This is a genomic window from Microbacterium sp. 2FI (assembly GCF_005502885.1).
GTDB lineage: Bacteria > Actinomycetota > Actinomycetes > Actinomycetales > Microbacteriaceae > Microbacterium.
The window spans coordinates 57,672-106,794 of the sequence record NZ_SCMR01000015.1; the positions used below are offsets into that span (position 1 = coordinate 57,672).

Below are 49,123 nucleotides of genomic sequence, written 5' to 3' on the forward strand. Positions count from 1 at the left end.
GTGGCAGTACACCGAGAGGCCGTCACCCGCGAAGTGCATGGTCGCGACATGCGGCGATCCGTCGGCGAGAGTGACGGCGAGCGCGCCCACCTCTTCGATGCGCAGCAGCTCTGCGATTTCCGCTTCGATCTCGTCCGTCGTCGGCGCCGTTGCAGCCATGGGTCTTGCTCCACTTCCTTGGGGTTGCGCCGTTCACATGCCGGCGATCTTCAGTTACTGTACGAGTGCGTACGCTTTTTGGCAAGCGCGAGATGCGCGATCCCTTACGGCGTGCGCAGTCCGTGGCCGAACGAGAAGAGCGGGTCGCGCGTGTCGAAGGGGACGTCTTCCCGGCTCTCCTGCACGGCCGCCATACTGCGGGGCAGGTCGAAGGGCAGGCGTCCCACCGCCGCGGATTCGCCGAAGACCACGTCCATCAGCGCCCGAGCGCTCGCACCGTAGCTGCCCAGAAGAGCGCTCACCCCGTCCGCGAACGGCGTGAGGATCGCGGGCCGGTCCAGGAACACGTCCACCACCGTCGGGACCCGTGCGGCGACATCCTTCACGTGCGCCACCGTCCCGGCGGAGAACTCGAGCGAGCCCGCGTGGAAGAAGCGCTCGAAGATTCCTGGACGGTCCTCGAACGGCGCCTGCAGGCGCAGGACGGCGAGGTCGGCCAGGGACGGATCGTCGACCACCCGGCCGTATTCGGCGACGACGTCCGGATCGATCCCCTCGCTGTAGATCCGGATGCCGCGGCGGGCGGGGAGCGTCGGCTGGGCGTCGCCTCCGCTTCGACCGATCGAGCGATTCGTCAGGACAGTCACCGACTTCCGTTGCGCGAGTTCTCCGCCCGCACGCGCCTCGGGCGAGCCGACGATCTCGTCCGCGGCAGCGGGATCCACGGTCGCCGCGTCGAACAGACCGAGGACGAACTTCTCACGCAGGAGTCGACGGACCGACTCGTCGATCCGGTCCTCGGTCACGGCACCGCTCTGCACGAGACTGACGAGCACGTCGGGAATGTGCTCGCCACCGAACTGGTCCACCCCGGCCTCGATCGCGATCCACATCCGGTCGGGCACGGAGCGGTCCTCGAGACCCCAGGCCCGCGCGGGGTGCACTTCGCCGGCGAGATGCCCGTCCGAGAGCAGTCCCCAGTCGGTGCACACGATCCCGTCGAACGAGTAGCGCTCCCGGAGCAGTGTCGTCACGACACTCTTGTTGAAGCCGAATCCGACTTCCTCCCAGTCGGTGCCGACGGGCATTCCGTAGTAGGGCATGACCTGACTGGCGCCGGCTTCGAACGCCGCCTCGAACGGCCGCAGGTGCAGTGCGGCCTGGTCGCCGGGATAGACCTGCTCGCGACCGTAGGCGAAGTGCGCGTCCTCGCCGTCCTTCTGCGGTCCCGCTCCCGGGAAATGCTTCACCATCGTCGCAACGGACCGGCTGCCGAGCTCGGAGCCCTGGAACCCCCGGATATAGGCGGCCGCGAGACGTGCGGTGAGCTCGGCGTCCTCGCCGAACGTGCCGATCTGTCGCGCCCACCGCGGCTCGGTGGCGAGATCGATCTGCGGGTGCAGCGCGACCCTGAGTCCAACGGCGAGGTACTCCTCGCGGGCGTAGCCGGCGAACTCCTCGACGAGGTCCTCGCTTCCGATCGCAGCGAGTCCGAGCGGCTCAGGCCACTGCGAGAACGATCCCGCCATGGCGGCGGTTCCGGGATTGTCGGTGAAGGAGTGGCGAGGATCCGTGGACAGCGTGACCGGGATGCCGAGCCGCGTCGCGGCAGCAAGCTCCTGGAGCGCGTTGTGCCAGCGCGCGAGGGCCGACGGGGACCCTGCTGAGCCGAGCACATTAAAGTGGCTCATCGCCTTGTCGGCAATCATCTCGGTGACGGGTGGAAGCCCGAACGCTCCCCCGCCCACGTCCACGGCACCGCCTTCACCGGGCATCACCATGGTGTGGAACATCAAGCCGGCCTTCTCCTCCAACGTCATCTGAGACAGGAGGAGCTCGACGCGTTCATCGACGGGGCGAGTGGCATCGAAGTAACCGCGGTCGACCGCGACGTCGATTCCGTCCGCCGACGTGTCTACTGAGGTCGTCATCGCGTCACCGTCTCGCTTCCATACGCCGCGAACTTGGCGAACATGTCTGCCAGCATCAATCGAGTGTCGAGCTGCACGAACAGTCGAACTTCGGGCAGATCGGGTCGAGCACCGTCGTATCGCCCATCCGCCGTGAGGACCGGACGCGTGCGCCACTCCGAAGCGGAGGTCGCAGGGTCGGCCTCGAACGACGACTGGAGCGCGGTGAGCAGAACGAGCGGATTGTCGCCGAGGATGAACGTTTCACCGAGATTCAGGTGGAACTGACCCTCGAGCATCTCCACGAACCCCTTGAGGCTGTCAACGAGGTGGCGGCCGAGTGCCCCGCCTGACCGCGCGCACGCGTCGAGTTCCGCCCACGACACCAGGCACTGGCCGTACGTCTGCTGGGGCACCTGCCACAGCGGGATCGGTGCGGCGAACACCACCTGCGCCGCGGCGAAGTCGATCATCACATTGAACTCGGGTCGGCCGTCTCCGGCATCCGGATCGGCATCGTAGGACTTGCCGCCGATCCACACGAGCGTGAGCCGTTCGGCAATTGCGGGTTCGTGAAGATAGGCGGTGGCGAGCTCGGTCAGGCCGCCGCCCGCTGCGTAATACAGCGGCAGCGTCGTGTCTTCGCGCATCGCCTCTTCGATGATGGCCGCAGCGGCGGGGGACAGAGCTGGCGTGATCCCCTGCTCGAGACCCTCATCAGATCCGCGCACAACGGGAATGCGGGATCCGAGCAGCTCCAGAACGACACGGGCGGCCTCCACCCCGCGCGGGACGGCATCGACCGCGCCGGGCCCCATCATCGCCGGGAGACGCGAAGCGATGACGAAGGGGATCTCGACCGAGGGCGAAAGCACATGATGCGCGAGCTGGAACAGCCCGTCGGGATCTCCGACGTAGTCGTTGTCGACGATGACGCGTGCTCGCACTGCCATGGGGGCCTCCTCGATTGCATGACTCATGGATTCATCGCGCAGCGAGAGACCGTGCGCCCGAGCTGACTCGGCCGCAGACTCGCGTCTATGCGACTCAATAAGTGTACGATATCGTACGCTCATGGAATCGTGTGATGTTCTGATCATCGGAGCCGGCCATGGCGGCGTGTCCGTCGCCGCCGAGCTGCGTCGGATCGGCTACCCCGGATCGATCACGCTGGTGAACGGAGAGGGTGCCGCGCCGTACCACCGCCCGCCGCTGTCGAAGGCGTGGCTGAAGGGCGATGCCGACGCCGACTCGGGCTGGCTCCAGCCTCCTGGCTACTTCGACCTGAACGACATCCGCCTGCTCTCGCGCACCCGCGTGGCGGAGCTGGACGCGGAGCGTCGCGTCGCGCACTTCGACGACGGCCGGACGTTCGGCTTCGAATTCGCCGTGCTCGCCACCGGGGCCCTGGCTCGCCCGCTCCCCGGGCAGACCGATGGACAGCTTCCGCTCCTCAGCCTGCGAGATGCCGCCGACGCGGCGACGCTCAAGGAGCTGCTCGCGCCGGGATCCCGACTCGCCATCGTCGGCGCAGGCTTCGTCGGGCTGGAAGTCGCGGCCACCGCACGTCACCTCGGCGTCGAAGTCTGCGTGATCGAGCGGGAGTCGCGCGTTCTCGCCAGACTCGCGAGCGTCGAGCTCTCGGCGCAGCTCGCCCGACACCACGAGGTGCACGGAGTCGAGATTCTGGTGGATGCCGATGTGAAGGCCCTCAGGTCGAATCCGCAAGGCGGCATCGACGTCACCATCGGCTCGAGTGCGCCCCGCGAGTTCGATTCCGTGCTGGTCGCCATCGGGGCGGTGCCCGATGAGACGCTCGCGCGCACCGCCGGACTCGACTGCAGCAACGGAGTCATCGTGGACGACTGCGGACGCACATCGACGCCACATGTCTTCGCCGTCGGCGATGTCGCGCGGCGTCCCCTTCAGCCCTTTGCGGACTCCGCCCGACTGGAGAGCGTCCACAACGCCAACGAGCATGCGCGGATCGTCGCAGCGACGATCGCCGGCGCGGCGTCACCGGTCCCGGCGCCGCCCTGGTTCTGGTCGGATCAGTTCGATTGGAAGCTGCAGATCGCCGGCCTCCTCCCGAACGACGCCGACACCGAAGTCCGTGGCGATCCCGCTTCGGGATCGTTCGCGCTGTTGCATCGTGTCGATGGTCGCCTGCGCTGCGTGGAGGCGGTCAACGCCTCGCGCGAGTTCGCGCTCGGCCGACGCCAGATCGCTTCCGACGCAAAGCCTGCGGATCAGCTGATCAGCGCGTCCTGATGAGGGCCGGCCAGCGGGAAGGTGAGCGAGTGCTCTCCGGCCTCGAGCTCGCGGTCGTGACCGCCCACCTGCACGACCGCCTGGGTTCCCGGCGGAACCGTCACCTGCAGCTCGACGCGACCGTCGTTGATCGACCAGGAGTTTGAAGCGAGGCCGTACGGCGTCTCGATCGAGGTTCCGGCGCATGACAGGCCCGAACGAACCGCCGGGGCGACCAGGAATCTGCGGTAGCCGGGCTCGAGGGGAGCCACTCCTCCGATGTGCTCCTGCAGGAACCGGGCGACGCTGCCGAACGAGTAGTGGTTGTGCGAGCCCTTGGCCTGACCGTCCTCCTTATAGCCCTCCCAGTTTTCCCAGATCGTCGTGGCGCCGTTCTTGACCTGGTCGAGCCATGCCGGTGCGGTGTCCTGGAAGAGCACCCGGTACGCGACGTCCTCATGACCGGCCTCGACCAGGGCGGGCAGGAGCATCGGCGTACTGAGGAAGCCGGTGCCGAGATGATCGCCCGCGGTGGTGATCAGCTCGACGAGCCGCTCTGCCGCCACGGAGCGATGCTCAGGAAGAAGCAGGTCGAACGCCAGAGCGCGGACGTAGTCATCCTGCTTGTCGTCGCCGATCCTCGACCCGCCATCGCGGACGAAAGCGGAACGCCAGGCGGCGGCCGCGCGCGAACCGAGTTCTGTATATCGGTGTGCGTCGTCCTCGCGCCCGAGCACGTGCGCGATCCTGGCGAGGACCGTGCTGGAGTAGGCGAAATAGGCCGACGCGACAACCGGTCGGTGTGTGACGAGATTGCCAAGCACCTCGCTGAATCCTTCGCCCGGTCGGAGCCACTCGCCCCAGTGGTACCCCGTATCGACGATGTACGCCTCCAGATCGCCGGCCTTTCCGCTCAGGCGTCGTCTCAGGCTCGTCTTGGTCGCGGCCCTTCGGGCGAGCTGGTCCACCCAGGCCCTGGCGCTGTCGTATTGGCGGCGCAGGACCTCCACGTCGCCGTAGTACTGATACAGGGTCCAGGGCAGGAGGACCGTGACATCGCCCCAGCCCACGGATGTGCTGGAGAAGCGGATCGGGTTGCGCTTCCTCCCCGCGGAGTCCTCCGTCGGGATGATGGGGGGCACCCGTCCGTCGTCGTACTGCTCGGCAGCGACGTTGCGGAGGTATCGCCGGAGGAAGCCGTCGGCGTCGACGAGCTGCGCGGCGGTCGAACCGAAGACCTGGATGTCGCCCGTCCACCCGCTTCGCTCTCGCGTCGGGCAGTCCGTTGGAGTGTCGACGAAGTTCGAGCGCAGACCCCACAGCACGTTCTGCCACAGCCGCTCAAGTCGGGGGTCGGAAGCACTGAAGGTCGACACACCGGGGAGGTCGCTCGAGAGGACGACGCCTGTCGCAGCATCCGGTGCCAGCGGTGCAGTGAGGCCCTCCACAGCGACGTACCGGAATCCATGGATCGTGAAAGCCGGCGTGTACGAGACCGGATCGTGCGCGAGCACCACCTCGTCGCGCTGGAACCATTTGTCACTGCCGCCATGGCCGAGGCCGAGGTATCCGGTATCCAGCTCACCCGCTGGCGTGAGGACCTCGCTGTACAGGATCCGGACGGTTCTGCCGGCGCCCGCCGGCAGCTCGATCCTGGCCACGCCAGCGAAATTCTGCCCGAAGTCGATCAGCACTGTGCCGGTCGGCGCGGCGCTGACCACACCCGACAGCTCTTCGATGGCCGTGACGCGGGCGACGTCCTCCGCGATCAGCTGACGGTCGTGCGGCGCCAGACGCACCGCCGGCCGGGGTTCCAAGACGTTCCCGCCTTGGCGTTTCCACGCGGTGTCGTCGATCCGCAGATCAGCCCGCTCGCCGTGCTTCGGGTCGGAGGTCCGTATGCGGCCACGCCCCACCGTCCAGTCTTCTCCCGAGCGGATCTCGACGGTCGTACCGTCGGCGAGATCGAGGTGGATCTGAACGATCACCGAGAGGTCGTCGCCATATACACGACCCTTCTTCGACATCCCGAGGCTGCCTCGGAATCGCCCTTCTGCCACCACCACCCCGACCGCATTGAGGCCCGCGGCGAGGGCATCGGTCACGTCGTAGGTCTGGTACTCGACGTACTGGTCGTAGGGCGTCCAGCGCGGGACCAGCGAATGCCCGGTGAGGTCCACGCCATTGATGTAGAGCCGGTACCACCCGAGTGCACTGACGTACGCCCGACCCCGGACGACAGGCGCCGACAGCACGGTCTCCGATCGAAAGTAGAGAGCCGACTTCTCCATGTGCTCCATGGGCGGATGCGTGATCCAGTCGGCACCCCACTCAGCGGGGTCGAGGATGCCGGTCTCGAACGACGCGGTGGCACTCCACGGCGAGACCTCTTCCCCGGCCCGGACTCGAACCCTCCAGTGATAGGTCGTCCGGGACGAGAGCGGCGGGCCCGCATACGTGAACCCGAACGGCGCAGCGCGGTCCACCCAGCCCGACTCCCACGTGTCGGCGGAAGCGAAACCCCCGTCGATGGACACGGCAACCTGTGCGGCCGTGACTTCGGCGCCGGGCGCGAGCAGCCAGGCGAACTCCGGCGCTTCGGGGCCGATGCCCCGCGGAAGCGACCGGCGATTCGTCGTGAGTGCGGAGGGCGCGATCGTCATCGGGGCACGCTTTCTGGGGAGGTTTGGGGCAGTCGAGCCCGGTCGCGCATAAGCCTGACTGGCTCCTGCACTCTTACGGTTCTCGCGAGAGAACTAAGAGTACGCCATCGTACTGTTTCATGTATGCTCCATTCGACCGCGGCAGTGTTGCCCGGAAGCAAAGGAGCACAGCATGTCGGAGCAGCCGAGTCTCGCGAACCCGGGCGGGAGCCCAGAGGCCGTTCTCGTCCAGGCCACCATCGACCCGACCGAACACCAAGGCCGAGAGCCCCGTGGCTACGTCGCGACCCTCACCATCGCGAATGTCGGAATCCTCATCGCTCTGCTGGCACCGATCATCGTGGGTCTCGCGTTCAAGCTGCAGCACATCAGCGCCACGCCGGAGGAAGGCTCCACCGCGCTGGGTCTGACCCTAGGGCTCGGCGCGCTGTTCGGAATGGTGGTGAACCCCCTCGCCGGCCGCTTGTCGGACCGGACGATGTCACGCTTCGGTCGGCGCCGCCCCTGGGTCGTCGGCGGAATGGCGCTGGCTTTCGTCGCCTTGGTCGGGATCGGCTTCACCCCCACGATCTGGGTCGTCATGGCGCTGTGGTGCGTCGTCCAGACCGGCATCAACATGGCGACCGCCGCGATGAACGCGACGGTGCCCGAGCAGGTGCCCGCCAGCCGACGCGGCCTGGTGTCCGGTCTCCTTGGAATCGGCACCTCGATCGCCATCCTCGGCGGCATCGCCCTCGCTCAAGCTCTCACCGAAGACTGGCTCCGCTTCGCCATCCCGGGCGCCATCGGCCTCGTGCTGGTCATCATCTTCGCGCTGATCCTGAAGGACCAACCGCGCACCTCGCGGCCATCGGCGAAGTTCGGCCTGCGCGAGTTCGCGGGATCCTTCGTGTTCAACCCGCGCAAATGGCCGGACTTCGGATGGGTGTGGCTCTCGAAGTTCTGCATCATCTTCGGGTACATCGGTGTCGCCTCGTTCCTGCCGCTGTACCTCACCGAGCGGTTCAACCTCGGCGAGCAGGAGGCGATCACCGTGATCCTCTTCTCGAACCTCGCCGGTACGGTGACCGGTCTCGTCTCCGGCATCGGTGGCGGAGTGCTTTCCGACCGACTGGGGCGTCGCCGCGCGTTCGTGGTCGCCTCGGGGCTGATCACCGCCGCCGGACTCCTCCTGCTGGGATTCGCCCCCGATACGACGATGGTCATCGTGGCCCAGGCCGTGATCAGTTTCGGCGCCGGCGCGTTCTTCTCGGTGGACACCGCCCTGGCAACACAGACGCTCCCGAAGACGGGAGACACCGCGAAGGACCTCGGGGTGCTGAACATAGCGAACACGCTGCCCCAGTCGATCGGACCAATCCTCGCAACGCCCATCATCGCGATCGGAGCGACGACCGCGATCGGCGGGTACTCGCTCTTCTATGTGATCGGCGCCGCGGCAACCGTGATCGGCGCGCTGCTGGTGCTGAAGGTCAAGGGCGTGAGATGACACAGCCCAAACGAACTCTTCACCCTGACCTAGCCAAGGCGCGCTTTCTGCCGCCCATCTCGATGGGGCCGCGCCTGTCGGGCCTCGCTCGCCGGATGGCCAGCAAACCCAAGCCCGCACCCGACGACATGATCATCGAGGACGTCACCGTGCCCGGGCTGCGCGAGAACCCGCCAGTGAAACTGCGGGTGTACCGCACGCGAGACCTGAAGGGCCCCGCGCCCGCCCTCTTCTGGCTCCACGGCGGCGGCTTCATCATGGGAACCCCGCTGCTTGACGAACAGAGCAGCATCAACTTCGCGCGCGAACTCGGAATCGTCGTCGTCGCAGCGACGTATCGGCTCGCCCCCGACCATCCCGCGCCCGCAGCGGTAGAGGACGCGTACGCCGGGTTGCTCGCGGTCGCCCGGACGCCCGGTAGGTTCCATGTCGACCCGACCCGCATCGCCATCGGCGGGGCGAGCGCCGGAGGAGGCTTGACCGCAGCGCTCGCGCTCTACGCACACGACAGAGGCGAGGTGACTCCCGTAATTCAGCTTCTCGTCTATCCTATGCTCGACGATCGCACAGTGGTGCGGACGGATGTCGATACCCGCTTGCTCCGTGGTTGGACGCCGGGGAGCAACCGATACGCCTGGACCGTCTACGCCGGTGCTACGCCCGGTTCGGACGACATCTCGCCGTACGCGGCTCCCGCGCGCAGAGCGGATCTGACCGGCTTGCCGCCCGCTTGGATCGGGGTCGGAACGATAGACCTCTTCTACGACGAAGATCTCGAGTATGCTCGCCGACTGCGCGCGGCGGGCGTGAGCTGCGAGTCCGTGGAAGTGCCAGGTGCGTTCCACGGATTCGACAGCGTGATGTCCAATGCGAAGGTCAGTCAGGAGTTCTGGCGGCAGCAGGCGGAGGCGCTGCGACGCGCGCTTCGCTGACCAGTGCCGCGCCGTTGTCGAGGCCAGGTCGGAGATTGGACGGGACTTCAGAGGCGCTCGGAGGCAACTCGGACTCGCGCCGGTGCTATCAGATGGGCTGTGGGGGGAAGCTTGACGTCCGCACGCAAAGCACGGGCGCGAACACCTCATGCACGGCCTCTGAGCGACCCGCAAGCCGTTCGAGAACGAGCTCCACCGCGCGAGCACCCATCTCGAACCCGGGCTGGTGCACGGTTGTGAGGCCGAAAGCAGGGTTCCGCGCTATCGGCACGTCGTCGTAGCCAACGACCGAGATGTCGGGGCGGTGCTCCCGGACCGCCGCCAGTGCTCCGATCGCGAGGTCGTCATGTGCAGCGAAGATGGCGGTGAAGTCTGCGCCGGCTCGAAGAACCTCAGCAACGGACGCGTACGCCGGGTCCTGGCCTTCCTCTGTTAGGAGGATCACCGGCTCTGCGAGACCCAAGCTCTCCATGAAGGAGGTATACGAGCGACGGCGGATGTTGTGCGGGGTTTCCGCGAGCGTTTCTGATTCCGCCACCGTTAGGTGCGCGATTCGGCGGTGCCCAAGGCCGGCCAGATGCTCCATTGCGAGGACAGTCCCCTCGGCGTCATCCCCGATCACCGCATCGTAGGCCGACGAAACATCGTGCCTCCCGAACATCACGACTGGCGTGTCCGCTGCGATCCGCTCAATTTCCTCCTGCGCTACGCGCGGCGAAACGGCTACGATGCCCTCCACCTGTCGGTCGATGAGCGCCTCCAGCGCCTCGAGGCCTTGCCGCGCACCTTCCTGCGTTGGCGTGATGACAGCCTGATAGGGCGTCGTTGCCAAAGCCCCCAGCATCCCGCTGAGCATGCGGATGAAGAACGGGTTGCCAAGATCGGAGTAGCCGATGCCGATCGAGAAACTGCGCCCCCCGAGTGCTCGAGCAGCCATCTTCGGCCGGTAGCCGAGCTCGGTCACCGCGTTGCCCACTTTTTCCCTCATGGCCGGACTCACGCCGTAGGCGTTGCGCAGCACCTTGGAAACGGCGGCGCGCGACACCCCCGCGGCCCTGGCAACGTCTTCGATCGTGGCCGCTCGGCGTCGATCCAATGACATCTACTACTCCGTCTCGCGCTCGACTGAGATTGGCGCTCCGTCGCGGGCATCCCGACCACACATGCTAGCGGCAAACGTAGATTGGTCTATCAAGGTCGGCCGGGTCCTCGGCTGTCACGTTTGGACATCTCAGGTTGAGGCGCGCACGTCTACCGTCTCCGCACGCCATCGCGCATCGCGCCATCCCGGGATCGCTCAACCGTCGCGAGTGGGTTACTATGTAACTGCAAAGTAGATCGCTCTACACATGTCGAACTCTCACTCAACGTCACCACAAGAGGCGGGCGGCCAGCAGCCGGCGCCCGGCACTTCGTCGCGGAGAGCGACCGCACGCGATGTCGCCAGACTGGCAGGAGTCGCAACGGGGACGGTTTCGAACTTCTACAACCATCGAGAGCGACTTTCACCGGAAACCGCGGCGAGCATCGCCGAGGCGGTCAGGCTACTGGGATTCCTTCCGAGTGGTCCCGCCCGAGCGCTCGCGCGTGGTCGGGCGGAGATCATCGCAATGCTGGTCGACCGGCACGCGGCAGATAGCTACGCCGCGTATGCGGAGGGCGCTATGCACCGCGCCGCTGCGGGCGGATTCACCCTCTTGCTTCATCCGCCTACCGCGCTCGACACGCAGAGTCAGGCTCGCATGTCTCAACTGCTCGACGCGAACAGGTTCGCCGGGGCGCTCGCCGCGCTGGGCGACGGCGCACCTCCGTTGTCGGCAGCGCCCTCACCCGCCCCGATTATTGCGGTGGGCATCGAGCGAGACACATCAAGCGGCTGCTCGGTCGTCGTCGATGAGGAACTCGGCGGACTGATCGCAGGCCGCCACCTCCTCAATCTTGGATGCCGCCGACTCCTCGTCGCGGGCGGCGGGGTTTCACCCCGAGCTTCCGCGCGAGCCGCCGGAATTCGACGCGCGGTGCAGGAGTTCACCAACGCGGAGTGGGTCAATGACTGGGCTGCCAAGCTCAACTCGACCGGCGAACAGTCGCAGAGTGCTCAGATCCGGGAGCCGGACGGGCTCATCGTGATGCGACTGGACTCCGGCGGCACGACGAAGGACGCACTGCCGATGTCGACGGGGAAATCCCGGAATCTGCCGACCGTGGCCTTTGACGATCGCGCACTCTCGAACGACGCACTCCCGCAGGTCGTCCACATCCTGCCGGCCGCGGAGCAGATGGGGTCAACAGCCGTCGACCTCCTGCTTCAGGAGCTCGACGACCCCCTGCACGATCATGTCGTCGTTGCGGTCTGCCCAGAGCTGCTCGAAGGCTAGCGATACTCGCCGGGAACGGCACCGGTCAGCCAGGACAGTTCGTTCTGCTCCACGAACAGCGAAAGAGTCTGGGTGCTGCTAATCGACCATGGCCGATGCGCTTCCATGGTTTTCAGCAATGCGCCCGCTGTCTGGGCGCTCGGCTCCGTAAGCAGGCGCGAACAGAGCTGCGCAAAGCCGATCGGCGCGTCCGGTAGGCCGGCGACAAGCGATTGGAGGTATTTGTTCCCCCGAAACAGGATCCGGCTGTCCGCGAGCAGAGCCCGACCGGCCGCCTGCACAGCATGGACAGCAGCCCACCGCAACAGGTACTCGTCGGCGAGCGCATCACCCTGCGGAGCGAAGTAGCCCGCGTAGAGACGGAGTTGCGCAATGAAGGTTTCGGTCTTCTCGATCCAAGCAGCCTCGGGCACCTCGACGATACGTGAAAGCTGCGTGACGAAGTCCGTCCCGCGAGTCCATGCAACGCGCGCGTCGACGAACGACGCTCGTGTGGGGTCATCCGCGCGCGACTCGGCCATTTCGAGGTAGCTCGGCGAGACGAGCTTCACGTCGACGTAGCCGCCCGTGTACGTCGCCACTCCGTAGTCGACGTAACTCAGTTGATTGCGAAATCGGGCTTGCTCGAATTCGCTCTCGTCGACAACCAGGTAGACGTCGACATCGGAGTCGATACGTTCCACCCCTCGGGCTATCGAGCCGACGAGAATGACTCCTTGTGCTGCTGCTTCCTTCTCCCGCGCCGCGACGAACGCGCGGAGGGTGTCTTCATGATGCTGCAAGCTGTGCCCTTAGAGCCGAGCTGCAACTGGCGCTGTGAGGAGGATCTCGTGGACGCCCGGTTCCAGTTCCACCTCACCGAGCCGGTCGTCGATGTACACTCCCACGGTGCCAGCGGGAACGACAACGGTGGCACGGACGTCGCCGTTGTCGCGCGACCATCTCACGGAGGCGTCGCCGAACGGCGTTCGCAGGGTGGCGGCCGCCCACTCCAGCGCGTTTCCGGGCTGGGGCGAAAAGAGGATGCGACGATACCCGGGCTCGAGCGGCGCAAGACCTGCAAGCGACCGGTGCATCCAATCGGCGACCGCGCCGAGCGCGTAGTGGTTGAAGCTCGTCATGTCACCGGGATTGATGGTGCCATCGGGAAGCATGGAGTCCCAGCGCTCCCATACGGTGGTCGCACCCATCGTCACCGGGTAGAGCCAGGACGGGCAGTTCTCCTGGAGCAGAAGCCGGTGGGCGGTGTCGATGCTGCCGGTGGAAGTCAGCGCGTCCATGATGAACGGCGTGCCCGCGAACCCCGTCGAGATGTGGAAGTCGCTCTCGACAACGAGCTCCTCGAGCCGCGAGCCCGCCCACGCCAGGTCGTCGGATTCCAGAAGCCCGAACACAATCGCCAAGGCGTATACGGTCGTGCAGTCGCTGTGGATCCGCTGACCGCGGACGTAGGCCTGTCGGAACGAGGAACGCAGGTCATCTGCCATCCGATGGAATTCTTCCGCCTCCGCTTCCCGTCCGGTCAAAGCGGCCGACTCGGCAACGATCTGCGCGGTCCGGAATGCGCAGGCGGTGGCGACGACGTACGGGTCTGCCTTCGCGTTCGCGGCCTCATGAGGCGGAGCGTCAGGGTCGAGCCAGTCGCCGAACTGGAACCCGGACTCCCAGATCCCCCGATCGGAGAGCAGCGACCGTACACGTCGTGCGTGCGCGGACATCGAGGGGAACGAGTCTTGAAGCACGTCGAGGTCTCCGTATGCCTGCCACAACGCCCATGGCACCCAGGCTGCGGCGTCGCTCCACACTGCGGTGGAGTCGAGCGGCGAGAAAGCCGCGGGTATGCCCATGTACTTGAGAATGTCTGGGACGACGAACGGGACTATGCCGTCCTGGTGCTGCTGCTCGAGCGCCAGGTCACGGAGCCAGTCCTGTAGGAAGCCCTTCACGTCGTACAGGTACGCGGCTGTCGGGGCGAAAGCAGCAATGTCCCCGGTCCAACCCAGCCGTTCGTCCCGCTGCGGACAGTCGGTAGGCACATCGAGGAAGTTGCCGCGCATGCCCCACACCACGTTCTGATGCAGTCGGTTCAGCTGCTCGTTCGAGCACTCGAATGTGCCGATGCGCTGCAACTCGGAATGCACGACGACGGCCGTCAAGTTCTCCGGGCGAACCGCTGCGAGGCCACCCGGCCACCCTTCGACCTCGGCATAGCGAAATCCGTGGAACGTGAACGTGGGCTCGAACTCGTCTACTCCGCCGCTCAGCGTGAATTGATCTGTTGCCTGCGCTGACCGCAGCGGCCGTGTGCCGAGTTCAGCGTGCTCGAGCACCTCCGCATGGCGAATCGTAACGACATCCCCGACGTCACCCTGTACCTGCACCCGGATCCACCCGACGAGGTTCTGCCCGTAGTCGACGAGAACCTTTCCCGCAGGACTTTCCCAGATCCGCACCGGTGTGATCGTCTGCTGCCGGCGCACCGGCGGGCCGATGTATGGCTCCAGTTTGGCGAGGTCGACGTCAACCAGATGAGTCCCCACCCAGGCCGAGTCGTCGAATCCAACCCGGTTCCAGGCGATCTGCTGGCGCCGCGCGTCGATGTGTTGACCGTCGTACAGGCTGTTCGCAGTAGTAGCGCTTGGCCCGCAACGCCATGAGTCGTCGGTGACGATCCGCTGGACGTGTCCGTCGTCGAAGACAATCTCGATGTCGACAAGGGCGGCAAGTTCGGGACCATACGGCGGTGCACCACCGTGCCAGCCCAGCCGGCCCCGGTACCACCCGTTTCCCAGCGCAACGCCGATCGCAACCCGATTGTGGTCTGACTCGGAGAGAGACGCGGTGAGAATTGCCGTCACGTCGTACACCGCGAATCGCAGCCGCCACTCGTAGCTGCTCCATCCGGGAGTGAGGACGTCTTCCGAGACCGCCATACCGTTCACGTACGCCTCAACGACACCGAGTGCGGAGAGCCGCATCGTGGCGTTCACGACAGGTCCGTGGCCCGCATCGAGGGCTACTTCGGTACGCAGGAGAGGTGACCCGTCGAACTCCTCATCAGGGGCGGTGAAGGCGCCTTGGAATGCGTTCACGAGGATTCTGCTTTCATCGTCGAGGACGTTGGGTATACCCGTGATCCGAGGGTCGCGCTTGCGGAAGCGCCGATGTCGGTGCTGGAAAGTCCCGCCTCGAAGAGGTATTGGCCTTCGATGACGCGGTAAGCGGCGTGCTCGGCGTCCCAGATGGCCAGGTCTCTCAGTGGGATGGTCACGGATACTTTGGCACCTGCACCCGCGCCCAACTCGATCGGCGCGAATCCTACGAGGGTGCGGGCCGGACTCTCCGCCGCGGCTGGCGGTGTTTGGTACAGCTGCACGACGGTTCTTCCCACGCGAGCGCCATCGTTGCGGATTCGGACACGAACGTCGATTTGGCTCTCCGCCACCGTCAACGACTCGATACCCTCGATGGAGAACGCGGTGTATCCGAGTCCGTGACCGAAGGCGAAGGCCGGTCGGTGTTGATGGGCGTGGAACCAGCGGTATCCGACGAGCAGATCCTCTGAATAGTCGGCGACACCGTCGATGCCGGGATACTGGGCGAGCGTGCTGACAGGAGTCGTCTGTTCCGAGATGGGGAACGTAAGTGGAAGCCGGCCGCCCGGCTCCGCATCGCCGAACATCAGTCGAGCGAGAGCCGGGGCGAATCGCTCGCCAGGATTCCAGACGTGCAGCACTGCGGCAACGTCGTCGGCCCAGGGCATCACAATGGGTCCGGCGCCACAGGTGACGACCACGGTGTTTGGGTTGGCGCGCGCGATCTCTCGAACGAGGCGTTCCTGATCGCCTGGCAAGGACAGCGACTCCACATCCATCGCCTCCCCACTGACCCGTCCGACCACGACGACGGCGACGTCGGCGGCGGTTGCCGCCTTTGCTGCGGCGGCGATCCTGTCATCGGGTTCGGCAAGGCCGACTTTGACACCCGGGGTCACGATCGGAGGGATCCGGAATGCCGGACCGCTCTGGTACTCGACACGCAGCGTCGCTGGGGTTCCGGCCTGAAGCATCACGGTCGCCTGCACCGGGTATTCGGGGCCGTGGATCATCGGTGACGCTTCTCGATACCCCGACGCGAGGAGCTCGTCGTTGAGGTAGAGGCTCGCCTCGCCGCCGAAGGTGAGACTGATCAGGTGTTCGCCCGTCAGTTCGGGGACGAACACTGCCGAGAGGACGGCCGACCAGTCTTCGGTGGCCGGGACCAGCGGCTCGTGGAGAGCGAACTGGTCCAGCGTTCGATGGGTGATCGCGCCCGTCGTTTCGTCAGTAATGGTCACGTCGACCTGGCCGCTCCAAGTCGGCAGAGGGACGTCCCCACGCGATCCCGCAATAGTCGTGACCTCAACTGGCCCGCACTCGGCGAGCGCGTCGGCGAGCAACGCGATCCGGGTGGGGCTCAGCGTTACCGCGGCCGAACCGCCCATCACAATGAGATGGTCGACGTTGTCAATTCCGACGAGCGCGATCGAGCCGATTGTGTCGCGGTCAAGCGGCAAGATGCCGCGGTTGGCAAGGAGGACGCTTCCACGTTCGAGGATCTCCTGCGCAAGATCTTGTGAGCGGTGATCGTCCACAGGCTCCGTCGTGGGTGGAGCCACTTTGACGTCAGCCTGCGCAACCGCCCATCGAGTGTGGCGCACGATGTCGTCGAGGCCCTGCTCGGAGAGTCCCCGGACCATCGCGTCGGTGCGGCCCGCAGTTCCGCCGAGGGCGGGAAAGTCCAGCCCTGCGGCGAGAGCACGGGCGTCGTCCCGAACGGCGTGTAGGAAGTCTGGAGTTATGAAGCCGTCCCAGCCCCATTCACGCAGGATGTTGAGGATATCGGTGCTCTCGGAGACATAGTCACCGCCGATCCTGTTGTAGGAGCTGAGGACCGCGCCCGCTCCGCCTGCCATCAGTGCACGCCGGAATGGCTCCGCATATACTTCACGCAGAGCGCGAGGCGTGACCTTCACATCGATCGCCGCGGTTCGGCGACCGAGTGGCCCGAGACCGGTGCGCAGGTACTCGAAGTTGTTTGCGACGAAGTGTTTGGGGACAGCGAGAACCCCCTGCGATTGGATGCCTCGGACGATGGCAGCGCCCACGTCCCCGACGAGGACGGGGTCTTCACCGAGCGCTTCGGCAATACGGCCGGCCCACGCTACACGAGCGATGTCGAGTCCCGGCGCGAGGATCCCGTTGCGGCCCGCCGCGAGACTTTCGCGGCCAAGTGCGATCCCAAACCGCTCTGCGAGGTCGACATCGAAGGATGCCGCGACCGCTAGGCCCGAGGGGAAGGCCGTCGCGCCGTCGGCGCCGCGGATTCCATTGGGTCCGTCGGTGTAGATCAGCTCGGGCAGATCCGCTGCGGGAAGGTCGTTGAGTGCAACCGCGATCTTCTGTTCGTGGGTCAGCGGTATGGCCGCGTTCAAATCTTCCATTTCGACGGTTCAGCCCTTCACCGCACCGGACGTCATGCCCGAAACGATCTGCCGGTTGAAGAAGATGTACATCAGCAGGGGCGGGATCGTGATGAGCAGGATGTTGGTGAAGAGCAGATTCCATTGACTGAGGTTCTGCGCAGAGAAGGTGTAGAGCAGCAGCTGGACGGTGGCGTTCTCATCGCCGGGCAGGAAGTACAGCGCGTACGTGAAGTCGTTGAAGATCGCCAGCGACTGCACCACGATCACGGTCACCATCACCGGTCGGAGGAGGGGCAGTATGACCTTGAAGAACAGCCGCAGCGGTCCGGCACCATCGATGATCGCCGCCTCGTCCAACTCGCGCGGCACCGTTGACATAAAGGCAGTGAAGAGGAGGATGCAGAACGGCAACCCAAACGCGATGTGCACCGCGATCAGCCCGCCCAGCGTCTTGAAGATCCCGAGCGTCTGCATCGCCCAGATTGTGGGAACGACCGCGGGCGGGATGATCAGCCCGGCGAGGACCAGAGCATTAATGAAGGGGTTCCACCGGCTCCGGCGGCGTTGGAGGACGAATCCGACCATCGCGGCCAGCACGACCAGGGCCGCGACGGAGACCACCGTGAGGATTGTGCTGTTGATGAAGGCGGTGACGAGCAGGAAGTCGCGGGTCTGGAATACGGTGACGATGTTTTCCCAGAGCTGCCACTCGGTCGGCCACGTGAACTGCAGCAGCGACGCTTCCTGCTGCGACTTGGCAGCGATGAACAGGATGAATGCGAACGGAACAATGAAGACGACGATCGAGAGGGCGATGGCGGTGATGCCGCCTCCCCAGCGCCAAGCAGTGTTTCTCATGATTCCTTGCTCCCCCGATTGAGCCACGCCGAGAGCGGGAAGATGATTGCGGCGACGACGATGAACAGGATCACGTTTCCGGCGGTGGAGAGGCCGAAGAACCCCGCTTGGTACTGCTTGTAGATGACGGATGCGATGACATCGCTGCTGAAGCCTGGCCCACCCTTGGTCATGGTCCAGATCAGGTCGAACGAGCGCAGGCCGCCGATCAACGAGAGCAGAATGACGGTTGCCGTTGCCGGTCGCAGCAGCGGCAATGTCACGTGCCAGAAGTTCTGCCACGACGATGCGCCGTCCACCTTTGCTGCCTCGTTGTACTCCTGCGGAATGGCGGCGATGCCTGCGAGGTAGATCAGGGTGGCGAGGCCGACACCCTTCCAGACATCCACCATGGCCACAGAGAAGAGCGCCCACTGCGGGTCGGTCAGCCACCCAGGTCCTGTGATCCCGATGGCGGCCAGCGCCTGGTTCACGACGCCGTCAAACGGGTCGAGGAGGGCCTTGAAGGTGACACCGATCCCGATTGTGCTCACCAGAACGGGAAAGAAGATCACGCTGCGAAGGAAGCCGCGTCCGATCAACTGCGATGCGAGGAGGACTCCGAGCGCCATTCCGAGGACGACCTTAGCGCCCGAGGTCAGGAACGCGTAGATGAAGGTGTTCGTGAAGCCGGCGACCAACGCCTGCTCGTTGAAGAAGGCGACGAAGTTGTCCAACCCGATGAATTCGACGTCGAACAGCGTCCATCTCGTCAGCGCGAAGTAGAAGGACGCGCCGGTGGGGATTAGGAAGAGCAGCAGGTAGAAGATCCCGGCCGGCAGATAGAACCACATCGGGTAGGAACTGTTATTGCCGCCTGCGACTCGACCGCGCCACCTACGCCGCTTCTTCGGTCCGTCTGGCAGGTCGACCAGCAGCTCTGCTGCTGACGCGGCGCTCACCGCTGATGCCGTGCTCATATCATCTCCATTGAAGTCTGCAAGGGGTGGGTTGGACGCCCTGGGGCGCCCAACCCACCGCTCTATTGGTGCTGGCCTACCAGCCCTCGAGGCCCAGTTGCTGGGCCTGCTTCTTGACATCCTCGTCGTACTGCGCTGCGCCCTCCTCAGCGGGAGTGATTCCCGAGCCGACTGCGACGGTGATCTGCTCGAGCGCAGGTCCCTTGATCGGGGACAGGAACTCGAGCGCGAGTCCGGTCTTGCCCTCGTCGAAGAACGGCTGCATGTCGGACACGAGCGCGGGAACGTCATCGGGCAGCGTGCAGCCCTCAACGACGAACGGACCGGTCGGGGCGATTTCTTCGCTCAGGATGTCGCATGCCTCGGGAGTCGTCAGGAAGTCCAGGAACTTCTTGGCTGCCTCGAGCTTGGCACCCTCGGTGGTCTTCGGGATGTAGGTCGCGCTCGGCATCCACACAGTGAGCCCGTTGGCGTCGCTCTCACGGGACGGGATCGGGAAGGTGCCGACGACGTCGACCGCATCCGGGTAGTTCGCGGCGATCGCTGACGCGGCGAAAGTGAGCATCGGGTAGTGGGCGCCTTCGCCGGTCGAAATCATGCGAATTCCGTCGTCATAGGTCGCGGAGGCGTAGTCCACGTTGAGGTAGCCGGCGTCGAAGACGGCCTGCAGGTTCTGGAATCCTGCGAGCGCGGGCTCGTCGACGTACTTGGCTTCATTCGCGGTGTACTTCTCCGCCCAGTCGGGATCCACCGAAGACACGTTGAAGAAGTCGCCGAGCACGAACAGTTGCGAGGACCAGGTGTCGGCGTAGGTCTGGATGACCGGTGCAGCAAGCCCCGACTCTAGGATCGCGGCGTTGTTCGCCATGAAGTCGTCCCACGTGGTCGGAACCTCGAGACTGAGTTCCTCGTAGATGTCCTTGTTGTACAGCATCACGCCGCCCATGGACTGGCCGCCGGGCGCACCGTAGAGGCCGTTGTCCGTGGTGACCGTCTGAGTGAAGTTCTCATCGAGCTTGCCGACCCATGACTCGTCTGCGAGGTTCACAAGCGTCTCGTCAGGGTTCAGAGCCTGCAGCAGCGATCCGGTGTTGTAGAAGAACAGGTCGTTCATCTCGCCAGTCGAGAGTTTGGTCTTGATCAGGTTGTCACCGTCGGCGCCGGGCGGCCGGGTGTCGATCTCGATCGTGATGTCGGGGTTGCTCTCTTCGAACGCGGCGATCAGGGCCTCGTTCGTGGCAACGGTCTGCTCTCCGTTGTCTACGAGGTACGACAGCGTGACGCTGCCGTCCGAGTTCTCTTCGCCGCCGCCGGCGGAACAGCCGGCGAGGGAGAGCGCGAGCACGGATGCACCGGTGATCGACATCATCACCGCGCGCCGGGATCGATTGGCAAGCATTCTTACCTCCATGTAAGTGCGCAACTTCTTTGTTGTCGTTGCAGCGTGATTGCGGGTGCTCGACTCAGGGCGACCGAAGTTGTCCGGAGTCGTTTGTAGCGGGCTACATCCCAAAGTGTAGACCGATCTACTAGACTTTGTAAACCGTTCCACTCGGAACGAGCGATTTCGCACCCCCAGGTGCATCACTCAGCGAGGAGTTGGCGTCGTGCGCGCTGAAGGCGATCCCCATACCCCCGTACCCGCTCGTGGGCTCGATCCCAGCTGGACTGCTCAGGAGGACCGGCCCGACGCCCGAGCTATGTCGCAGGACGGTCTTGAGAACGCGACTCCAGAGTCGCGGAGTTGGGCCTGGATCTATCGCCGCTCCGACTTCGAGAAGGCGCTGTTGGCGCGGCTCGTCGCACAGGGGTTCGCGGCGAATCGCTACGTGCACTACGCCGACAACTTCGGGCGACCGGCGGCCACGGTTCAGTTCCGGAGCATCGAACGCAGACCTGCCACGGTATTGCGAATGCGGGTGGGCGGCCCCACGCGCGTTTTCGTCGATGGCTTTCTGATCCCGATGGGTGACGCTTCCGCGGACGGAACGTGCACCGTCGCGCTTCCGGCATCCATGGAGATCCTGATCGAATCAAGCACCGCGGGCGACGACGCACCGCCCGCCTTTGCGCTCGCGAAAGCCGAGGCTCTCGCGCACGCGCCCTGGGAAGCGCGCCGACTACCCGACGGCGCATGGGAGGCCACGCAAGTCCGCGACGGGCACCACCCACCCCACGACAGTCCGCCCCCACGCTCGGTGCTGCGCCCTCGGCTGACGGACGGTCTGTATGCGTTGGATGCGCCGGTTCTCGGGCGCGTTGAAGTCACATCGCCCCGTCGTCCGTCGATTTCGACGGGCGAGTCCGCTGCGGAGGCGCAGTCCGATCCGGAGCACGCGGAGACCAGGCACACTATGGAGCGGATCGGCCCGAATCGATGGCGATCCACGCACGACCTCGGCTTCCGATTTCTTCGGGTCGAGGGCGAGGATGCCTCCGATGTGTCGGTCTCTGCCATGGCCCCATCTATCCCAAACCACGGTGCCTTTCTTTGCTCGGACGACATCCTGAACGAAATCTGGTCTGTCAGTGCCGACACGCTCAAGCTCTGTATGCAGGGACTCATGGTCGACGGAATCAAGCGCGATCGGATGCCATGGGCGGGTGATCAGTCTCTGAGCACCCTGGCGAATGCCTTCGCGTTCGGTCACGCGGCGATCGCGCGTGACAGCATCGTTGCGCTCGGCGAACCCACACACGGATATGTCAACGGGATCTCCGACTACTCCCTATGGTGGTTGATCAACAGCGAGCTGTACGTCCGCTACTTCGGTGACGAGGCGCACCTGCAACGCGAGAACGACAGCATCCATGCATTCATGGAGTCGTTGCTCACGCACGTCGACGAAGACGGTCTGTTCCATCCCGCCGACCAGGAGGACGGTTTCGTCGACGCCTCCTCAGGTTCGGTATTTGTCGACTGGGGCATCAGTGTTCAGCCCAGTCGCGTCTTCGTACCGCTTCAGCAGCTATGGCTCTGGGCACTCGAAAGCGCGATAAGCCTCTTGGGTAGATCCGGCCATCCTGGGACCGCGAACTTGTGTAACCTCGCGGGCACTGTTCGATCAACCCTGTGGCGTCGCGGCTGGCATGAGGCCAGTAGCGGATGGCGCGAATATCTTGATGGCCCTGTGAGCACGCTCCCACACGCCCACGCGCTGGGAGTGTTGTCTGGCGCCACACCGCCAGAGCACCACGACGCGGCAGCGGCCCACCTCGCCCCTCATCGCAGGGCCGGCACACCCTTCATGACATCGTTCATGCTCCGCGCCTTGGCGGTGACGGGGAAAGAAGCCGCAGCCGTCGAGCGGCTTCGACTGCTTTGGGGAGACATGTTGATGGCGGGCGCACGAACATTCTGGGAGGAGTTTCGGGAGCAGGGGGACCCACTCGGCATGTACGGCCGCCCATTCGGCAAGAGCTTGTGCCATGCGTGGAGTTCCGGTCCCGCCGCGATGCTTCCCGAGTTCATCCTCGGTCTCCGCCCGACTGAGGACGGCTGGCGGGAGTTTACGCTGAGCCCGACTCTCGGTGATCTGTCCTGGGCTGCCGCCGTTATCCCAACCCCTCAGGGTGCGATCTTCGCGTGCGCGACGCCATCAGCAATCGTCCTTGAGGTTCCTGCCGGCTCCCGAGCAAAGGTCGGCGGCTCGATGTTCGCAGGACCTCAACGCATACGAATACCGACTGCAGAGGTGACCCATCCACGCGAGGCCGACCCGGTCTTAGGTCAGCATGACTAGAGCGAAGCGGGCGGGCGCGTCGAGTCCCGCATGACAAGCGTCGGCACGAAGACCTCGTGCGCAGCGACGTCACGGCCAGCGAGCCGTTCAAGCAGCATCGTCACTGCGCGCGCCCCCATCAGCTCGCCGGGCTGACTGACAGTCGTCAGAGATATCAGCGGGTGACTGGCGATCGGCACATCGTCGTACCCGGCGATCGAAACATCGACCCCACGTTCGGATATGGCACGCATTGCACCGAGAGCGAGCGCGTCGTGGCCCGCGAATATCGCTGTCGGCGGCCCGAGCTCGCCAAGCAGCTTCTGCGTGGTCAGATATGCCTCGTGCTCCCCCTCGCCCGAGCGCCGGACCTGGATGTTGTCGGCCAGCCCGGCGCGGTTCATCGCATCCAGATAGGTCTGTAGACGGATCCCATGTGGCGTGTTGTCCTCCGGCACTGTGGCGAGCTCATCACGGGACAAATGCCAGATGCGTCGGTGGCCCAAGCCCAGGAGATGGTCCATAACCGCTGATGCGCCGGCAACATCGTCATCCGCAACGGTGTCATAGCGATCGGACGTATCGTGCCGACCGAACATCACGATTGGGGTGCTTCGAGCGATTCGCTCGAGGCTGCTTCGGCTCACGAGTGGGGAGATGGCGATGATGCCGTCAACTTGGCGATCCAAGAGCGAGTCGATTGCGCGCGAGCCGGCGGAAGGTCCGCTCTCGGCCGGCGCGATCATGAGTTGGTAGCGCGAGTCTTCGAGCGCGGCGCTCGCACCGGTGAGCACCTTCGTGAAGAACTGATTGCCGTAGTCCGATAGCTCGATCCCGAGCGTGTAGGTTCGCCCGCGCATCGCGCGGGCGGCCGTCCGCGGCCGATAGTCGAGTTCAGCGATCGCCGCATTCACACGGTCGCGCATTGATTCACTGACACCGTAAGCCTCACGGAGGACCTTCGAGACCGCGGCGCGCGACACTCCCGCCACCCGGGCGACGTCGTCGATTGTCGCGTTCCCTGCCGCCGACTCGGCTCCCATTGCGCCCTCACACCACTTCTCCCGCGCCTCTCTGGCGAGGCTACGCGGTACTACTCGGACTGAGCGTCCGCAGGTCGAAATGTACGACCATTGGCCCGTTCCCATCGTAGATCGGTCCACAGGCATCGTAGTCGCCGCCGGCCGCTTTTCACGATCGCACCGTGGAGCTTCACCGCCGTGAGCAACCGCTGCGTGAGGCTCTTGGGGTGCTGTGGCCTCGCCTTTGCGCGAGGCCACAGCACCGACACCCGACTGCAGGTCGCTACTTGAGCTTGCTGAAGTCGACCTCGATCTCCTCGGTGAGCGGGAGATCACGCGACGATGAGCCGACCGAAACGGTGTACTCGCCGCCGATCACTTTCCACGCGTCCGCGTCCACATCCCAGATCCCGAAGGGCTGGTTGCTGGCCATCGAATCGAGGACGATCTCGACCTTGGCCTTGGCGCCCGGTGCGAGCTCGATGCGGTCAAACCCCACCAACCTCTTGCCCGGCTCGGCTGCCGTATCCGGCAAGGCCAGATACACCTGCGGAACCTCGGTGCCAGCACGCGAGCCGGCGTTCTCGACGAAGAACGACACCTTCGAGACCACCTGGCCGGTCTTCTTGTCCAGCTTGGTCCTAACCTTGAGCTTGGAGTAGTCGAATGTCGTGTACGAGAGTCCGTGGCCGAACTCGAACAGCGGCTCGATGCCTTGCTCGTCGTACCACTTGTAGCCCACCTGCAGACCCTCGGTGTAGTTCACCTGACGGATCTCGCTTGAACCGGAAGGCCGCGTCGTCGACCCATTAGAGAAGATGCCGGGATACCTTGACGGATCGGACCCGGTCGGAGTGTCAGCCAGAGCCTTGGGCAAGGTCATCGGCAGCTTTCCCGACGGGTTCACGTCACCGAACAGAATCCCAGCCAACGCGGGACCCATCTGCTCACCCGGATACCACGAATGCAGCACTGCCTCGACATCGTCGATCCACGGCATCTCCACCGCACTTCCGGCCTGCAGAATGACGACCGTGTTCGGGTTCACCGCCGCGACCGCCGCGATCAGCGCATCGCCATTGCCATCCAGACTCAGACTCGTCGGATCCGCAAACTCACCCATCCTCTTGTATCCGAATACGATGGCCGTATCGGCAGCAGCAGCAGCAGCAGCAGCAGTCGCCACGTCGGCACCTGCATCGAACGTCACTGTCGAACCCAAGCCCGCTCGATCCGCAATCGCTACGTCGGGCGCAATCAACGCCTCACAGAGCAGCGTGTTGCCCGGGAATCTGTTGAACATGCTGCACACCGAGGTAGCGCTGATACCGCCGGTCGGCGTTGCCGACGCGGTCGGTCCGATGAGTGCGATGTCGTCAGCGCTGGCTGATGCCAGCGGGAGGGCTCCGTCATTCTTCAACAGCACCGTTCCTTGCTCAGCGAGCTGGCGGGCGATCGCCTTGTGCTCCGGTGTCGACGACTGCGGGTTGGGTGTCGTGGGCATTGGCGTGTCGAACAAGCCCTCGCGAATATATGACCGAACGATTCGGAACGCAGCAGTCTCCACGTCGGCGAGGGTGATCTCTCCTGCCTCGATCGCATCGTCTATCAGTTGAGGCGTGAAGTACGTCGGATCATTCAGCTCCTGATCAAGCCCAGATGCGATCGCCGGGCCCGTCGAGTGCACAGCTCGGAAGTCACTCATCGTGTAGCCCTCCCAACCCATGGAGTCACGAAGAGTCTCATCCAGGATCATCTCGTTCTCGCACCCGTATACGCCGTTGATCTGGTTATACGAACACATGATGCTTTCGGCACCGCCGTCCGCAAGGGCGATCTCGTAGGGGAGAGCGTAGACCTGACGGAACGTGCGCTCATCGATGTTGGATGAGCTTGTGTTGCGGTCGAGTTCCTGCTCGTTGGCGACGTAGTGCTTGACATTAGCGACAACCGCAATGTCGTCACGATCAACTTCATATCCTTGGCTTGCCGCGGCACCAAGAACCCCCGACAGGAGCGGATCTTCGCCGAAGTACTCAGAGTTCCGGCCTGAGAGCGGGGTCCGACCACTGGCAATGCCCGGACCAAGAATGACGTTGTGACCGGTCTGGAAGGTCTCAATCGCCTGCGCGACACTCTTGTCGTAAACCAGGTCCGGATTGAAAGTGGCCGCCAGCGCGATGGGCGCCGGGAACGAAGTCGTGCCTGGCTCGCGCCTGACTCCGTCAGCTCCGTCCGTGTGGAACACCAACGGGGTGCACTCGAGCTGAGCCGGATAGGTCGCGTTAGGGAAGACCGTCTGCTGCGACCGTTCGACGGCCGCCACATTGAGCCATCGGTACATCTGGTACTGGCTACTGGCATCCAGCAACGCGTGCGCTCGGTCGTCGGCGGACTTCGTGGTGTCCATCCACGGAACCGACGAGCAATCGACTGCGACCGCCGGGGAGGCGGACAGTGAAAGCGCGCTGGTTGCCAACAGCGCGCCGACGACCGCCATCGAAAGCGCCGGACGGCCCGATCGAACACTAGGCCGCGATCGACCTGATCTCAGTTTGAACGTCATCGTTTGAGTCCCTCTTCCTTGAAGGTGAATAGATCGATCTACATTAAGTAGACCGCTCTACACTTTCGCGATGGAAGTCTGATGTCAACCCGTCCACCTCCATTTCTCCGTCATTATCGACTGGGGAGTGGATGAGATCCGACAAGCTCTGGGGATCGATGCTCGAGTCGGGCCCGGGAAACCTTCTGGGAGGAAGCACGGCCGACAGCAGCTCATACAAGATGTACGGCCGGCAGTTCGGTCGCAGCCTCGCCCATGCATGGTCCGCAGGCCCGGCAGTAATCCTTCCCGAGACGATCCTCGGTGTTCGGCAGCTCGCTGATGGATGCACAGAATTCGCGATGCAGCCCGCGCTCGCCGACCTCGAGTGGGCTGCGTTTGTAGTTCGCACACCAGCAGGCGACATCTTCATCTCCGTCGATCAGCACGGGACTGCTGCTGGTGGCTTGATCCCACCAGCACCTACGCGGACCTCGGCAGCTACCGGCAAGTCAGTGGGTGGCGAGCGCACGCCCGCCACCCACTGTCTTGATTCGAGTTGTTGGCTACTTAGTCTTCACCTTGAACTCGTCCTCGAGGGGAAGGTCGCGAGAGGACGAGCCGACCGAGACGGTGTAGTCGCCGTCGACGATCGTCCATGCGTCCGCGTCGACGTCCCAGATGCCGAACGGCTGGTTGCTCGCGTTCGAGTCGATGACGATCTCGACCGTCGTCTTCTCGCCGGCGGCGAGTTCGATCCGGTCGAAGCCGACCAGGCGCTTGCCCGGCTCATCGGCGGCGTCGGGCAGCGTCAGGTACACCTGCGGGATCTCGGCGCCGTCACGGTCGCCCGTGTTCTCGACGTCGAACGTCACGGTCGAAACCGCTTCGCCACCCTTGGCCTTCGTCTTCACCTTCAGTTTCGAGTACTCGAACTCGGTGTACGACAGACCGTGGCCGAACTCGAACAGCGGCTCGATGCCCTGCTCGTCGTACCACTTGTAGCCGACCTCGAGGCCCTCGGTGTAGTTGACCTGACGGATCTCGCTCGTTCCGGCAGGACGCGTGGTCGAGCCGTCGGAGAAGGTACCGGGGTAGCGTGCCGTGTCCGATCCGGTCGGGGTGTCGGCGAGCGCCTTCGGGAACGTCATCGGGAGCTTGCCCGACGGGTTCACGTCGCCGAAGAGGATACCCGCGAGCGCCGGACCCATCTGCTCACCGGGGTACCACGAGTGAAGAACAGCCTTCACGTCGTCGACCCACGGCATCTCCACCGCGCTGCCCGCCTGCAAGATCACCACGGTGTTCGGGTTCGCCGCGGCAACCGCCGCGATCAGCGCATCCCCGTTGCCATCCAGACGCAGGTTGGCAGGATCGGCGAACTCACCCATCCGCTTGTAACCGAACACCACCGCGACATCCGCCTCCGCAGCCGCAGCCGCAGCCACAGCCACATCCGCGCCCGCGTCGAAGCTGACCACCGAACCACCCGGCGCCGCACGCTCAGTGATCGCCGTGTCGGGCGCCACGATCGCTTCGCAGATCGAGGTCGTGTTGTTGCGGTTGGTCATGCTGCACACGTTGACGGCACTGATGCCGGCCGTCGGCGTCTTCGAAGCGGTCGGACCGAACAGCGCGATGTCACTCGTTCCCTCCGCCAGCGGAAGGATGCCCTCGTTCTTCAGCAGCACCGTGCCCTGCTCCGCAAGTTCCCGCGCGATCGCCTTGTGCTCCGGCGTCGACGACTGCGGGTTCGAGACTGCAGGCAGCGGGTTGTCGAACAGCCCGCCCCGGATGTACGAGCGCACCACTCGGAAAGCAGCGGCATCGATGTCCGACTGTGCGATCTCACCAGCGGCGAGCGCAGCATCGAGGCGTGCCGGCGTGTACCAGATCGGGCGGTTCAGTTCCTGATCCATGCCGCCCTTGAGGGAGGCCGCGGTCGAGTGCACAGATCCGAAGTCGCTCATGACGTAGCCGTCGAACCCGATCGAGTCCTTCAGCACCTCGTTGAGCACATAGGGGTTCTCGCACGCGTAGATCCCGTTGACCTGGTTGTACGAGCACATGGCGCTCTCGGACTGACCGTCCTTCTGCGCGATCTCATACGGCAGCGCGTAGACCTGACGGAACGTCCGCTCGTCGATGTTCGACGAACTCGTCTGACGGTCGAGCTCCTGCTCGTTGGCGACGTAGTGCTTCATGTTTGAGAGCACGGCGATGTCTTCGTCGTTGTCCTCGAACCCGTGGATCGTAGCGGCGCCGAGCTTTCCGGAGAGCAGCGGGTCCTCTCCGAAGTACTCGGAGTTGCGTCCCGACAACGGAGTACGACCACTCGCGATACCCGGCCCGAGGATGACGTTCTTTCGAGTCTCGAACGTCTCCACGGCCTGCGCGACGCTCTTGTCGTATACGAGGTCCGGGTTGAACGTCGCCGCCATGGCGATAGGGGCGGGGAACGAAGTGGTGCCGAGCGTGCGGCGAACCGCGTCCGCGCCGTCGGTATAGATCACGAGCGGCGTGCACTCGAGCTGAGCCGGGTATACCACACCTCCGTTCCAGGTTGTCTGCGTGGGGTTGTTCGCCGGCTGCTCGACGAGCCAGCGGTACTTCTGGTGCTGGGAGCTGGCGTCGAGCAAAGCATTCGCCCGTTCCTCCGCCGACTCCGCGGTATCCATCCAGGGCGCCGTGGAGCAGTCGACGGCGGCGGCAGGAGTCGCGAAAGCGACGATCCCGCCCCCACCGACGAGCGCCGCAGCGACTGCTACCGCCGCCACCCGGCGGCCCGCGACAGAGCGTGACTGTCCATGGGTCGATCTCTTCAACATCATCGTCATTTCCCTCTTCACCGAAGGTCGGTCATAGACCGTTCTACATTTAGTAGACCGGTCTACGGTTTCTGATCCTGCCGTGGATGTCAAGGGGGCATCGTCGTTATAACATCACGACGGCGCGGCAGTACGGGGGCCCTGTCGATCTGGTCCTGGCTTCTACAGACACCATGAATCGGCGCCGCACTATTTCTGCTGATCGACTAAGCAGTCAGAACTCTCCCAGCACCTGTTCCAGCCGCATCACCATCTCCGTTACGCGCGCATCATCCACGGTGTACCTCACCCGCTGCCCGCGCACCGCAACATCCCTTGGCGGGTCGGCGATGATAAGCCCGACCTCCATGAGCTTCTCGAGCCCGTTCGCGACGGTCATCTTGGGGATCTCGAGCGCCTCGCCGATCTCGGCTCGCGTGAGGCCAGGGTTCTTCCGCAGGTGGCCAATGATGGTCGCCTGCATGATGTTCCCGAAAGCCTTGATGGGGTCCTCCGCGTAGTCGCTGTTCGCGGGGCGGGTGTATCGAGGCACCTGCCCAGTTTCGCGCACTCGATGGCCGGCGTCCAGATGACCGATCCAGAAAGTGCTTCACAATTCGAGTGTAGTGTTATACGCTTCCCTCATGTCAACGACAGCGGCGAAAACCAGCGCGACGAACCTCGCGCGAACGCCCTTGTCCCCCAAAGAGCCGACATGCTTTTTCTCCCGGTCTGCAGTATTGTCGCGCTCGGATGTGTCAGCGGTGGCCTTGGCGACACAGCCCTGGATAGGCGTGTCTCGTCCGTCAGAACCAGAAAGCAATCCTTTTATACGCCCGCGATTCGTGCATAGGATGCCCCCACGGCGTCTGTCGCGCGAGCCGTACCCCCCGTGCATCAGCGTCGTCCTGGAGATTCAGGAGGACTGATGATGACCGCGTCTCGAACCGGGAGTCGGCGAGGAATCGCATGGGCGATCGCCGGCGGCGTCGTACTTGCGGCCGGAATCGTCGCAATCGTACTGACTGTGATTTTGACGCAGCCGGCACCAACGCCCTCCGGCACCCCGACCTCGACCCCGACGCCAACCGCAGAGCCGACCACCGATCCAGCAGACGCCATGGTCGACGCAACCGTCGTCGACAAGGGCTGGGTCCCCGAGCCGATCACCACCGACCCCGACGTCTACATCCGCGAGGCGCTGGCCGCAGCATCCACTTTCGATACCCAGAAGAGCAGCCGCGACGAGTGGCTCATCTACCTCGACACGTGGTTCACACCCGACACGCGTTACACCTCCGAAGAGGATCGCGAAGACGACATGCGGGCATCGCAGCTCGAGCTGCGCCAGGCCGTTGTGCTGCCCGAGCCCGAGTGGGACTCGCTGGCGAACGAGGACGGGCGGGTCGAGGCGTCCGTCCCCGGCGAGATCGCCTACGACGAGGTGCCGGATGACGAATCCGGCGACATGCTGATCGGCACCGCCGACGTCGTGCTCACCTTCACGCGCTCCGACGTCAGCGGCAACGAGGCCTCGTACGACGAGCAGGTGCGCGTGAGCGTCCAGGTGCTGTGCGGCGAAGGGTCGGTCCCGACGCCGAACAGCGATCAGCAGCCGGGTGACTGCAAAGTCGTCCGCTACTTCTCAGGGACGCTGGAGCCCTGACATGGGAGCGCCGGTCGCTGCAGCCACAGCCCTCGCCAGCACGAGGACCGGGCGCAGGATCCTGATCGGAGCACTGTTCATCGCCGGCCTCGCGACGGCATTCTTCCTCACCCCACTCATCGCCATCCCCTTCGCCGTCGCCGGTCAGGCCGTGGTCGCAGAGACAACCACGAAGGCCCCGGCGGTCAACGGCGATTGGGGCTATCCGCTCGCCGGCGCGTACTCGAAGGGCCGCGGCTTCGGGTACAACCCGGTCGTCGGCTGCACCTACTGCTCGACCAACCACAAGGGCTACGACATGGCCCAGGGATGCGGCACCACGATCCACGCTGCCGGCCCGGGCCGCGTCATCACGGCGGGCCAGTTCCACGGGTGGGGCAACACCGTCCGCATCGACCACGGCGACGGACTCGTCACCCTCTACGGCCACATGCAGTGGGACTCGATCCGGGTGAGCGTCGGCGACGACATCACCGCCGGCACTCCCCTGGGCGCCGAAGGCAACACCGGCCGTTCGTTCGGCTGTCACCTGCACTTCGAGGTGCTCCGCGACGGCACCTCCATCGATCCACAACCGTTCATGGCCGCACTCGGCCTTCCGCTCACGTGACAACCGGCCCAACGAAGGAGCAGATCATGCGAATCAGAACCACGCTGTCGACGGATGTCGACGTGCCCGACATCGAGCCTGACTTCTCCGCCCCGTTCTTCCAGGGCTTCCAGGTCGTGGCGTCGTACATCCTGGCCGGCGCGATGCTCGTCGTGCTGATCATGCTCATAATCGCCGGCGCGGCGCTTGCGTTCCGCGGCCTCGCGTCAGATCGGGTGCGCACATGGGCGGGCGAGAACATCCTCTGGATCTTCATCGCCGCGGCTGTCCTCGGCGCGGCATCCGGTCTCTTCCAGTGGTTCGTGAACTTCGACTTCGGATTCTGATGCGCACGCTGCGTTCATTGCTCGTCGGGGCCGTCATCGGCCTCGGTCTCGCCGTGAGCGCGCTCGCGCCGGCCCACGCAGCGTCGCCCGCCCACGAAACCCGCGTCGTGACCGCAGTCTCATCCCCGGTCACCGGCGAACCGTGGTCGGCGCCGGCGTTCCCCGTCGACTGCTTCCATGCCGCGGGCCAGGTCACGTGCACTCCGGAGAGCACCGCAGACATCAAGCCGCAGCAGTGCTTCATCAACGTCTACTTCGACGGGTCGAAGGCGACGATCTGCACGACCTACGAGGGCCATGTGTCGGCGATCAAGACCAGCGGCGGCAAGCCCCTGCTCGTCGAGTACGGCTGCTCCATCGGAGACGTCGTATGTGTCACGTTCGAGAACGCCGGCCGCGGCATGGCGCTCTCGACGACGGCGATGATGTTCACCGTCGCCGAGAACATGCGCTTCGACACGTCCTCGGTGCTGTGGACCGCGGCCACCGGCGAGTGGTCGTTCTGGCAGTGGGCCGTGCTCACCGTGCTGTTCGGCGCCATGGTGTGGGCCATCGCGGCGGCTGCGATCTCGGGCGATCGCGCCGAGCTCGTCGGCGCACTCATCCGCAGTTTCATCGCCTTCCCCGCCACCGCGATCACGCTGTGGGCAACCGGCCACCTGCTCAACGCGATCGATGACCTCACCTGGTACATCCTGAATCGAGACGGCGCGACCGGGCTCTTCTCGACACTGCAGTCGGTCATGTGGGCAGGCGGCCAGGCGAACTACTTCTTCGCCTTCGTGATCCACGGCCTCTTGATGGTCGGGATGCTGCTCCTCATGCTCGTGTTCGCCTTCCGCAACATCGTGCTGGCGGCCCTGATCGCGGTAGGCCCGGTGGCATGGATGCTGTACCCCGTCCGAGCAGTCGGGCCCCAGTGGATCGTCCGCTACGTGTCAGCAGTAGCCGTGCTCTTGCTCACGGGCCCGCTCACGATCGGGTTCGTCACGCTCATCATCAACGGCCTCGCGAACGTCCGCACGATCTGGAACCCGCAGTCCTGGCCGCTTCTCATCGGGCTGGTGCTCGTCGCGTTTGCACCGTTCGCGGTGTTCGGACTGTTCAGCTTCGTCGGGGCGGTCGCCGCCGACTCAGTCGGCTCACGCGTCGGCTCGGGCGCTGGCCATGCCGCATCGAGCGCCGCGCGCTCCGCAGCACGTGTCCCCAGCCGCATCAGCGCAACGCCCGCCGGCATGAAGCCCGACGCCTCTCGTCCCGGCCAAGCCAGCGGCCCCACCGGCGGCTCGTCGTCGAGCGGACCGCCGCGCGGTCCGTCCGGCCCCGCTGGCTCGCCCGGCCCGTCGAGCAAGAACCCCTCGCCGCCGCCCAGCGCACCCGTCAACTCGCAATCCCAGAACACCACCGCGGGGAGCCCTCCTCCGCCGCGCAGGGAGAGGACCGCATGATGACCACACAAGATCTGTCCCGCCCGGTCCGACTACCCCGCCGCTCTCGGCAGGGAATCGCGATGGGGATGGACGGCTGGCAGCTCACCTGCATCGCGATCGCGGCGGTCATCGTGCTGATCTCGGTCAACCGCTTCGGGCCGCCCGGCCTTCTTTACGGCGCACCGCTCTACCTGCCGATCGGCGTCTTCGCCTTCATCACCATCCACGGCGAGTCCGCACCGCGACAGTCCGGCCTGTGGGTGATGAAGCAGGTGCGTCACGCCAGTGACGCGACGAAGCACGTGTACCGGCCGGAGCGCGTCCAACTGGCGGGAACCCTGAACCTCCCCGGCATCCGCGCATCCATCCAGCTCTGGGATGTCGACGACGTCGCGTGCGTCTACAACCCGCACGATCGCGCGGTATCGGTCACAGCCGAAGTCGAGGTCGACGGGTTCCTCATGAAGGACATCCTCGAGCGGCACGACCTCGCACAGCAGTGGGCGCCGGTGCTGGCATCCTTCACCCAACGACCCGGGATCAAGCGCGCCGTTCTGCAGGAGCGCACCATTCCGACGACCATCCGCGCCGCGCGCGACCACTACGAGTCGACGGCGCGCAAGCGGGAGGTCGACACCACCGCAGCGGTCAACCAGAACTACGAGCGAGTCATGGATCGCTCCGAGCCATTCGCCGTCTCGCACCGCAACTACTTGACCTTCACGCTCGATCTCATCGCTCTCGGTCCGCAGCTGAAGTCGCTCGGCGGTGGCGAGGATGCCGTGAAGACACTCGCGTACCTCGAGGCCAAGAACCTCGCCGACGCACTCCGAGCCTCGCGCATCACCGTCCGCCGCTGGCTATCGCCGCGCGATGTCGCGGCGCTCACCCGGGTCGGATTCGACCCCGAGTTCGCTGCCAACGTGCAGAACCGCGCGGACGATCAGCGCGGCGTCGATCCCGTCGCGATCGGGCCGATGTATCTCGAGGAACCCCGCGGCAAGAACGGCGTCGTCTACACCGACTCCGGTGTTCACACCACGATGTGGATCCACGAGTGGCCGCGGTCCGACACCGCGGTCGGGTTCGTCGAGCCGGTCGTCTTCGCACGGACGCCGTCGGGTGAGGCCATCACCCACATCTTCTCCGTCGTACTCACGCCCGTCTCGGTGAAGAAGGCGATGAAGCGGATCGAAGAGGACAAGAAAGTCTGGCGCGGCAATGAGTCACTCCGCGCCAAGCGCGGCGTCGACGGCTCTGCAGCGGATGCCGCGGACTGGGATGCCCTCGAGCGTCAAGAGGAAGAGATCGTCGCCGGCCACGGCGAGTTCCGCTACGGCGCGTACCTGACGGTCACCGCTCGCGATGATGAAGCTCTCGACGAGGCGATAGCGGGCATGCGCAACGCACTCGCGCGAGCGGGCATGGAGCCGCAGATCCTCTACTGCCAGCAGGCCGAAGCCCTCATGGTCAACGCACTCCCGATCGGCGTGGGGATGAAGTGATGACACGGCACATCGCAACCTTCGAGCCCGGAGATCTCAGCAAGCGGGAGCGCCGAGCCTTCAGGCGCGACCTCAACCGAGCGGCTCGCGAGGACAAGCCGGCGCCCGCCCGCCGTCGTGACCGGGCGCTGCCCGATGCCGCCGTTCCCGGGCCTTTCGGCCCCGGGATCACCCAGGGCGGCTACTGGAACCTGGCACGGCCCGCGATCCCCGCACATCAGGCGACCTCGCGGCAGATCGCCGGCATCTACCCCTTCGTCGCCGATGCCGGCCTCGGCCATCTCGGGCCCATCCTCGGCGTCGATCTCAACGCCGACGCGCTCTGGCACTTCTCCCCGTGGGAGACCTACCTCGACAAGAGCGACCGCCGCACGTTCTCGACCAACCTGCTCGTCCTCGGCGCGTACCGCGCGGGCAAGAGCGGCACCATCAAGTCGCTGGTCACCCGCTCGATCGCGTTCGGGCACCAAGCTGTGGTTCCGTCCGACCCGAAGGGCGAGTGGGTCACCGTCGCGGAGGCCATGCCCGGCGGCGTCGTGATCCGGATCGGCGGCGGCAGCGCCGCGCGTCTGAACCCCCTCGATCGCGGTCCGCGCCGCGCGAAAGTCGACGATGAGCAGGACGTCATGATGGTGCGCCAACGCCGCATCACGACACTCATCTCGCTCGTCGAGATGGCACTCGGCAGCACGCGCCTCACGGCGGTCGAGCACGCCGCCATCCACGAAGCGCTCGAGCGCTGCATCCGATCGACGGGCGACCGGCCGACCCTGCGGGGTGTCTACGAGCACCTCGGCACGATCGTCGAAGACGCCGGCACCGACTTCCGACTGTCCGACGGCGCGGTTCAGCCGCGCTTCGTGCTGCGCCGGTTCGTCGACGGAGACCTGTCGGGACTCTTCGAGGACGAGTCGACCGTGGCCTTCGATGCGGATGCTTCGATCGTCGTCGTCGACACCTCGGAGCTCTTCGCTCGCAGCGAGCTCGTCGCCCAGCTCACGCAGGTGTGCACGACCGCATGGATCCAGGCCGTCGTCTCCGACCGGTCGTCAAAGCGCACGCGCTACCTCATCCGTGAAGAGGGCTGGCGCGATATGACCTCGCTCGCCTCGCTCCAGATGTTCCAGCAGTGGCTCAAGCTCTCGCGTCACTACGGCATCAGCAACATCGTGATCCTGCACAAGCTCGGCGATCTCGACGCGGTCGGTGAGGCCGATTCGAAGGAGCGCAACCTCGCCTACTCGATCGTCGGAGACATCGAGAACAAGTTCATCTTCCGTGCCAATCACCAAGAGGCGGCGAGTCTGCGCGAGCGGCTCAACATCCCCGCGACCCACGTCGAAGACGCCCGCCGACTGCGCATGGGCGTGTTCCTCGCGTACGTCGGCCAGCACTCCTACGTCGTCGACTGCTTCGCCACCTCGACCGAGTGGGAGTACGAGCTCTTCAAGACCGACGAAGCCATGACGCCCGACGAAGACGACGGGATGCTGCGACTGCCCGACGCCGATGAGCTCAACCGGTTCTGGCCAGACGACTCCCCCATCGACACCAGCCTCGACGGCTGGCTGTCGCCGACCTGGAAGGAGACCCCGCAATGAGTCTCGACACCACACCCCGCGCGTATGCCAACGTCACAGGTCCGACCGCCACGTTCCGAACCCCGGAGGGAGCCGTCGAACCACTCGCCGCAACACCCACCGACGACATCCGACAGGTGATCCTGCACCGGGCGGCCGCTGAGGCGCAGCGCACCGGCATCCCCGTCGAACTTGTCACGAAGGGCGACCGCGGCGAACACCATCTGCTCGTCGCCGCCGACGGGTCGATCGCGTCGGCCCCCGCGACCGAGCCGCCCTCCGCCGACAACCCGCAGACGTTCGAGAGCCCATCGCAACAGCGAGAGGAGGTGAATACCGAAGCTCCGGGGCACGAACCTCTTCGCAGTCGCCGCGCCCCGGAGCCTCCCTCACGTCCTTCGTTCATCGGGACCGACTCTTCGGTCGCGCCGACGACGGGGTGGCCGGCGCTGTTCGCACGCCTCGGATTCGGGCCGTCACCGCTCGAGCTCGCGCGTCGCGACAATGAGCGCATCGTCTCGCAGCAGTGGGCGGGATGCCGCACCATTGCCGTCGCGAACGGCAAAGGCGGCGTGGGCAAGACGATGACCACTGCAATGCTCGCGGCGGTGTTCGCCCGGTACGGCGGAGGGAACGTGCTCGCGTGGGACAACAACGACACCCGCGGAACGCTCGGATGGCGCACCGAGACGGGTCGATACGACACGACGATCAAGGATCTCCTGCCCGCAGCCCCCAACCTACTGACGCCCGGCGCGGGCGTCTCCGACATCGCGCGGTTCGTGCACCACCAGTCCGCGGATCGGTATGACGTGCTGCGCTCGAATCCTGAGCTGCTCGCCGCTCACCAGCGGATCGCGACAGCCGAGTTCGATCTGCTGATGCAGGTCGCCGCGCGCTACTACCGGCTGGTGGTGTTCGACTCGGGCAACGACGAGTCGGCCGAGCGCTGGTTGCGGATGGTCGACTCCTCCTACCAGCTCGTCGTCCCCACGCTCGCCGCCCCCGAGTCCGCCGAGTCGGCCGCACTCCTGCTCGACGCCCTCCGCGAGCGCGATGAGCGATCTCGGTTCCTCGCCGAGAACGCCGTGGTTGTCGTCACCGAGGCAGAGCCCAACGCGCGCGGTGCGGATCGCATCGCCTCGGGGTTCGACGGGCATGTCCGCACCGTCGCACGCATCCCATTCGATCCCGCACTCAAGTCGGGGGCGCTGCGCCTCGATGACCTCCGCCCGCGAACGCGAGACGCCTGGATTCGCGTCGCTGCGGCGGCGGCACGAGGGCTCTGAGAGGAGAAGGACATGAATCAAGGGATGCTGGGCAAAGGGATCGCGATCCTGATCGCGGCAGCCGTGCTGCTCAACCTCGCCTTCTCGTTCACCGCGGAGTTCGTGACGTGGCTCGCGTGCGGCGCCCGCCCGGAAGCGCAGCACTTCTTCTCCGGGCTCTGGCTCGCGGTCAGCGGCGATGCGACGACGTACACAGCGCCGGAAGGATGCGCCCTTCCCCAGGGGACGATCATCACCGTCGACTGGGTCGCCCTCGCCGCGCTCATCGCGATCGCCGTTGCCGGCTACGTCGCCTACAGGCGGTACAAGGAGTCGGACCGAGCGTTCGTCGCCGACCTACTCTCGCGGCCGGGTTTCGCGAACGCGGCTGAGGTGCGCGACGATCTGTCGGGCAAAGCGGTTCTGGCGCGTGCGGCGCAGCTTCGACCCGACATCGCCCGGCCGAAGCCTACGGATGTCGGGTGGCGCGTCGGGCGCGCACGCGGCAACGATGTGTTCGTGTCGATCGAAGACTCCGTCGTGCTCGAGGGCCCGCCCCGGTCGGGCAAGGGCTTCCGCGTGCTGATCTCGGCGATCCTGGACTGGTCGGGCCCGCTGATCACGACCTCCACCACGAACGACAACCTCACGGCCACGATGGGCATGCGTGAGCGCCGTGGCGAGGTGCACGTCTTCGACCCACAGGAACTCACCGGGGTTCGGCATCCAACCCGTATCTCCCCCTTCGCCGGGTGCGAAGACCCGCTCGTCGCGGCGCAGCGCGGCAACGCCATCATCACCGGCTCCGCAATCGGCGCTTCGTCGACCAATGGCGAGTGGGCGCAGGCGGCCGGCGACGTGCTCGGCCAACTGCTGCACGCCGCTGCCATCGGCAACTGCTCCATCGAAGACTTCTACCGCTGGGGCACGAACCCGACCTTCGCGCAGAACAGCGCGGTGTCGATCCTACGTACGGAAGGCGCACCGGGTTGGGGTGACTCTCTCGATGCGACGCTCTCGGCCGACGTCAAGCTCGTCTCATCCATCTGGTTCGGTGTGCGCGGCGCAGTGGCGCCCCTCGCGATCCCGCAGATTCGACAAGCGCTCACCCCTCGCCCCGGCGAGCGCGTCTTCGACCCGCACGAGTTCCTCGACGAAGCGAACACCCTGTACTTGATCGGCTCCGCCGCGGGCGCGGGTGCCATGGGCGGGTTCATCGGCGCGCTGCTCGATGACGTCGTCGAGGTCGCCCGCGCGCGGGCGGTTTCGTCTCCGGGAGCGCGGCTGCAGCATCCGCTCGGCCTCATCCTCGATGAGATCGCGAACATGTTCCGCTGGGGCAACCTGCCGCGAATTATGGCCGACGGCGGCGGGCGCGGCATCTGCACCTTCATCGTGCTGCAAGCACTGTCGCAGGCCGAGACATCATGGTCGCGCGCCGAAGCCGACACCATCTGGGCCGCGGCGACCGCGAAGGTGATCCTCGGTGGGGGCTCGAACGTCAGCCACCTCCGCGACATCGAGGCCATCCTCGGCAGCCGGCAGCGGACGCGCACACAGAAGTCGTGGTCAACCCGCGAGTCGGGCCACTCGACCAGCGAGCATCACGAACGCCTGCCGCTGATGTCGGTCGACGAGATCAGACGGATGCCGCCGAGCGTCGGCCTGCTCGCCTACCGCAATCGCCGCAGCGCGCTCCTCGACCTCACCGGGTGGGACGAGCGTCGCGATGCCGGCGACATCCAGGCCGCGAAGCGCGCCATAGAGCAGGATCAGCAGGCCGTGTTCATCGACCGGCGAAACGCCCGGACGGCTCCGGAGCCCGAGGCGGTGAGCGAGGAATGAGCAACCGCCGCAAGCCCGGGGCGCGCAACGTCTATCGGTCAGAGTTTCTCTCGTCACCGGCATGGCACGCACGTCGTGCCCGCTGGTTCCGTAAGCAGGAGCGTCTCGGACGCCCGCTGGCCTGCACGGGATGCGGGGTGCTCGCGACTCGCGATCAGCTCGAACTGCATCATCTCGACTACAGCGGCGTACGGTTCGCGGGCGGCACGTGGCGGGCGTTCGAACGTCACGTCGACCTCGTGCCTCTGCATCCCTACTGCCACGGGCTGCTGCACCAGATCATCGAGCACGACCGAGTGCTGGCCCACCACCGCGGTCGCCGCGTCGCGTCGGCCATCGCGCTGAACGTCCTTCGGAACAAGCTGATCCGACCGCAGGAGACGGCATGAACGAGCCCGAACCGACGCCGGAGGAGATCGAGGCCATGGTCGCGGCCCAAATCGCCGGCCCGCCGATCCTCAACCGCCCCGCAGAGCCGACCGGCGTTCCGCCCGTCGACTGGCGGCGCCTTTCGCCGGAGGAATCGCGGATCGCCTGGTCGGCGCTGCGCGAGTGGGTGGAATGGTTCACGGTTCGATACGACATGTCGATCAGCCTGGTGCCGCCCTGCTGGTGGAAGCACGGCGAACTCGTCGAAGAACTGTCCGCACTGCACATCCTGCACCAGGCCTCATACGACAAGAACGACACCGGCTTCGGCCCCATCGGATGGCACGAACACCTCGCCCAAGCCAAAGACCGTCTTCGCCGCGTCGGTACGGGCTGCTCGAGCACGCACGACTCGCTGCGACCGCGCTCGTGGGCAGGCCAGACCGACGAGGCCGAATGGGACGCGTGGATCGACCAGAGCCACGCCAGCTGAGGCGCAAACGCCTCCTGAATGGAAGGAAGAAAGATGACGACCAGAATCCCGGTCACGATCGAGGGCAACCTCACCGGTGACCCCGAGCACGGCGCGAGCGAGTCGGGCAACGAGTACGCCCGCTTCACCGTCGCCGTCAACGACCGCCGCCTCAACGAGACGACGAACCGCTGGGAAGACGCGGGCACGGTCTTCCACCGCATCGTCGTGTTCAACCAGCAGTCGCGCAACGTGGCGACCTCGCTCCGCAAGGGCGACACCGTCATCGTCGCCGGCGACCTGCGGTTCGGCACCTACGTCGATAAGGAGACGGGCCAGTCCCGCGAGACGCGTGACATCGTCGCGGACAACGTCGGCGCTTCGCTCAAGTTCGCGGCCGTCGCCGTCGAGCGCTCCCCAAAAGCTAGCGGCCCCGCCGCGGAGAGATCCGCTACGGGGCCGGTAGCGGCGCCGGTCTCGTACACCGACGCCGGGATTTCGCGCTGACCCATCGCAACAGGAGAGCGGCGTGGGAGTCATCGTACTCCCACGCCGCTTCTGTGCGCGAGCGCGCCGGCTACGAGTACGTGCGGTGCACGTGCCAGTCGGTTTCGGTCCGGTAGACGTCGAACACGAACGACTCGCCAGCGTCATCCGTCGCCTGGAACCGCCAGCCGTAGAGCCCGCCGGTCGCGCTGCGCGGTGCCGCCCACACGGTCTCCCGCAGCCGTGTCGGCACGTCGGTGACACGCCACCGACGACCTGCATAGAACAGCCGAGCTGGGACCTCCTCGACCATCCAGAGCGTCACTTCGTGTTCTACTGCAACCTCACTCATGAAGCTTGAGTGTAGAACATTGTTTCGTACTGTTCTAGAGTCGGTACTCGCGGGATGCGGGGTGTCGGGGTGCCAGCTCGGTGGAGCTTCGACTCCCCCGAACAGCGAAGCATCGGACCCAATCGTTCTCGGTGGCCGGGGATGGAGAGGCGGCCATCGGATCGAACAGACGCTACAGCGAGCACTACGACCGACTCATGGATACCCGAATCCTTCAGCGCATCGCTGCCGAGAACCCGCTGCAGTCACTGACGCCGGACGAGCGACAGGAGAGCACGCTGCCGGTCACACGCGATCCACTGCCGAAGGCTTGCATCGCCTGGGTGCGCTTCGGGCCACACGCGGTTCGGGTCGAAGGCGTCGTCGTCGTGTGGAACGACGTTGCGTGCGGCATTCAGTTCACCGTTGGGGAGAAGGAGCTGCGTTGCTGGGTGTGGGCGAATGCGGTCACGGCGGTGCACTGATCGGCGCGGCGACCCGTCCGGCGGTCAGTCGTCGTTCTTCTTCTTGCTCTGCACTTGGAGTCCGCCGGTGGGCCGGGGCTCGATGACGAAGAGCTCCGTTGCTCGAACCAGATCCGAGAGCTTCGCGTAACCCCAGTTGCGGGGGTCGAAATCGGGTTGCTGCTTCCGCATGAGCTGACCTACGGCAGAAAGATTCGCCCAGCCGTCCTCGCCGGACGCGGTCGCAGTGCACGTGCGAAGCCCTGACACGAGCTTGGCATCGCCACGCAGCTTCGTGGATGGAACGCGCGCCGGTGCGGCAGCCGGGTTCTCGGCCGCGGGCTCTTCGAGCACGTCGAGGTAGGTGAACCGATCGCACGCGTTGCGGAACGCCTCGGGGGTCTTGCGCTCGCCGAAGCCGTAAACGGTGACGCCCTCTTCTCTGATCCGAGAGGCGAGGCGGGTGAAGTCGCTGTCCGACGAGACGATGCAGAATCCCTGAAAACGACGCGCGTACAGCAGGTCCATGGCGTCGATGATGAGCGCGCTGTCCGTTGCGTTCTTGCCAACCGTGTTCGCGAATTGCTGCATCGGCTGGATGACGTGCTCGCTCGCCACGGGCTTCCAGCTACTTAATTGCGGCTTGGTCCAGTCGCCGTAGACCCGCTTGACGGATGCCGTCCCAAAGCGCGCGACCTCAGTCAGGATCGCGCCCATCTTGGACGGCGGCACATTATCCGCGTCGACGAGAACCGCGAGAAGGTCGTTGGGCTGCGCCATGCGACAAGCATGGCAGGGCGGCGGATGCGGGCGATCGACCGTGGGTCAGTTTCCACCCGAAACGAATCCGCCCCCGGGACCTCCCAGTCACGTTTGCGGATCGCTGGACTGAACGCGGTCGTCAGATCACCGGCTAGTCGCTCTCAACTCGGATCTCGACTTCGTATCCGGACAGGATGAGGATCGATCGTACAAGTTCGCGTACGTCCGCGGCATTCTCAGCGTTTCTCTCCGAGGCTGGCGTTTGGGCGCGCGCGAGGTTCTCGGGACGCCGGCCGATGGTCCGCACGCCGATACTCCTTGCTGCCCTCTCGAGTTCAGGATGATTGTCAAACACACCCGTCTCGATGAGCTCTTCGCCGACGAGAGCTTTGTTCTGACGGCTTCCAAGTCGATTGGCCAGCTCCTCGATTCGACCTTCCGCATCGAGCTCAAGAAGTACCGCTTCAGCGTTCAGCTTGCGCGCCTCGGCACGAGCGCGCTCGGCCTCCTCCCGTTCGCGGTCTGCCCCTGCTGACTCTCTTGCCGCAGATGCGATGGAGTGCACGGTCTTCCCCAGCGACAGAAGTATTCCGGCGATTGCTGTCGCGACGGCCACAACCATCAACGCATCGCTGCCGTATCTCACCCGCACAAGACGTGTTGCCTGAGGTGGCCCAGCAATCCTCGCCGCGATGAAGCAGAGCGTCTCTACAGCCGATACAAGCTCCGAGAACTCCACAAGCGTGAGGTCGTCGGGCAGCTTCTTCTCCACGATCAGCGTCGCGTAACCGGTCTGCACCGCAGTGTCCGTCGTGGCCATGTCGAAAACCTACATGGCCGAACCGCGCTGCGACGGAGCCCCGTCCTGAAACGCAGATGAGCGGGCCCAAACACCGACGCCCCTGCGAGTTACTCCCTGGAAGGTCTCGACTTCCGCGTCGATCGATCATCGATCGATCGACTCCCGAGCAACCGAGTTGCCATTGACGCCTACCACCGGCGCCATTCCTCGCCGCGCGGGCCAGGGACCGCCGAGACGTCGGCGCTCTGGAGCCTCGGCGTCATCCGCTTCAACCTGCCCCACGAATCGCCGCACGGTGTCATCCACGTGCCGAGCGAGGAGGTCGCGCTTGCGCAACAAGTCCCGCGCCCCATCCACGCCGACATCGCGAGCGTGGCGCAACGCATCGTCGCTAGCGATTCTTGCGTCGAGGGCAGCAAGGGTGATGTTGGCTGAATCCAGCCAACCGCTCACCTCCTCTACGGAGGCAACCACAGGTCCTGTCGTGCTGCTAGCCGCCGCGGGTTGAGCCGCACCGCCCGGCGCTGGCAACGCCGCCCTCCCCAACTCATGTCGCGCCGCCCGAACCGACTCATCTATCGAGGCCTCCTGTACGCCGCGCATCATGCTGTCCGCGATCTGCTCGCGTGCAGCATCGGCGGTCCACGCGATTGCGATCGCCTCGTTGTGTGCGCGCCCGCGCGTCATGCCGACGTAGAGACCCGAGGCATCCACCCCCGGCCCCACGATGGAAGCGTCGGTCGTTTCCCCCTGAATGCCGTGCACCGTTGACGCATAGGCGAGATGCATGTGCTCGGCGGCATACTCGAGCGACACCCGCCGCACGTCGCCGCTGTCGCCCAACGCAACCAGCTCGACATCCGAAGATTCGATCCGTCGAATGGTCCATAACGCACGGTTCTCGACATCGGCCACCCGGTCGTTCAGCCGCGTCTGCACAACGTCGCCTTCGAGCAGACGCTGCTCGCCCCGCCCCATCGCAAGCCGATTCTGTCGCAGCTGCCCAATCTCCACGCGCCGCTGTTGAATCGCCTCGTTGATCGCGTCGGCCTCGTCGTTCGTGCTCGTGACCAGCGCGACCCGCCGGCGTCCGGCTGACCACCGGAACCAGGCCTCGACCATCACGTCACGCGCTTGCGCAGCATCCGTCACACGGTGAATCGAACCCCGAGTATCAAGCTCAGACGCAACCGCAAGCGCTTCATCTATCGAGGATGGCTCGCGCATGCGAAGCGTCAGTGCGGCGTAGTCGGGATCACGGAAGCGATGCACCGCGGTCAGCTCGACGACCGCGGTGGCGCGACGGGTCATGCACGCCATCGCGCCGGCGTGGCCGACGGGCATCGCCTGCAGGTGATCGCCGACCATCGCGATGCCCGTGCCGGTCTCGGCGGCGACCGCGGCGAGCGCATTCGCTGTGTGCAAGTCGACCATCCCGGCCTCATCGACGATGATTCGGTCTCCTGGCCGCAGCGCGAACCGACGCGGCCCCGCGAACACCGAACCGGTCGGCGGGTCGAGCTCGCCGGGTCGCAGCCGACTCCACACCTCGGCGCCGGCTGCATCGCGCGCCCAGCGCCAACCGTGGTCGGCGAGGAGAGCGTGCAAGCTCAGCGCGGTCGCGCCGATCTCGCGACCCGCGACCGACGCAGCCTTCCTCGTCGGCGCGACCACCACCAGCTCCCTCCCCTGCGCCCTCAGCGCGGCGCGCGCAATACGAAGCATCGTCGTTTTGCCAGCGCCCGCCGGCCCAGTCACGGCGACGAGTCGGTCTGTGCCGGCGATCGCGGCCGCGGCATCCGTCTGACCCTCGTCGAGGATGAGGACGGCATCCAAGAGTCGCTCGGCGATGTCGGTGATCGCGTCGCGGCCCACCGACGCACCCGCCCGGGTGAGCGCGTCGAACCGTGCAGCGAGCTCGACCTTCAACCCGGCTGTCGCTACGGCCATGAATCCCTTGATGTGCTCGGGGCGCTCACCCTCTGCCTCGAGTAGGTCGACGGTGTGGGCGAGGCCACGCTCGACGACGTTGTCGATCAGTTCCTGCAGATCGTCGCGGTGGTCGACAACGCCGGATGCCGCAACGGCACGCGTCGCGCCGGCCCGCAGATCGTAGTTGCTGAACCTTCCGCCGCACGCGGTCGACCGGGAGTCGGCATCCACGATCGCCCGCGCAGCAAGCCAGTCACGATCGAGGTCGTCGATCGCGACGGTCCGCGGCGTCGTCGCGCGTCGCGCAAGAAGCATGTCAGCGTCGATCGCGCGGAGCTCGTCGCGGATGAGCTGCTCCCACTCGGACTCGTCCACGACACCCGGCTTGTTCGGACGATTCTTTGCCCATGCCAATCGGTCGATGTGCTGCAGGATGTCGTGGTCGGGTTGCTGGCCGGGATGGTCCGACCGCCACTCGAGCAGCAGCTTCGCGCGGTTCGCCTCGATCTGGTTCGAGCGTCGCGAGAGCGGCCGCACCGCATGCGCGAGCTCGGAGATCTCGCCGTTGTCGTCGAGTGTGTAGCCGTTGCGGGCGAGCGAGTCGATCCAGGCCGGGTCGGTCCGAGCGGTGAGCTCGCCCTCGGCGTTGATGAGCGTGTGCAGCTTCATCGCGACGCGGGAGTCGACGTTCGACCACTTGCCGTCCTCGCCGAGCACCTTGACGTTGAGCCACAGGTGCCGATGGATGTGCGGGTCGAGCGCACGCGAGCGTCGGTGCTGAAGTTCGACGACCTCGATGCGATGAAGTGACTCGCGGATGCTGCCACCCGCGCCGCGGCGGGCATTCAGCTCGCGCTGCCAGGTGGTGATGATCCGGGTGCGGAGGCGGTCTTGAAGGGACTCGAACTCTGCTGCGAGGTCTTCATTGAGGAGGGCCGCGACGCTATACGACTTCGGTGCATTGATCGTGCCGTCGAGGATGAGGTCGGCGTGCGGCGAGGTGAGTTCGCGGCCGCGCAGGTCGTCGGTGAGCGGGTCGTGACCGTCGACCCAACTTCGGAGCTCGTCGGCATCGAGTGCATCGACGGTGATCACACCGGCCTCGACTGTGAATCGTGTGACGCGGGCAGCATCGCCGCCGCCGTATGCGGCGAGCGCTTCGACGCCGGTCACGCTGTGCAGGTGGGAGTCGCAGCTCCCCTTGAAGGCGTAGGCCATCGCCTGTCGAACCCCTTGCGATTCGACACCCCGCTTCCAGCGTTCCAGCCCACCACGCATGGGTTCAGGGTACGCCAATAATGTTTATGTTACGAGGGCTTACACAGAAAGTGCCTGCGTGCATTGGTTTCGCCTGCAGCGCTTGGCTTGCTTGCCTGGCGGTCACCGCGTTGGGCTTCTACTAAGGAGTATCGCCGGCGCCTCTTGGCGCGCGCGAGGCAGCTTCAGCGGGCATCACCGAGTTCGGACCTCACGCACGTTCCCAGAGCTGGTGACATGCTGCGTGACGGAGCAGTTCTGTGGCTCGGCGACCGACCCGCTCGCGGGCGACGAACCTTGCGATGCCGTGACACTCCCACGTCGGTCCATTTGAGGACTCTGACTTGCAGTCAAGACCGCAGCAGAGCACCGCGCGATTGCTCGCTAGACCGAACCGCACGCTATCCATTGCATTTGCTGCGAGTGAGAAGGAGCCACGGACTTCTTGAACCGCTCCCTGAACTGCGATAGCCCTCATCTCTAGCGCGTCACGCATCTGCAATGGCGACTCTGAAAGTTTGCCCCGCCGACCAGAATGCTCTGAGTCCACCTCGCATCACGTCGGGACCTCACATGCCTGATAGTCGATTTCCAGGTTGACCGTCGGTAAAGCGAGGGTGCAATCAGTTCTCAAAGTTGATAAACGTACCGCTAAGTTTCTTGATCGCATGCTAGGATCGATTCCAACACGACGATAGGAGATCCGATGGGCTTCGAGGTCTATGAGAAGGGCAGCGCGCCTGTTCCCACTACTCCTTCGGTAACTATCCAGAAGCGCGGACTGATCTCCGTGAACCGCGCGGCGTTCGAAGCGCTTGGCAAGCCCGGAGGAGTTGAACTTCTCTGGGACGCCGAGCGCCGAGCGATCGCTTTACGCCCGGCCGAACTCTCGAACCAGAACGCCTACCCGATGCGCACGCAAGGAAGTCACTCCGACAAGGGTCCGTGGCTGGTCGCCGGCACACTCTTCACGCAGTTCATCGGATTGGATACCACCGAGGCGTACCGGTGGACTCCCACGCTCGAAGATGGGCTGCTCATCATCGACGTCAGCAAGCCCGGCTCGAAGGCCTCGAGCCCGCGGGGACGTGCCAAGGCTGCCGCAGACGCGCTAAAAGCTGACGTGGTCACCGCAGATGAAGCGGTGACCACGTGACACTCCCTCTCGTCAACGCGACGGCGTAGGTCGCTGACGAGAGGCAGCCATCCCATGGCAGTGGGCCAGGTAAGCCTGCTGGTGGGACCTTCGGACGGAGGGACCGGTGACGACCGGTCCCTTGGCCGTTAATGCTAGCGAACGCACCGTCTCCGTGCGGCAAGCGCGCGGAGACGGTGGTGGTAACGCGTTGAACGCGCACCGAGGGGATTGCCGCTTCTCTCGACCGTTGACCAGATTTCTAGGTATCTCGGCGTGGTTTAGCGAGATGCCACGCGGGCGGAGGTGGTGCGCAATGAAGGCGGTCACCGCTTGGAGTTGGAGTGCGACCCATCAGCTTGGCGTGTCTGCATGCTGGCGCGATGGATCCACGTACTTGGTGTCGGCGACGGTTGGCGCCTAGGCCCGTTGACTCGGGCCTTCCTCGGTGGTCGCCCCTAGGCGTGCTGCAACTCGCGACCAGTGAAGTAACGTGCGTGAGTCTTCTGAAGGGTCGCTAGGGAGTCGGTGTTCAGCGACGCGATCTCCCAGTCAGGATCGCTTCGTTGTCCTTCGAGCTCGAGCCGAAACGCGAGCGCGTCCTGATGGCCAGTCTCGCCTGGAAACTGGTAGACGCGACGATCCCCGCTCGGACGGTGGTACTCGATGACAAAACCAGGCATCTCTAACCCCTTTGGTCACGCATCTGATCGAAGTACTTCCACAGCTTCGTGAGATCCTCTTGCAGCCGCTGTTCGTTACTCTGGCCCCGGGCCTTGAGTCGGTCAAGTCTAATGCGAACATCATCGGGGATCTCGGTGATACCAGCACGTTCCAGATCTTCCAACCCGAGGTCGATGCTGGCTATTTCGTTCCTGTCCTTCTCAATCCGAGCGATGCGGAGCGTAGACATCTGTCTAAGACCGACGACGATCTTGCGCTCTGTCTCATCCTGAGGGAGTTCGTTGTAGCGGATTCCACGCCCGAACAGGTCCGCCGCAGATTCGTAGGTGTTCGCCCAGAGCCCCTGTAGGTGGGTTCGCACCTGCACCTCGACCCGCGCGGGCAGTCGGAGCCAGATATGCACACCCCTGTAGCCGCTGTGCGACTGCTCACGCATATCGCGAACGCAAACGCCCGGGTCATGATCGAAAACTCCGCAGATCGCTGTTACAACGGCATCTTGTTCATCAAGTGACATCTCCGCCTCGAAGCGCACGCCAGCGATATCCTGAACGTTCTGAAGCGGAGTACCGTGGTCGCGCTGGAGCTTTTGCCGCAACGTATCCATGGTCTTTGGTCTGCTCGTTACCTCGAACGGTCGGTCGATCAGTAGTGGTGGCCAGTTGAGTTCGGCGATCCTCCGTTGGACAACGGCGGCGAGTTCGTTGTACCAGCCCATCACCTCGGCGTAGCTCGGATGGTTCGTTCCTGCCGGGGTCTCGTCGCGGATCTGGTGGCTGAGTCTCCTCAACTCTCCAGTGGTCCACGGACAGGTCAGCATGCTCGCAGGCTAGTCGTCCAGCCCCCGCGAACGGCGTAGGAACCCCCGGAAATCCACGACGGAGTGCGCGGGTACAGTGCGCCCAATGCTCAGCGATGCGATGCCCCCTGTCAGCGACGCTTGAGAACTGGTCAGTTTCGATCTTCGAAAAGTGAACAGTTGCGGGCAGTCTAGCCAGGGGTTTCGTCGGTGGTGGTTCTGATGCTGGGGAGGCTGTCGAT

General features: G+C 65.2%; 39 protein-coding genes (1 of these 39 running past the window's edge). 18 read left to right on the top strand and 21 right to left on the bottom strand.

What is annotated here, in order from left to right; genetic code table 11:
• The 3 genes from FFS15_RS12720 to FFS15_RS12730 form a co-directional block, all read right to left on the bottom strand.
• Positions 1-159, bottom strand: partial view of a pyridoxamine 5'-phosphate oxidase family protein gene (locus FFS15_RS12720; protein WP_137845410.1) — the 5' portion only. 393 nt of this gene lie to the left of the window's left edge; the window shows 159 of its 552 coding nt (coding positions 1-159); it begins with the start codon at positions 157-159; its stop codon lies beyond the left edge, outside the window.
• Positions 160-263: 104 nt separating this feature from the next.
• The gene (locus FFS15_RS12725; RefSeq protein ID WP_137845411.1) at positions 264-2,090 is read right to left on the bottom strand and encodes a glycoside hydrolase family 3 N-terminal domain-containing protein; all 1,827 of its coding nucleotides are present in this window, start codon (positions 2,088-2,090) and stop codon (positions 264-266) included.
• A complete protein-coding gene (locus FFS15_RS12730) occupies positions 2,087-3,022 on the bottom strand; it encodes a nucleoside hydrolase (RefSeq protein WP_137845412.1) in 936 nt (311 codons plus the stop codon). Before FFS15_RS12730 ends, FFS15_RS12725 begins: the two co-directional genes overlap by 4 nt.
• A gap of 121 nt (positions 3,023-3,143) precedes the next feature.
• On the opposite strand from FFS15_RS12730, the gene FFS15_RS12735 reads away from it, so the two are divergent.
• Positions 3,144-4,340, top strand: coding sequence for an FAD-dependent oxidoreductase (locus FFS15_RS12735; RefSeq protein ID WP_171013187.1), 1,197 nt, complete (start codon positions 3,144-3,146; stop codon positions 4,338-4,340).
• On the opposite strand, the gene FFS15_RS12740 is transcribed toward FFS15_RS12735, so the two are convergent.
• Entirely contained in the window at positions 4,319-6,982 is a 2,664-nt protein-coding gene (locus FFS15_RS12740; protein WP_137845414.1) for an alpha-L-rhamnosidase, read from the bottom strand. The genes FFS15_RS12735 and FFS15_RS12740 overlap by 22 nt on opposite strands.
• A gap of 172 nt (positions 6,983-7,154) precedes the next feature.
• Between FFS15_RS12740 and FFS15_RS12745 the strand changes: the two genes are divergently transcribed.
• Together FFS15_RS12745 and FFS15_RS12750 are read left to right on the top strand one after the other, a co-directional pair.
• Entirely contained in the window at positions 7,155-8,471 is a 1,317-nt protein-coding gene (locus FFS15_RS12745; RefSeq protein WP_137845415.1) for an MFS transporter, read from the top strand.
• Positions 8,472-8,566: 95 nt separating this feature from the next.
• On the top strand, positions 8,567-9,403 hold the full coding sequence (locus FFS15_RS12750; protein WP_249354038.1) for an alpha/beta hydrolase: 837 nt from the start codon (positions 8,567-8,569) through the stop codon (positions 9,401-9,403).
• Positions 9,404-9,491: 88 nt separating this feature from the next.
• On the opposite strand, the gene FFS15_RS12755 is transcribed toward FFS15_RS12750, so the two are convergent.
• A complete protein-coding gene (locus tag FFS15_RS12755) occupies positions 9,492-10,505 on the bottom strand; it encodes a LacI family DNA-binding transcriptional regulator (RefSeq protein WP_137845417.1) in 1,014 nt (337 codons plus the stop codon).
• A gap of 508 nt (positions 10,506-11,013) precedes the next feature.
• Between FFS15_RS12755 and FFS15_RS12760 the strand changes: the two genes are divergently transcribed.
• Positions 11,014-11,781: a substrate-binding domain-containing protein gene (locus tag FFS15_RS12760; RefSeq protein ID WP_249354040.1), complete on the top strand. Its 768-nt coding sequence runs from the start codon at positions 11,014-11,016 to the stop codon at positions 11,779-11,781.
• Here FFS15_RS12760 and FFS15_RS12765 read toward each other — a convergent pair.
• The 6 genes from FFS15_RS12765 to FFS15_RS12790 all read right to left on the bottom strand — a co-directional run bounded on the left by FFS15_RS12765 (position 11,778) and on the right by FFS15_RS12790 (position 20,461).
• Positions 11,778-12,563 (bottom strand): nucleotidyltransferase domain-containing protein, encoded by a 786-nt coding sequence (locus tag FFS15_RS12765; RefSeq protein WP_137845419.1) that lies wholly within the window; start codon positions 12,561-12,563, stop codon positions 11,778-11,780. The genes FFS15_RS12760 and FFS15_RS12765 overlap by 4 nt on opposite strands.
• 9 nt (positions 12,564-12,572) lie before the next feature.
• Positions 12,573-14,873, bottom strand: coding sequence for an alpha-L-rhamnosidase (locus tag FFS15_RS12770; RefSeq protein ID WP_249354042.1), 2,301 nt, complete (start codon positions 14,871-14,873; stop codon positions 12,573-12,575).
• Complete coding sequence (locus tag FFS15_RS12775) at positions 14,870-17,263, bottom strand: glycoside hydrolase family 3 C-terminal domain-containing protein (protein WP_137845420.1); 2,394 nt, start codon at positions 17,261-17,263, stop codon at positions 14,870-14,872. Before FFS15_RS12775 ends, FFS15_RS12770 begins: the two co-directional genes overlap by 4 nt.
• Before the next feature lie 9 nt (positions 17,264-17,272).
• A complete protein-coding gene (locus tag FFS15_RS12780; protein WP_137845452.1) occupies positions 17,273-18,103 on the bottom strand; it encodes a carbohydrate ABC transporter permease in 831 nt (276 codons plus the stop codon).
• On the bottom strand, positions 18,100-19,062 hold the full coding sequence (locus tag FFS15_RS12785; protein ID WP_137845421.1) for a sugar ABC transporter permease: 963 nt from the start codon (positions 19,060-19,062) through the stop codon (positions 18,100-18,102). Before FFS15_RS12785 ends, FFS15_RS12780 begins: the two co-directional genes overlap by 4 nt.
• A 76-nt stretch (positions 19,063-19,138) precedes the next feature.
• The gene (locus tag FFS15_RS12790) at positions 19,139-20,461 is read right to left on the bottom strand and encodes an extracellular solute-binding protein (protein WP_137845422.1); all 1,323 of its coding nucleotides are present in this window, start codon (positions 20,459-20,461) and stop codon (positions 19,139-19,141) included.
• A gap of 208 nt (positions 20,462-20,669) precedes the next feature.
• Here FFS15_RS12790 and FFS15_RS12795 point away from each other — a divergent pair, with 208 nt between their 5' ends.
• Entirely contained in the window at positions 20,670-22,805 is a 2,136-nt protein-coding gene (locus FFS15_RS12795) for an alpha-L-rhamnosidase C-terminal domain-containing protein (protein WP_137845423.1), read from the top strand.
• On the opposite strand, the gene FFS15_RS12800 is transcribed toward FFS15_RS12795, so the two are convergent.
• The 5 genes from FFS15_RS12800 to FFS15_RS12820 all read right to left on the bottom strand — a co-directional run bounded on the left by FFS15_RS12800 (position 22,802) and on the right by FFS15_RS12820 (position 29,711).
• Complete coding sequence (locus FFS15_RS12800) at positions 22,802-23,827, bottom strand: LacI family DNA-binding transcriptional regulator (protein WP_137845424.1); 1,026 nt, start codon at positions 23,825-23,827, stop codon at positions 22,802-22,804. The two genes, FFS15_RS12795 and FFS15_RS12800, sit on opposite strands and share 4 nt — an antisense overlap.
• A gap of 262 nt (positions 23,828-24,089) precedes the next feature.
• Complete coding sequence (locus FFS15_RS12805) at positions 24,090-26,306, bottom strand: glycoside hydrolase family 3 C-terminal domain-containing protein (RefSeq protein ID WP_137845425.1); 2,217 nt, start codon at positions 26,304-26,306, stop codon at positions 24,090-24,092.
• Positions 26,307-26,584: 278 nt separating this feature from the next.
• Positions 26,585-26,800 (bottom strand): hypothetical protein, encoded by a 216-nt coding sequence (locus FFS15_RS12810; RefSeq protein ID WP_137845426.1) that lies wholly within the window; start codon positions 26,798-26,800, stop codon positions 26,585-26,587.
• Positions 26,801-26,917: 117 nt separating this feature from the next.
• Entirely contained in the window at positions 26,918-29,182 is a 2,265-nt protein-coding gene (locus FFS15_RS12815; RefSeq protein ID WP_212743161.1) for a glycoside hydrolase family 3 C-terminal domain-containing protein, read from the bottom strand.
• A 211-nt stretch (positions 29,183-29,393) separates the two neighbouring features.
• The gene (locus tag FFS15_RS12820) at positions 29,394-29,711 is read right to left on the bottom strand and encodes a MarR family transcriptional regulator (protein ID WP_137845428.1); all 318 of its coding nucleotides are present in this window, start codon (positions 29,709-29,711) and stop codon (positions 29,394-29,396) included.
• A gap of 567 nt (positions 29,712-30,278) precedes the next feature.
• Between FFS15_RS12820 and FFS15_RS12825 the strand changes: the two genes are divergently transcribed.
• The 11 genes from FFS15_RS12825 to FFS15_RS12875 are packed head-to-tail and all read left to right on the top strand — an operon-like array spanning position 30,279 to position 40,736.
• Positions 30,279-30,824, top strand: coding sequence for a hypothetical protein (locus FFS15_RS12825; protein WP_137845429.1), 546 nt, complete (start codon positions 30,279-30,281; stop codon positions 30,822-30,824).
• Position 30,825: 1 nt separating this feature from the next.
• Positions 30,826-31,434 (top strand): M23 family metallopeptidase, encoded by a 609-nt coding sequence (locus tag FFS15_RS12830; protein WP_137845430.1) that lies wholly within the window; start codon positions 30,826-30,828, stop codon positions 31,432-31,434.
• A gap of 26 nt (positions 31,435-31,460) precedes the next feature.
• Positions 31,461-31,760 (top strand): hypothetical protein, encoded by a 300-nt coding sequence (locus FFS15_RS12835; protein ID WP_137845431.1) that lies wholly within the window; start codon positions 31,461-31,463, stop codon positions 31,758-31,760.
• On the top strand, positions 31,760-33,208 hold the full coding sequence (locus FFS15_RS12840) for a hypothetical protein (RefSeq protein ID WP_137845432.1): 1,449 nt from the start codon (positions 31,760-31,762) through the stop codon (positions 33,206-33,208). The genes FFS15_RS12835 and FFS15_RS12840 overlap by 1 nt, the downstream gene beginning before the upstream one ends.
• The gene (locus tag FFS15_RS12845; RefSeq protein ID WP_137845433.1) at positions 33,208-34,695 is read left to right on the top strand and encodes an SCO6880 family protein; all 1,488 of its coding nucleotides are present in this window, start codon (positions 33,208-33,210) and stop codon (positions 34,693-34,695) included. The genes FFS15_RS12840 and FFS15_RS12845 overlap by 1 nt, the downstream gene beginning before the upstream one ends.
• Complete coding sequence (locus tag FFS15_RS12850; protein WP_137845434.1) at positions 34,695-36,296, top strand: hypothetical protein; 1,602 nt, start codon at positions 34,695-34,697, stop codon at positions 36,294-36,296. The genes FFS15_RS12845 and FFS15_RS12850 overlap by 1 nt, the downstream gene beginning before the upstream one ends.
• The gene (locus FFS15_RS12855) at positions 36,293-37,564 is read left to right on the top strand and encodes a ParA family protein (protein WP_137845435.1); all 1,272 of its coding nucleotides are present in this window, start codon (positions 36,293-36,295) and stop codon (positions 37,562-37,564) included. The genes FFS15_RS12850 and FFS15_RS12855 overlap by 4 nt, the downstream gene beginning before the upstream one ends.
• A gap of 12 nt (positions 37,565-37,576) precedes the next feature.
• Positions 37,577-39,388, top strand: coding sequence for a type IV secretory system conjugative DNA transfer family protein (locus FFS15_RS12860; protein ID WP_137845436.1), 1,812 nt, complete (start codon positions 37,577-37,579; stop codon positions 39,386-39,388).
• Positions 39,385-39,777, top strand: a complete 393-nt coding sequence (locus tag FFS15_RS12865) for a hypothetical protein (protein WP_137845437.1) — start codon at positions 39,385-39,387, stop codon at positions 39,775-39,777. The genes FFS15_RS12860 and FFS15_RS12865 overlap by 4 nt, the downstream gene beginning before the upstream one ends.
• Positions 39,774-40,250: a hypothetical protein gene (locus tag FFS15_RS12870; protein WP_137845438.1), complete on the top strand. Its 477-nt coding sequence runs from the start codon at positions 39,774-39,776 to the stop codon at positions 40,248-40,250. Before FFS15_RS12865 ends, FFS15_RS12870 begins: the two co-directional genes overlap by 4 nt.
• Positions 40,251-40,283: 33 nt before the next feature.
• The gene (locus FFS15_RS12875; protein WP_171013189.1) at positions 40,284-40,736 is read left to right on the top strand and encodes a single-stranded DNA-binding protein; all 453 of its coding nucleotides are present in this window, start codon (positions 40,284-40,286) and stop codon (positions 40,734-40,736) included.
• Between the two features lie 70 nt (positions 40,737-40,806).
• Here the strand turns inward: FFS15_RS12875 and FFS15_RS12880 are convergent, their stop codons facing one another.
• Positions 40,807-41,067, bottom strand: a complete 261-nt coding sequence (locus FFS15_RS12880) for a hypothetical protein (protein ID WP_137845440.1) — start codon at positions 41,065-41,067, stop codon at positions 40,807-40,809.
• A gap of 197 nt (positions 41,068-41,264) precedes the next feature.
• Between FFS15_RS12880 and FFS15_RS12885 the strand changes: the two genes are divergently transcribed.
• The gene (locus FFS15_RS12885) at positions 41,265-41,531 is read left to right on the top strand and encodes a hypothetical protein (RefSeq protein WP_249354044.1); all 267 of its coding nucleotides are present in this window, start codon (positions 41,265-41,267) and stop codon (positions 41,529-41,531) included.
• 24 nt (positions 41,532-41,555) lie between these two features.
• Here the strand turns inward: FFS15_RS12885 and FFS15_RS12890 are convergent, their stop codons facing one another.
• From FFS15_RS12890 to FFS15_RS12900, 3 genes are all read right to left on the bottom strand, one after another.
• Positions 41,556-42,290, bottom strand: coding sequence for an NYN domain-containing protein (locus FFS15_RS12890; RefSeq protein ID WP_137845441.1), 735 nt, complete (start codon positions 42,288-42,290; stop codon positions 41,556-41,558).
• A 133-nt stretch (positions 42,291-42,423) separates the two neighbouring features.
• Positions 42,424-43,092: a hypothetical protein gene (locus tag FFS15_RS12895; RefSeq protein ID WP_137845442.1), complete on the bottom strand. Its 669-nt coding sequence runs from the start codon at positions 43,090-43,092 to the stop codon at positions 42,424-42,426.
• A 126-nt stretch (positions 43,093-43,218) separates the two neighbouring features.
• Positions 43,219-46,224 carry an AAA family ATPase gene (locus FFS15_RS12900; RefSeq protein WP_249354046.1) on the bottom strand — a complete coding sequence of 1,002 codons (3,006 nt, stop codon included), beginning with the start codon at positions 46,222-46,224 and terminating at the stop codon, positions 43,219-43,221.
• 745 nt (positions 46,225-46,969) lie between these two features.
• Between FFS15_RS12900 and FFS15_RS12905 the strand changes: the two genes are divergently transcribed.
• On the top strand, positions 46,970-47,419 hold the full coding sequence (locus tag FFS15_RS12905) for a hypothetical protein (RefSeq protein ID WP_137845444.1): 450 nt from the start codon (positions 46,970-46,972) through the stop codon (positions 47,417-47,419).
• Between the two features lie 664 nt (positions 47,420-48,083).
• On the opposite strand, the gene FFS15_RS12915 is transcribed toward FFS15_RS12905, so the two are convergent.
• A complete protein-coding gene (locus FFS15_RS12915; RefSeq protein WP_137845446.1) occupies positions 48,084-48,902 on the bottom strand; it encodes a GTP pyrophosphokinase family protein in 819 nt (272 codons plus the stop codon).
• Positions 48,903-49,123: the final 221 nt, after the last annotated feature.

What these genes read in the sequence shown, in the direction of transcription:
- FFS15_RS12725 (WP_137845411.1), bottom strand. Translation starts at nt 2,090, where the DNA reads ATGACGACCTCAGTAGACACGTCGGCGGACGGAATCGACGTCGCGGTC.
- FFS15_RS12730 (WP_137845412.1), bottom strand. Translation starts at nt 3,022, where the DNA reads ATGGCAGTGCGAGCACGCGTCATCGTCGACAACGACTACGTCGGAGAT.
- FFS15_RS12735 (WP_171013187.1), top strand. Translation starts at nt 3,144, where the DNA reads ATGGAATCGTGTGATGTTCTGATCATCGGAGCCGGCCATGGCGGCGTG.
- FFS15_RS12740 (WP_137845414.1), bottom strand. Translation starts at nt 6,982, where the DNA reads ATGACGATCGCGCCCTCCGCACTCACGACGAATCGCCGGTCGCTTCCG.
- FFS15_RS12745 (WP_137845415.1), top strand. Translation starts at nt 7,155, where the DNA reads ATGTCGGAGCAGCCGAGTCTCGCGAACCCGGGCGGGAGCCCAGAGGCC.
- FFS15_RS12750 (WP_249354038.1), top strand. Translation starts at nt 8,567, where the DNA reads ATGGCCAGCAAACCCAAGCCCGCACCCGACGACATGATCATCGAGGAC.
- FFS15_RS12755 (WP_137845417.1), bottom strand. Translation starts at nt 10,505, where the DNA reads ATGTCATTGGATCGACGCCGAGCGGCCACGATCGAAGACGTTGCCAGG.
- FFS15_RS12760 (WP_249354040.1), top strand. Translation starts at nt 11,014, where the DNA reads ATGCTGGTCGACCGGCACGCGGCAGATAGCTACGCCGCGTATGCGGAG.
- FFS15_RS12775 (WP_137845420.1), bottom strand. Translation starts at nt 17,263, where the DNA reads ATGGAAGATTTGAACGCGGCCATACCGCTGACCCACGAACAGAAGATC.
- FFS15_RS12780 (WP_137845452.1), bottom strand. Translation starts at nt 18,103, where the DNA reads ATGAGAAACACTGCTTGGCGCTGGGGAGGCGGCATCACCGCCATCGCC.
- FFS15_RS12785 (WP_137845421.1), bottom strand. Translation starts at nt 19,062, where the DNA reads ATGAGCACGGCATCAGCGGTGAGCGCCGCGTCAGCAGCAGAGCTGCTG.
- FFS15_RS12790 (WP_137845422.1), bottom strand. Translation starts at nt 20,461, where the DNA reads ATGCTTGCCAATCGATCCCGGCGCGCGGTGATGATGTCGATCACCGGT.
- FFS15_RS12800 (WP_137845424.1), bottom strand. Translation starts at nt 23,827, where the DNA reads ATGGGAGCCGAGTCGGCGGCAGGGAACGCGACAATCGACGACGTCGCC.
- FFS15_RS12805 (WP_137845425.1), bottom strand. Translation starts at nt 26,306, where the DNA reads ATGGCGGTCGTCGGCGCGCTGTTGGCAACCAGCGCGCTTTCACTGTCC.
- FFS15_RS12815 (WP_212743161.1), bottom strand. Translation starts at nt 29,182, where the DNA reads ATGATGTTGAAGAGATCGACCCATGGACAGTCACGCTCTGTCGCGGGC.
- FFS15_RS12825 (WP_137845429.1), top strand. Translation starts at nt 30,279, where the DNA reads ATGGTCGACGCAACCGTCGTCGACAAGGGCTGGGTCCCCGAGCCGATC.
- FFS15_RS12830 (WP_137845430.1), top strand. Translation starts at nt 30,826, where the DNA reads ATGGGAGCGCCGGTCGCTGCAGCCACAGCCCTCGCCAGCACGAGGACC.
- FFS15_RS12835 (WP_137845431.1), top strand. Translation starts at nt 31,461, where the DNA reads ATGCGAATCAGAACCACGCTGTCGACGGATGTCGACGTGCCCGACATC.
- FFS15_RS12840 (WP_137845432.1), top strand. Translation starts at nt 31,760, where the DNA reads ATGCGCACGCTGCGTTCATTGCTCGTCGGGGCCGTCATCGGCCTCGGT.
- FFS15_RS12845 (WP_137845433.1), top strand. Translation starts at nt 33,208, where the DNA reads ATGACCACACAAGATCTGTCCCGCCCGGTCCGACTACCCCGCCGCTCT.
- FFS15_RS12850 (WP_137845434.1), top strand. Translation starts at nt 34,695, where the DNA reads ATGACACGGCACATCGCAACCTTCGAGCCCGGAGATCTCAGCAAGCGG.
- FFS15_RS12855 (WP_137845435.1), top strand. Translation starts at nt 36,293, where the DNA reads ATGAGTCTCGACACCACACCCCGCGCGTATGCCAACGTCACAGGTCCG.
- FFS15_RS12860 (WP_137845436.1), top strand. Translation starts at nt 37,577, where the DNA reads ATGAATCAAGGGATGCTGGGCAAAGGGATCGCGATCCTGATCGCGGCA.
- FFS15_RS12865 (WP_137845437.1), top strand. Translation starts at nt 39,385, where the DNA reads ATGAGCAACCGCCGCAAGCCCGGGGCGCGCAACGTCTATCGGTCAGAG.
- FFS15_RS12870 (WP_137845438.1), top strand. Translation starts at nt 39,774, where the DNA reads ATGAACGAGCCCGAACCGACGCCGGAGGAGATCGAGGCCATGGTCGCG.
- FFS15_RS12875 (WP_171013189.1), top strand. Translation starts at nt 40,284, where the DNA reads ATGACGACCAGAATCCCGGTCACGATCGAGGGCAACCTCACCGGTGAC.
- FFS15_RS12880 (WP_137845440.1), bottom strand. Translation starts at nt 41,067, where the DNA reads ATGAGTGAGGTTGCAGTAGAACACGAAGTGACGCTCTGGATGGTCGAG.
- FFS15_RS12885 (WP_249354044.1), top strand. Translation starts at nt 41,265, where the DNA reads ATGGATACCCGAATCCTTCAGCGCATCGCTGCCGAGAACCCGCTGCAG.
- FFS15_RS12890 (WP_137845441.1), bottom strand. Translation starts at nt 42,290, where the DNA reads ATGGCGCAGCCCAACGACCTTCTCGCGGTTCTCGTCGACGCGGATAAT.
- FFS15_RS12895 (WP_137845442.1), bottom strand. Translation starts at nt 43,092, where the DNA reads ATGGCCACGACGGACACTGCGGTGCAGACCGGTTACGCGACGCTGATC.
- FFS15_RS12900 (WP_249354046.1), bottom strand. Translation starts at nt 46,224, where the DNA reads ATGGCCTACGCCTTCAAGGGGAGCTGCGACTCCCACCTGCACAGCGTG.
- FFS15_RS12905 (WP_137845444.1), top strand. Translation starts at nt 46,970, where the DNA reads ATGGGCTTCGAGGTCTATGAGAAGGGCAGCGCGCCTGTTCCCACTACT.
- FFS15_RS12915 (WP_137845446.1), bottom strand. Translation starts at nt 48,902, where the DNA reads ATGCTGACCTGTCCGTGGACCACTGGAGAGTTGAGGAGACTCAGCCAC.